The 56237-nt window shown below is 67.6% G+C and carries 50 protein-coding genes and 12 tRNA genes (1 of these 62 running past the window's edge); 21 read left to right on the top strand and 41 right to left on the bottom strand.

The annotated features are described in order from the left end of the window. The 19 genes from AAF430_05450 to AAF430_05360 all read right to left on the bottom strand — a co-directional run. A tRNA-Gly gene (locus tag AAF430_05450) sits at nt 1-15 on the bottom strand (it extends 58 nt beyond the left edge of the window). Nucleotides 16-21: 6 nt separating this feature from the next. Continuing rightward, nucleotides 22-97: transfer RNA gene (locus AAF430_05445), tRNA-Arg, on the bottom strand. Between the two features lie 26 nt (nt 98-123). Then, nucleotides 124-199 (bottom strand) — tRNA-Ile (locus tag AAF430_05440). A 4-nt stretch (nt 200-203) separates the two neighbouring features. Next, nucleotides 204-278, bottom strand: a tRNA-Glu gene (locus tag AAF430_05435). A gap of 4 nt (nt 279-282) precedes the next feature. Next, nucleotides 283-350 (bottom strand) — tRNA-OTHER (locus tag AAF430_05430). Nucleotides 351-382: 32 nt separating this feature from the next. Then, a tRNA-Phe gene (locus tag AAF430_05425) sits at nt 383-457 on the bottom strand. Between the two features lie 5 nt (nt 458-462). Continuing rightward, a tRNA-Thr gene (locus tag AAF430_05420) sits at nt 463-537 on the bottom strand. Nucleotide 538: 1 nt separating this feature from the next. Continuing rightward, nucleotides 539-627: transfer RNA gene (locus AAF430_05415), tRNA-Asn, on the bottom strand. A 25-nt stretch (nt 628-652) separates the two neighbouring features. Continuing rightward, nucleotides 653-728, bottom strand: a tRNA-Arg gene (locus tag AAF430_05410). A 6-nt stretch (nt 729-734) separates the two neighbouring features. Next, nucleotides 735-811 (bottom strand) — tRNA-Leu (locus AAF430_05405). Between the two features lies 1 nt (nt 812). Next, nucleotides 813-889 (bottom strand) — tRNA-Pro (locus AAF430_05400). Between the two features lie 6 nt (nt 890-895). Then, a tRNA-Asp gene (locus AAF430_05395) sits at nt 896-971 on the bottom strand. Nucleotides 972-1119: 148 nt separating this feature from the next. Beyond that, on the bottom strand, nt 1120-1281 hold the full coding sequence (locus AAF430_05390) for a hypothetical protein (protein MEM7409659.1): 162 nt from the start codon (nt 1279-1281) through the stop codon (nt 1120-1122). Between the two features lie 420 nt (nt 1282-1701). Then, complete coding sequence (locus AAF430_05385; GenBank protein ID MEM7409658.1) at nt 1702-2856, bottom strand: hypothetical protein; 1155 nt, start codon at nt 2854-2856, stop codon at nt 1702-1704. Between the two features lie 202 nt (nt 2857-3058). Further along, entirely contained in the window at nt 3059-4219 is a 1161-nt protein-coding gene (locus AAF430_05380; GenBank protein MEM7409657.1) for a hypothetical protein, read from the bottom strand. Nucleotides 4220-4258: 39 nt separating this feature from the next. Then, nucleotides 4259-5431: a hypothetical protein gene (locus AAF430_05375; GenBank protein MEM7409656.1), complete on the bottom strand. Its 1173-nt coding sequence runs from the start codon at nt 5429-5431 to the stop codon at nt 4259-4261. Further along, on the bottom strand, nt 5428-6564 hold the full coding sequence (locus AAF430_05370; protein MEM7409655.1) for a hypothetical protein: 1137 nt from the start codon (nt 6562-6564) through the stop codon (nt 5428-5430). The genes AAF430_05375 and AAF430_05370 overlap by 4 nt, the downstream gene beginning before the upstream one ends. Before the next feature lie 39 nt (nt 6565-6603). Continuing rightward, the gene (locus AAF430_05365; protein MEM7409654.1) at nt 6604-7770 is read right to left on the bottom strand and encodes a hypothetical protein; all 1167 of its coding nucleotides are present in this window, start codon (nt 7768-7770) and stop codon (nt 6604-6606) included. Next, entirely contained in the window at nt 7767-8411 is a 645-nt protein-coding gene (locus tag AAF430_05360) for a hypothetical protein (GenBank protein ID MEM7409653.1), read from the bottom strand. The genes AAF430_05365 and AAF430_05360 overlap by 4 nt, the downstream gene beginning before the upstream one ends. On the opposite strand from AAF430_05360, the gene AAF430_05355 reads away from it, so the two are divergent. Beyond that, nucleotides 8410-8631 carry a hypothetical protein gene (locus AAF430_05355; GenBank protein ID MEM7409652.1) on the top strand — a complete coding sequence of 74 codons (222 nt, stop codon included), beginning with the start codon at nt 8410-8412 and terminating at the stop codon, nt 8629-8631. The two genes, AAF430_05360 and AAF430_05355, sit on opposite strands and share 2 nt — an antisense overlap. Nucleotides 8632-8921: 290 nt before the next feature. On the opposite strand, the gene AAF430_05350 is transcribed toward AAF430_05355, so the two are convergent. The 3 genes from AAF430_05350 to AAF430_05340 form a co-directional block, all read right to left on the bottom strand. Further along, nucleotides 8922-10067 (bottom strand): hypothetical protein, encoded by a 1146-nt coding sequence (locus tag AAF430_05350; protein ID MEM7409651.1) that lies wholly within the window; start codon nt 10065-10067, stop codon nt 8922-8924. Between the two features lie 166 nt (nt 10068-10233). Then, the gene (locus AAF430_05345; protein ID MEM7409650.1) at nt 10234-11388 is read right to left on the bottom strand and encodes a hypothetical protein; all 1155 of its coding nucleotides are present in this window, start codon (nt 11386-11388) and stop codon (nt 10234-10236) included. Nucleotides 11389-11688: 300 nt separating this feature from the next. Continuing rightward, nucleotides 11689-13644 (bottom strand): DUF3604 domain-containing protein, encoded by a 1956-nt coding sequence (locus AAF430_05340; GenBank protein ID MEM7409649.1) that lies wholly within the window; start codon nt 13642-13644, stop codon nt 11689-11691. A gap of 238 nt (nt 13645-13882) precedes the next feature. On the opposite strand from AAF430_05340, the gene AAF430_05335 reads away from it, so the two are divergent. Beyond that, nucleotides 13883-16780: a response regulator gene (locus AAF430_05335; protein MEM7409648.1), complete on the top strand. Its 2898-nt coding sequence runs from the start codon at nt 13883-13885 to the stop codon at nt 16778-16780. A 76-nt stretch (nt 16781-16856) separates the two neighbouring features. Here AAF430_05335 and AAF430_05330 read toward each other — a convergent pair whose 3' ends face one another. After that, nucleotides 16857-17096, bottom strand: coding sequence for a hypothetical protein (locus AAF430_05330; GenBank protein MEM7409647.1), 240 nt, complete (start codon nt 17094-17096; stop codon nt 16857-16859). 136 nt (nt 17097-17232) lie between these two features. Here AAF430_05330 and AAF430_05325 point away from each other — a divergent pair, with 136 nt between their 5' ends. Then, nucleotides 17233-18192 carry an alpha/beta hydrolase gene (locus tag AAF430_05325; protein MEM7409646.1) on the top strand — a complete coding sequence of 320 codons (960 nt, stop codon included), beginning with the start codon at nt 17233-17235 and terminating at the stop codon, nt 18190-18192. Nucleotides 18193-18217: 25 nt separating this feature from the next. Then, nucleotides 18218-19093 (top strand): TIGR03619 family F420-dependent LLM class oxidoreductase, encoded by an 876-nt coding sequence (locus AAF430_05320; GenBank protein ID MEM7409645.1) that lies wholly within the window; start codon nt 18218-18220, stop codon nt 19091-19093. 54 nt (nt 19094-19147) lie between these two features. Here the strand turns inward: AAF430_05320 and AAF430_05315 are convergent, their stop codons facing one another. Next, nucleotides 19148-19579 carry a pyridoxamine 5'-phosphate oxidase family protein gene (locus tag AAF430_05315; GenBank protein ID MEM7409644.1) on the bottom strand — a complete coding sequence of 144 codons (432 nt, stop codon included), beginning with the start codon at nt 19577-19579 and terminating at the stop codon, nt 19148-19150. Nucleotides 19580-19597: 18 nt separating this feature from the next. Here AAF430_05315 and AAF430_05310 point away from each other — a divergent pair, with 18 nt between their 5' ends. Continuing rightward, nucleotides 19598-20242, top strand: a complete 645-nt coding sequence (locus AAF430_05310; GenBank protein MEM7409643.1) for a DUF2470 domain-containing protein — start codon at nt 19598-19600, stop codon at nt 20240-20242. Further along, nucleotides 20239-20667 carry a DUF4149 domain-containing protein gene (locus AAF430_05305; protein ID MEM7409642.1) on the top strand — a complete coding sequence of 143 codons (429 nt, stop codon included), beginning with the start codon at nt 20239-20241 and terminating at the stop codon, nt 20665-20667. Before AAF430_05310 ends, AAF430_05305 begins: the two co-directional genes overlap by 4 nt. An 89-nt stretch (nt 20668-20756) precedes the next feature. Here AAF430_05305 and AAF430_05300 read toward each other — a convergent pair whose 3' ends face one another. The 3 genes from AAF430_05300 to AAF430_05290 form a co-directional block, all read right to left on the bottom strand. After that, nucleotides 20757-21938, bottom strand: coding sequence for a hypothetical protein (locus AAF430_05300; GenBank protein MEM7409641.1), 1182 nt, complete (start codon nt 21936-21938; stop codon nt 20757-20759). A 268-nt stretch (nt 21939-22206) separates the two neighbouring features. Next, nucleotides 22207-24579, bottom strand: a complete 2373-nt coding sequence (locus tag AAF430_05295) for an MMPL family transporter (GenBank protein MEM7409640.1) — start codon at nt 24577-24579, stop codon at nt 22207-22209. A gap of 46 nt (nt 24580-24625) precedes the next feature. Then, complete coding sequence (locus tag AAF430_05290; protein ID MEM7409639.1) at nt 24626-25681, bottom strand: LLM class flavin-dependent oxidoreductase; 1056 nt, start codon at nt 25679-25681, stop codon at nt 24626-24628. A 154-nt stretch (nt 25682-25835) separates the two neighbouring features. Here AAF430_05290 and AAF430_05285 point away from each other — a divergent pair, with 154 nt between their 5' ends. Both AAF430_05285 and AAF430_05280 read left to right on the top strand, forming a co-directional pair. After that, nucleotides 25836-26498 (top strand): TetR/AcrR family transcriptional regulator, encoded by a 663-nt coding sequence (locus tag AAF430_05285; protein MEM7409638.1) that lies wholly within the window; start codon nt 25836-25838, stop codon nt 26496-26498. A gap of 76 nt (nt 26499-26574) precedes the next feature. Further along, nucleotides 26575-27279, top strand: coding sequence for a Crp/Fnr family transcriptional regulator (locus AAF430_05280; GenBank protein ID MEM7409637.1), 705 nt, complete (start codon nt 26575-26577; stop codon nt 27277-27279). 11 nt (nt 27280-27290) lie between these two features. Here the strand turns inward: AAF430_05280 and AAF430_05275 are convergent, their stop codons facing one another. Beyond that, nucleotides 27291-27527 carry a hypothetical protein gene (locus tag AAF430_05275; GenBank protein MEM7409636.1) on the bottom strand — a complete coding sequence of 79 codons (237 nt, stop codon included), beginning with the start codon at nt 27525-27527 and terminating at the stop codon, nt 27291-27293. 147 nt (nt 27528-27674) lie between these two features. On the opposite strand from AAF430_05275, the gene AAF430_05270 reads away from it, so the two are divergent. Next, on the top strand, nt 27675-28409 hold the full coding sequence (locus AAF430_05270) for a hypothetical protein (GenBank protein ID MEM7409635.1): 735 nt from the start codon (nt 27675-27677) through the stop codon (nt 28407-28409). Next, a complete protein-coding gene (locus tag AAF430_05265; protein ID MEM7409634.1) occupies nt 28406-29692 on the top strand; it encodes a Dyp-type peroxidase in 1287 nt (428 codons plus the stop codon). The genes AAF430_05270 and AAF430_05265 overlap by 4 nt, the downstream gene beginning before the upstream one ends. A 15-nt stretch (nt 29693-29707) precedes the next feature. On the opposite strand, the gene AAF430_05260 is transcribed toward AAF430_05265, so the two are convergent. The 5 genes from AAF430_05260 to AAF430_05240 all read right to left on the bottom strand — a co-directional run bounded on the left by AAF430_05260 (nt 29708) and on the right by AAF430_05240 (nt 38167). Further along, nucleotides 29708-32791 carry an adenylate/guanylate cyclase domain-containing protein gene (locus AAF430_05260; GenBank protein MEM7409633.1) on the bottom strand — a complete coding sequence of 1028 codons (3084 nt, stop codon included), beginning with the start codon at nt 32789-32791 and terminating at the stop codon, nt 29708-29710. Between the two features lie 537 nt (nt 32792-33328). Continuing rightward, the gene (locus tag AAF430_05255; GenBank protein MEM7409632.1) at nt 33329-34366 is read right to left on the bottom strand and encodes an arginine deiminase-related protein; all 1038 of its coding nucleotides are present in this window, start codon (nt 34364-34366) and stop codon (nt 33329-33331) included. Continuing rightward, on the bottom strand, nt 34363-35781 hold the full coding sequence (locus AAF430_05250) for an aldehyde dehydrogenase family protein (GenBank protein ID MEM7409631.1): 1419 nt from the start codon (nt 35779-35781) through the stop codon (nt 34363-34365). The genes AAF430_05255 and AAF430_05250 overlap by 4 nt, the downstream gene beginning before the upstream one ends. Continuing rightward, on the bottom strand, nt 35778-36803 hold the full coding sequence (locus tag AAF430_05245; GenBank protein ID MEM7409630.1) for an arginine N-succinyltransferase: 1026 nt from the start codon (nt 36801-36803) through the stop codon (nt 35778-35780). The genes AAF430_05250 and AAF430_05245 overlap by 4 nt, the downstream gene beginning before the upstream one ends. Then, nucleotides 36797-38167 (bottom strand): aminotransferase class III-fold pyridoxal phosphate-dependent enzyme, encoded by a 1371-nt coding sequence (locus tag AAF430_05240; protein ID MEM7409629.1) that lies wholly within the window; start codon nt 38165-38167, stop codon nt 36797-36799. The genes AAF430_05245 and AAF430_05240 overlap by 7 nt, the downstream gene beginning before the upstream one ends. A gap of 220 nt (nt 38168-38387) precedes the next feature. Between AAF430_05240 and AAF430_05235 the strand changes: the two genes are divergently transcribed. Together AAF430_05235 and AAF430_05230 are read left to right on the top strand one after the other, a co-directional pair. After that, complete coding sequence (locus tag AAF430_05235; GenBank protein ID MEM7409628.1) at nt 38388-39245, top strand: endonuclease/exonuclease/phosphatase family protein; 858 nt, start codon at nt 38388-38390, stop codon at nt 39243-39245. Between the two features lie 12 nt (nt 39246-39257). Continuing rightward, a complete protein-coding gene (locus tag AAF430_05230; GenBank protein MEM7409627.1) occupies nt 39258-39935 on the top strand; it encodes a YqgE/AlgH family protein in 678 nt (225 codons plus the stop codon). Here AAF430_05230 and AAF430_05225 read toward each other — a convergent pair. Beyond that, entirely contained in the window at nt 39932-41299 is a 1368-nt protein-coding gene (locus AAF430_05225; GenBank protein ID MEM7409626.1) for an MATE family efflux transporter, read from the bottom strand. The genes AAF430_05230 and AAF430_05225 overlap by 4 nt on opposite strands. A gap of 101 nt (nt 41300-41400) precedes the next feature. Further along, nucleotides 41401-41547, bottom strand: a complete 147-nt coding sequence (locus tag AAF430_05220; protein ID MEM7409625.1) for a hypothetical protein — start codon at nt 41545-41547, stop codon at nt 41401-41403. 94 nt (nt 41548-41641) lie between these two features. Here AAF430_05220 and AAF430_05215 point away from each other — a divergent pair, with 94 nt between their 5' ends. Together AAF430_05215 and AAF430_05210 are read left to right on the top strand one after the other, a co-directional pair. After that, on the top strand, nt 41642-41989 hold the full coding sequence (locus AAF430_05215; protein MEM7409624.1) for a tetratricopeptide repeat protein: 348 nt from the start codon (nt 41642-41644) through the stop codon (nt 41987-41989). A gap of 44 nt (nt 41990-42033) precedes the next feature. Next, nucleotides 42034-42480 carry a transcriptional repressor gene (locus tag AAF430_05210; GenBank protein MEM7409623.1) on the top strand — a complete coding sequence of 149 codons (447 nt, stop codon included), beginning with the start codon at nt 42034-42036 and terminating at the stop codon, nt 42478-42480. Between the two features lie 10 nt (nt 42481-42490). Here the strand turns inward: AAF430_05210 and AAF430_05205 are convergent, their stop codons facing one another. Further along, nucleotides 42491-42877, bottom strand: coding sequence for a VOC family protein (locus tag AAF430_05205; protein MEM7409622.1), 387 nt, complete (start codon nt 42875-42877; stop codon nt 42491-42493). A gap of 31 nt (nt 42878-42908) precedes the next feature. Further along, on the bottom strand, nt 42909-43652 hold the full coding sequence (locus AAF430_05200; protein MEM7409621.1) for a VOC family protein: 744 nt from the start codon (nt 43650-43652) through the stop codon (nt 42909-42911). Nucleotides 43653-43801: 149 nt separating this feature from the next. On the opposite strand from AAF430_05200, the gene AAF430_05195 reads away from it, so the two are divergent. The 7 genes from AAF430_05195 (at nt 43802) to AAF430_05165 (ending at nt 51654) form a co-directional block, all read left to right on the top strand. Next, nucleotides 43802-44335: a hypothetical protein gene (locus tag AAF430_05195; GenBank protein MEM7409620.1), complete on the top strand. Its 534-nt coding sequence runs from the start codon at nt 43802-43804 to the stop codon at nt 44333-44335. Between the two features lie 91 nt (nt 44336-44426). Next, nucleotides 44427-45188: a PEP-CTERM sorting domain-containing protein gene (locus AAF430_05190; GenBank protein MEM7409619.1), complete on the top strand. Its 762-nt coding sequence runs from the start codon at nt 44427-44429 to the stop codon at nt 45186-45188. Nucleotides 45189-45270: 82 nt separating this feature from the next. After that, nucleotides 45271-46014 carry a hypothetical protein gene (locus AAF430_05185; GenBank protein MEM7409618.1) on the top strand — a complete coding sequence of 248 codons (744 nt, stop codon included), beginning with the start codon at nt 45271-45273 and terminating at the stop codon, nt 46012-46014. A gap of 85 nt (nt 46015-46099) precedes the next feature. Next, a complete protein-coding gene (locus tag AAF430_05180) occupies nt 46100-48412 on the top strand; it encodes a TonB-dependent receptor (GenBank protein MEM7409617.1) in 2313 nt (770 codons plus the stop codon). Next, entirely contained in the window at nt 48409-50253 is a 1845-nt protein-coding gene (locus AAF430_05175; protein MEM7409616.1) for a serine hydrolase domain-containing protein, read from the top strand. The genes AAF430_05180 and AAF430_05175 overlap by 4 nt, the downstream gene beginning before the upstream one ends. Then, nucleotides 50250-51374, top strand: a complete 1125-nt coding sequence (locus AAF430_05170) for a PepSY-associated TM helix domain-containing protein (protein ID MEM7409615.1) — start codon at nt 50250-50252, stop codon at nt 51372-51374. Before AAF430_05175 ends, AAF430_05170 begins: the two co-directional genes overlap by 4 nt. 121 nt (nt 51375-51495) lie before the next feature. Next, nucleotides 51496-51654 (top strand): sulfonate ABC transporter, encoded by a 159-nt coding sequence (locus AAF430_05165; GenBank protein ID MEM7409614.1) that lies wholly within the window; start codon nt 51496-51498, stop codon nt 51652-51654. 31 nt (nt 51655-51685) lie between these two features. Here the strand turns inward: AAF430_05165 and rfbC are convergent, their stop codons facing one another. From rfbC to AAF430_05145, 4 genes are all read right to left on the bottom strand, one after another. Next, complete coding sequence (rfbC, locus tag AAF430_05160) at nt 51686-52240, bottom strand: dTDP-4-dehydrorhamnose 3,5-epimerase (protein MEM7409613.1); 555 nt, start codon at nt 52238-52240, stop codon at nt 51686-51688. Between the two features lie 2 nt (nt 52241-52242). Next, nucleotides 52243-53118 (bottom strand): glucose-1-phosphate thymidylyltransferase RfbA, encoded by an 876-nt coding sequence (gene rfbA, locus AAF430_05155; GenBank protein MEM7409612.1) that lies wholly within the window; start codon nt 53116-53118, stop codon nt 52243-52245. A 153-nt stretch (nt 53119-53271) separates the two neighbouring features. Continuing rightward, on the bottom strand, nt 53272-54651 hold the full coding sequence (locus tag AAF430_05150; protein ID MEM7409611.1) for a DNA topoisomerase VI: 1380 nt from the start codon (nt 54649-54651) through the stop codon (nt 53272-53274). A gap of 14 nt (nt 54652-54665) precedes the next feature. Then, on the bottom strand, nt 54666-56237 hold a 1572-nt coding region (locus tag AAF430_05145; GenBank protein ID MEM7409610.1), incomplete at its 5' end, for a DNA topoisomerase VI subunit B.

Here is a 56237-nt window from a genome sequence, read left to right as displayed (position 1 = left end):
CTGAGCTACGTCCGCCTGGCATGGAACCGTCGGGGGGATTCAAACCCCCATCCTCCGCGTCCGAAGCGCGGCGCTCTATTCGTTGAGCTACGACGGTGAAGTGTTCTCCTCTGTTTCGAATCCTGGTTGGCGAGGAGGGCCTCGCACCCCCGACCTCCGGCATATCAGACCGGCGCTCTTTCCTCTGAGCTACTCGCCAGAACTGGTGCCCACGGCGGGGTTTGCACCCGCGTCTCCGGGGTGAGAACCCGGAATCCGTGCTGCTGGACCACGTGGACGAACTCGCGGAGGCGGGAGTCGAACCCGCTCCCCCGGCTCATGACGCCGGGTCGACTCCGAGTCTCTCCGCATGTTTCAAACGACTTCTCCAATCGATCGAATCTGGTCGCGCAGGCTGGAGTCGCACCAGCGCCTCCCGGGCTTCAACCGGGCGCTCTGCTTCCTGAGCTACCGCGCGTGTTGTGGAGCCGACACGAGGACTTGCACCCCGCTCTCCTGGTTACGAAACAGGTGCTCTGCTCGATGAGCTATGTCGGCCTGGCTCCGTGGGCAGGCCTCGAACCTGCAAGCCCGGTGTCGGGCGCCGGGGTAACAACCCGGTGCGTCTGCCAATTCCGCCACCACGGAACGAACGTCTCCTCTGTTGGGATCCTGGTATCGGCGGCAGGACTCGAACCTGCGGCCTCCGCCTTCGCAGAGCGGTGCTCTGTCCTCTGAGCTACGCCGATGAAAACTGGTACCGGAGGTGGGATTCGAACCCACACTGAACGGTGTCTAAGACCGTCGCCTCTGCCGATTGGGCTACCCCGGCCTGGTCAGGGTGGTTGGATTCGAACCAACGACCGCTTCCTTCCGAAGAAAGAGCTCTTCCCGACTGAGCTACACCCTGGTGAACTGGCGCCGCATGCGGGATTCGAACCCGCGCTCTTCCGCTCGACAAGCGGATGCTCTAGCCACTGAGCCAATGCGGCGTATGCGTAGGGCTGTTCTGTTCGCCGCGGCGACGCCGCCAGCGAGCCCGCGCCTCGAGCGCGAACACAACCCGAAAGAGAGAAACCTCCTTCGCGCCGATTCCGGCGCTAGGAGGTCCTGGCTCCAACGGGAATCAGACGCGGATCGCTACTTCGGATCCACCAAGGCGAACGGGCCGACGAGTGCGGGCGCGAAACGGCCGGCATGCGGAGTTCGCCAAGAAGCACCGCAACCGAGCGAGCGCGCGATCTCTTCGCCCGCCGCGTTCGCGGCGATCGAATGGCGCTTGTACGTCGATCGGTTCTTCATGGAACGGTGCTCCCCTTGTGAGCGCGCGGCAGAGTAACGAGACTCATTCCGGTGTCAACTGTGTCGGCACGAAAAAGAGCTATCGCAAACACATTTGTTGATTCGAATGCAGCGATGGATTCGCGACGGGAAACCCACCGCAGCCAACGCAACGCGCGGTTCCGGTGGAAAGCTGCACGCGCGAGAGCCCGCAGGTTGCGAGAGCGGGTGCGACGACAGGTCGCGTCGCGCCCGCGTTGCGGTGCTCGCGCCGGTGGCCCGTGCCCCGATCTGGATGCCACCCAAGGCCCCGAGGAGGTCCGCTGCGCAGAGAGCTGTGTCCGAGCCCTCGTGCGTGCACCGGTAGACGAGGAGAGGCCCGGGCAGCGCCGCCACCCGGGCCTCGCGGTGGGTCCATCTACTGAGGAAAGGACGCTTCGGCTAGCGGCGGCGGCGGCGCACGCCCAGGTGCAGCGCGATCACGCCGAGGACGCCCGCCGCGAGCAGGGTCGTCGGCCCTGGCTCGGGCACGAACTCGAAGCGCACGGTGCCGGTCCCGCCGAAGTAGAGGTTGGCCGCACCGCCGAGGAACGGGATCAGACTCGCCGTCCAGGGCGTCACCAGCAAGAGCGTTCCCATGCTGGAAGACGGGCCCGTCCGGTTGTCGTTGCCCGTCTGGCTGCGGATCGTGATGAACTGGCCGCCGTTGTCCTCGGCCTTCACCATGCCCGTCGTGAAGCGTGCGTTCCAGACGCGCAGCGTCACGGGCGCGACGCCCATCGTCGCCAGGTTCGTGAACAGGCCCGTCTGGGTGACGAGCTGGGTATTCACCGCTTCGTTGTGACCGAGCTTCCGGGGGCCGGTGAGCCAGAAGCCGGAGATCACGACACCGGGTGCCGCGTTGACCGCGAGGTTCACGCGCCCTCCGCCCGAAGCGCGCCAGCCGCCACCGAAGGTGTTGGCGCCGGCGGTGCCCATGATCGTCTGCATCGGCGAGAGGGCGGGGTCCACCTTGAAGTTGAAGTTTCCGGGACCCCCGCCCGCGCGGAGGTGGTGGGATTCGAGTCCCATGTTGGTGACCATGAAGTTCATCTTGCCCATTGGGGTCACGGTCGTCGTGATTGCATCGTCCGCCGGTCCGGTGAAGCGAGACAGCTGAGTCCGACCGGCCAGGATCGCGGGCAAGAAGGCCGCGGGGAACGGAACGACGCAGGTGTTCGAGGCGTACTGCGGGAAGCCGTTGACGCCCGGCTCCCCGGGCCGCGCCATGATGGTGACGTTGCCCGTGGTCATGCCGGCGTCCCCGTACTTGAACGGGCGCACCGCCATGAGTGAGCGTGGCCCGACTGCACCGAGCTCGGCGAAGCCGTTGCCCGTGATGGACGCGTTGAGGTGGGGCTGTAGACCCTGGTTGCAGATCGGTAGGCCGTTCGGCGAGTTGTCGATCGTCGCCGGGTTGCCGCCGTCTCCGAGCCCGGCGGTGTAGGTGGCATTGAACTCCACGATCGCTGCGGTGGCCGGCAGGCCGAGTGTGATCAGGGCGATCGTGAAGGCTGCCACGACGGCACGGTGCGTGAAGGTTCGTTCTGTCTTCATGCGATTCCCTCCTGTGGCGCAAGCGGGACGAGCGCGCCGGTGAGGCGCGCCTCGCGTCCAGGAGCGCTGGGCTCCCGGGCCTTCGAAGAGCGGGCCGGGCACCCCCCAGCGACACGCGCCCACACTAACCCCGCGCAGTGTCGGGGCGTCCTGGGGATTCGCTGGGGGTCAGCGGGCGGCGCTAGGAAGGGTTGCCGCTCTTCTACTCTCCGCGTCGCGCTGATCGGCGCGTCGCCCGCAGACGGAAGAACGCGTGAAGGACGGAGATCGCGACCGTGCCGGCGACGAAGAGGGCTGTCGGGCCCGGCTCGGGCAGGAACTCGAAGCGCAGCGTTGCAGTGCCGCCGAAGTGGAGGTTGGCGGCGCCGAAGAGCCATGGGACCACGCTGGCCGTCCAGGGAGTGACGAGCAGCAACGATCCCATGCTCGAGTGCGGCCCGGTCCGATTGTCACCACCGGTCTGGGTCCGAACCGTGATGAACTGCCCGCCGTTGTCTTCGGCCTTCACCATGCCGGTGGTGAAACGCGCATTCCACACGCGCGCGGTGGCTTGAAGCGTTCCCATGGTTGCGAGGTTCGTGAGGATCGCGAGATGGCTGACGACCTGCGTGTTCACCGGCTCGTTGTGACCGAACTTCCAGGGGCCGGTCGCCCAATACCCCGAGAAGACGACCCCCGGGGCCGCGAAGATCTGCAGGTTGTGGCGGTGTGCACCCGATGCCCGCCAGCCGCCTCCAAAGGAATTCGGGCCAGCGGTACCTCGGATGCCCTGCATGGGGCTACCGCTCCAAGGGTTGATGGGCGCCAACGACGCCGGGAGCATGAAGCTGAAGTTGCCACCACCACCGCCCGCGCGCAGATGGTGTGACTCGAGGCCCATGGTCGTGGCCATGAAGCTCATTCGGCCCATCGGCGTCGTCGTGGTCGTCAGGGCGTTGTCCGCGGGCGCCGTGAATCGTCCGGACGGGGTCTGCTTCGGGAAGATCGCCGGTAGAAATGGCGTGGGGAACGGGATGACGCAGGTGCCCGGCGTGTACCGGGCGAAGCCGTTCATGCCCGCGATCCCGGGTTTCGCCATGATCGTTGCGTTGCCGGTGGTGGGACCCGCCTCCCCGTAGCGGAAGGGTCGCACGTCCATCAGTGACCGCGGTGCGGTGGTCCCGATCTCGGCGAAGCCGTGGCCCGGGACCGACGCATTGAGATGCGGTTGCAGGCCCTTGTTGCAGACGGGCCGACCGTTCAGCCCCACGTCGATCGTGGCGGGGTTCCCGCCGTCGCCGAGGCCAGCGGTGTAGGTAGCGTCGAATTCGACGACCAGAGCCGACGCGGAGTCGAACCCCGCCAGGAGGAGTAGGGAAGCCACGACGCCACCGAACTTCGCTCGTTCTCGTGCGCCCATCGTCTAGCGATCTCGCCGCGAGACGAAGTGGAGCGCCAGCACCGTCATGGCTCCGAGCGCGAATAGCGCCGTCGGCTCGGGCTCGGGCAGGAACTCGAAGCGCAGCGTGGCGGTGCCGCCGAAGTGGAGGGTCGTGACTCCTAGGAACGGAATGACGCTCGCCGTCCACGGGGTGACGAGCAGCAGCGTTCCCATGCTCGAATGCGGGCCCGTCCGGTTGTCGCCGCCCGTCTGGGTGCGGATGGTGATGAACTGCCCGCCGTTGTCCTCGGCCTTCACCACGCCGGTCGTGAATCGGGCATTCCAGACGCGGAGGGTCAAGGGCATGGTGCCCATCGTGGCCAGGTTGGTGAACACGCCGTACGCACTCACGAGCTCGGTGTTCACGGGTTCGTTGTGGCCGAACTTCCACGGACCGCTCAACCAATAGCCGGAGATCACCACGCCGGGCGCCGCATTGACCTGCTGCTGCTGGCGGCCTCCGCCGGAGGCGCGCCAGCCGCCACCGAAGGTGTTCGGGCCCGCGGCCCCTTGGATTCCCTGCATCGGGCTGCCGGTCCAGGGGGCGGGCTCCAGGGACTCCGGGACCACGAAGCTGAAGGTGCCCGGGCCGCCCTCGGCGCGCAGGTGATGTGACTCCAGGATCCCGAGGTTCGCCATGAAGCTGCGCCGGCCCATAGGCGTCGTGGTGGTCGTGATCGCGTGATTCGCGGGAGCGGTGAAGCGTTGGATCCAGGTGTGGTCCACCTGGGGAACGGGGAGGCCGTGGGGCGGCACCGTCACCTCGCAGGTGGCCATCGTGTAGCGGGCGAAGCCGTTCAGGCCGGCGATCCCGGGTTTTGCCATGATCGTTGCGTTGCCGGTGGTGGGCCCTGCTACGCCGTAGTGGAAGGGGCGGACGGCCATCAGCGACCGCGGTGCCGTCGCACCCAACTCGGCAAAGCCGTGACCCGGGACCGAAGCGTTGAGGTGCGGCTGGAGGCCCTTGTTGCAGATCGGCCGTCCATTCGCCCCCACATCGAGCGTGGCTGGGTTTCCACCGTCGCCGAGGCCGGCGGAATAGGTGGCATCGAACTCCACGACCAGGGCGGACGCAGGAAGGGACCACGCGAGAAGGTAGAGTCCGATCACGATCGCGGCACGCGCGCTTCGAGCCTGGAGCAGCGTTCGTCTCATCGGTCTCTTTCTCTTCGGGCGACCCTGTGGAGCCCCAGCACCAGGGCGACTCCGAGTGCGAGGAGCGCCGTCGGGCCGGGCTCGGGGAGGAACTCGAAGCGAAGGTTGGCGGTGCCGCCGAAGTAGAGGTTGGCGGCGCCCCCGATGAAGGGGATGACGCTCGCGGTCCAGGGTGTGACGAGGAGCAGCGTGCCCATGCTCGATTGGGGGCCGGTCCGGTTGTCGCCCCCCGTCTGGGTGCGGATGGTGATGAACTGCCCGCCGTTGTCCTCGGCCTTCACCACGCCCGTGGTGAAGCGGGCGTTCCAGATGCGCAGGGTGACCGGGGCGACTCCCATCGTCGCCAGGTTGGTGAAAGATCCGACCTGGCTCACGAGCTGCGTGTTCACCAGCTCGTTGTGACCGAACTTCCACGGGCCGCTTGTGAAGGATCCCGAGAGCACCACGCCAACGCCCGCATTGAGCACGAACCGTTCACGGCCGCCGCCGGAGGCGCGCCAACCGCCGCCGAAGGTGTGGGGCCCTGCTGCGCCCATCAAGCTCTGTATTGGGCTCAGGCCCATGGGATCCGGCGCCAGCGAGGTCGGAACCATGAACGTGAAGTCGCCGGGGCCTCCACCCACCCGCAGGTGGTGCGATTCGAGCCCCATCGTCGTCACCATGAAACTCATCTGTCCCATCGTCGTCGTCGAGGTCGTGATGGCGTTGTCGGCGGGTGCGGTGAAACGACCGATCCAGGTGTGGTCGATGACCAGGATCGGGCAGCAGTTCGGAGGCAGGCTGAGGATGCAGGTCGCGGTGGAGTAGCGCGCGAAGCCGTTCACGCCCGCGACGCCGGGCTTCGCCATGATCGTCGCGTTGCCGGTCGTGGGCCCGGCTTCGCCGTAGTGGAAGGGGCGGACGGCCATGAGCGAGCGCGGCGCTGTCGCACCCAGCTCGGCGAATCCGTGGCCCGGAATCGACGCATTGAGATGCGGCTGGAGGCCCCTATTGCAGGCGGGACGGCCGTTCGGCTGCACGTCGATCGTGGCAGGGTTTCCACCATCGCCGAGGCCGGCGGAGTAGGTGGCGTCGAACTCGACGACCAGCGCCGACGCGGAGTCGAACCCCGCCAGGAGGAGTAGGGAAGCCACGACGCCACCGAGCTTCGCTCGTTCTCGTGCGCCCATCGTCTAGCGATCTCGCCGCGAGAAAAAGTGGAGGGCTAGCACCGTCATGGCTCCGAGCGCGAATAGCGCGGTCGGGCCGGACTCGGGGAGGAACTCGAAGCGCAGCGTCGCGGTGCCGCCAAAGTAGAGGTTGGCCGCGCCTCCCAGCCAAGGCGTCACGCTGGCCGTCCACGGTGTGACCAGCAGGAGGGTTCCCATGCTCGAGTGCGGGCCGGTGCGGTTGTCGCCACCGGTCTGGGTGCGAATCGTGATGAACTGCCCTCCGTTGTCCAGGGCCTTGACCATCCCGGTGGTGAAGCGCGCGTTCCAGACACGCACGGTTGCAGGGAAGGTGCCCATGGTGGCGAGGTTCGTCATGACCGCGAACTGGCTCACCACCTGGGTATTTACCGGCTCGTTGTGCCCGAACTTCCAGGGGCCGCTCACCCAGTAGCCGGAGAAGACCACCGGCCCGAAGAGGTACTGCAGATTGTCGCGATGGAACCCGGACGCCCTCCAACCCCCACCGAAGCTGTTGGGACCCGCCTCCCCTTGGATTCCCTGCATCGGGCTGCCACTCCAGGCGTTGTTCGGCTCGAGGGATGCGGGCACCATGAAGCTGAAGTCGCCAGGGCCGCCGCTGGCGCGGAGGTGGTGGGATTCGAGACCCATCGTGGTGACCATGAAGCTCATCCGGCCCATCGTCGTAGTCGTGGTCGTGATCGCGTTGTCTGCCGGAGCTGTGAAGCGTCCAGACAGGGTTCGGTCCGGAAAGATCGCAGGCAGGAACGGTGGCGGAAACGACACGACGCAGGTGTGCGTCGTGTAGCGAGCGAAGCCGTTCGCACCCGCGATACCGGGTTTGGCCATGACGGTGGCGTTACCGGTGGTGGGGCCGGCCTCCCCGTAGCGGAACGGGCGCACGGCCATCAGCGAACGCGGTGCCGTGCCACCCAACTCGGCGAAGCCGTGACCTGGGATCGATGCATTGAGGTGCGCTTGGAGCCCCTTGTTGCAGATAGGACGCCCATTCGGCGCATTCTCGAAGGTTGCGGGATTACCTCCATCGCCCTGTCCCGCCGTGTACGTGGCGTCGAACTCGACGACCAGCGCGCAACTGTAAAGGGGCCACACGAGCGTGGTGAGGGCAGCGAGGAGGGCCGCGGTTCTCCGGACGAGGAGTCCGTTCATGACCGACCGCGTCCTCGCAATGCTCGATGGAGCGTCAGCACCGCCACGACACCCAGCGCGAAAAGCGCCGTCGGGCCGGGCTCGGGGAGGAATTCGAAGCGCAGCGTCGCGGTGCCTCCGAAGTAGAGGTTGGCGGCGCCTCCGAGGTACGGGATCACATTCGCGGTCCAGGGCGTGACGAGCAGAAGCGTCCCCATGCTCGAGTGGGGTCCGGTGCGGTTGTCGCCACCGGTCTGGGTGCGGACCGTGATGAACTGCCCTCCGTTGTCCTCGGCCTTGACCATGCCCGTCGTGAACCGGGCGTTCCACACCCGAACCGTCACCTGCGCCGTGCCCATCGTGGCCAGATTCGTGAAGACGCCGAACTGGGTCACGAGCTGGGTGTTCACGGGTTCGTTGTGCCCGAACTTCCAGGGGCCGGTGAGCCAGTAGCCCGAAACCACGACTCCCGGAGCAGCGTTGATCGCGTCGCTGCGACGTCCGCCACCCGAGGCGCGCCAGCCGCCGCCGAAGGTGTTCACGCCGGCCGTCCCCATGATCGTCTGCATCGGCGAGAGGGTTGCTGGGACCATGAAGCTGAAGCTTCCCGGTCCACCGCCTGCCCGCAGATGGTGCGACTCCAGGCCCATGGTCGTGGCCATGAATCTCATGCGCCCCATCGACGTGGTCGTCGTTGCGATGGCGTGGTTGGCTGGGGCCGTGAACCTCCCAAAAAAGTCGGAGTACCTCCACAGGGGAATGAACGGCGAGAAGGTGAGGGTGCACGTCCCCGTCGTGTACCTCGCGAAGCCGTTGGATCCGGCGATGCCCGGCTTCGCCATGATCGTGGCGTTGCCTGTGGTCGGCCCGGCTTCTCCGTAGTGGAAGGGTCGGACTGCCATGAGCGATCGCGGCGCGGTCGCCCCCAGCGCTGCGAACCCATGGCCTGGGATCGATGCGTTGAGGTGTGGCTGCAAGCGTTTGTTGCAGATGGGCCGACCATTCGGCCTCACGTCGATCGTGGCCGGGTTCCCGCCGTCGCCGAGGCCGGCGGTGTAGGTAGCGTCGAATTCGACGACCAGTGCTGACGCAGGAGCGAGATCGAGGAGAAGGAGCGCGGCGGCGATGACGGCAACGACTCCAAACCCGGATCGTCTGTGCGCACCCATCGTCTAGTGACCGCGCCGCGAGAGGAGATGGAGTACCAGCACGGCGCCCACGCCGAGTGCGAGGAGCACAGTTGGCCCCGGCTCGGGCAGGAAATCGAAGCGCAAGGTCGCGGTGCCGCCGAAATGGAGGGTCGTGACTCCTAGGAACGGGATGACGTTCGCCGTCCAGGGCGTGACGAGGAGGAGTGTCCCCATGCTCGAGTGGGGGCCCGTCCGGTTGTCGCCACCGGTCTGCGTCCGGATCGTGATGAACTGTCCGCCGTGGTCCTCGGCCTTCACCATGCCCGTCGTGAAGCGGGCATTCCAGAAGCGTGCGGTCGCCGGGAACACGCCCATCGTGCCCAGGTTGGTGAATACCCCGTATGCGCTCACGATCTGGGTATTCACCGGTTCGTTGTGCCCGAACTTCCAGGGACCACTCAGCCAGTAGCCCGAGACGACCTGACCCGGTGCGACCGGGTACCACCAGTGCTCGCGTCCTCCACCGGAGGCACGCCAGCCGCCCCCGAAGGTGTTCGCGCCGGCAGTTCCCATGATCGTTTGCATCCACGAGAGGCTCGTCGGGATCATGAAGCTGAAATCGCCTCCGCCACCGCCTGCGCGGAGGTGATGGGATTCGAGTCCCATGGTCGTGGCCATGAAACTCATCCGGCCCATCGGTGTCGTCGTCGTGCTGATGGCGTTGTGGGCGGGCGCCGTGAAGCGCCCGAACAGGGTGAGGTCGAAGAACCTGGGAATGAACGCCGTTGGGAAGGTGACGCTGCAGGTGCTCGAGGTGTACCGCGCGAAACCGTTCACGCCCGCGACTCCGGGCTTTGCCATGATCGTCGCGTTGCCGGTCGTGGGGCCGGCTTCGCCGTAGTGGAAGGGGCGCACCGCCATCAACGAGCGCGGCGCGGTGATCCCGAGCTGGGCGAATCCGTGACCCGGGATCGACGCGTTGATATGCGGTTGGAGGCCCTGATTGCAGGCGGGCCTTCCGTTCGGCGCCACGTCGACCGTGGCGGGGTTCCCTCCATCACCGAGGCCCGCCGTGTAGGTGGCATCGAACTCCACCACCAACCCCTGCGCGGGGATGGCAACGGCGAGCCACAGAGCGACGCAAGCGAACTTGCGCGGAAGCCAGCGGGCTGGAAAACGCGTCTGCATGGCGGTTCCAGTGGGGCGATGAGGGACCCGCATTGTCCCCGACCCACCCTCCGAGAAGCAACGGCGCATTTCGGCGTCTCGCGCATTCCCGAAAAGAAGAGGCCCGGGCGGCATCGCCACCCGGGCCTCGGTTGGGTCACTCGCGATAGGGACGCGTTTCCGCTCCCTACTTGCGGCGTCTCGCCAGCAGGTGCAGGGCGATCACGCCGAGGACGCCCGCCGCGAGCAGGGCCGTGGGGCCGGGCTCGGGCAGGAAGTTGAAGCGGGTCGTCGCCGTGCCACCGAAGTACAGGTTCGCGGCGCCACCCAGGAACGGGATCAGGCTCGCCGTGAACGGCGTGACGAGCAGCAGGGTGCCCATGCTCGACGACGGGCCCGTGCGGTTGTCGCCTCCGGTCTGGGTACGGATCGTGATGAACTGACCGCCGTTGTCCTCGGCCTTCACCATGCCCGTCGTGAACCGTGCATTCCAGGCGCGCAGGGTCACCGGCGCCACGCCCATCGTGGCGAGATTGGTGAAGAGACCGGACTGGGTCACGAGCTGGGTGTTCACCGGATCATTGTGACCGCCCTTGCGCGGGCCGGTCAGCCAGTAGCCCGAGATCACGACGCCCGGCGCCGCGTTCACGGCCAGGTTCACACGGCCACCGCCCGACCCACGCCAGCCACCGCCGAAGGTGTTGGCGCCGGCGGTGCCCATGATCGTCTGCATCGGCGTGCCCAGGACCGTGGGGACCATGAACGTGAAGTTTCCGGGGCCACCGCCTGCGCGGAGGTGATGATCCTCGAGACCCATGGTGGTGACCATGAAGTTCATCTTGCCCATCGCCGTCGTGGTGGTGGTGATGGCGTTGTCCGCCGGGCCGGTGAAGCGCGAGAACTGGGTGCGACCGGCGAGGATCGCCGGCAGGAACGCCGTCGGGAACGGGATGTTGCAGGTGCTCGACGCGTACTGCGCCGCGCCGTTCACGCCTGCGACACCGGGCCGCGCCATGATCGTGGCGTTGCCGGTTGTGGCACCGGGCGGGCCGTACTTGAACGGGCGCACCGCCATCAGCGAACGCGGCGCGACCGTGCCGACATCGGCGAAACCAGCCGCCGGAATCGACGCGTTCAGGTGGGGCTGCAGGCCCATGTTGCAGATCGGCAGCCCGTTCGGTGACACGTCGATGGTTGCGGGGTTGCCGCCGTCGCCAATGCCGGCCGTCGAGGTCGAGGTGAACTCGACGATCACAGCCGTTGCGGGCAGTGCCAATGCCAGCAGCAAGAAGCTGGAGGCGGTGATTCGGGCGCACCGGGTGAGTAAGCGTTGGGACTTCATGAAGATCCCTCCAGGATGGGAGCGGGAAGGACCATGACGACCGAACCGACGTGGTTCAGCCGTCCAGCGAAACGCTCGGGTGGTCGAAGGAGATCTCCACCGCGGGCGCACGTCGGTCTTCCCGACTTACGCACGCCACCACCCTAACGCCAAGCGGTGTAGGAAAAGAAGCGGAATCGTCCGGCGGGATTGACGGAGGCGCGAGGGTTGAAACGTGTTCCACGAGCGGAGGGACGCAGGCCGTGTTAGGCGCACCCGAGAACAAGTTCCAGTGACACACCGCCGCTTCGCGGCACCGCGCTAGCCGCTCTCGGGCTGATACCAGATGGGCGACGAATAGGCGCGTTCCTGGGTCACCCGGGGAACCCGCTCGCCGAGGGTGGCTCCGAGCACGCGCTGGTCATAGGTGGTCCAGCGTGGCGTCGGGATCTCGAGCACACGTACGTAGTAGAACGCGGCGGCCTTTGGGTCGAAGTCGGGATCGGTCCACACGACCGCGAGCTGCGCGGCCCCGTGATTCTGCGTGTACCGCGCCCGTTCCACGTCCACCGTCGAAGGAACCGGCGGGACTACGCGATCTGGCCCTGGCTTTCGCATCCCGGGCTGACTCCACGCCACGTCGTGGACCCGCTCGTGGGTCCGGCCGTCGGCGTCGATCCAGCCCTTCACGATCTGCACCCGATCGAGATGTGCGCTGCGCGCATCCTTCGCGGCGGCAACGAGGAAGCGCGGCGCTCCCTTCGAGCGTGCCGGGAGGACGCCACCCATGGGCACGCCTCCCGCATAGCCCACCGCGGCGAGGTCCGATGCGGCGGCGTCGGCTGCTGCGTAGTCCCACCCTCCGAAGAAGCGCACGCGAATGCGCGGCCCGGTGGTGGCGTAGACCTCGCGTCGGGCGAGCGCATCCCAGATCTCCTCACGTGTGTTGTCGCGTGCCCAGACCGCGGCATAGCCCGAGGAAGCCATCATCCAGCCCGGGATCACGAACTCGCCCCGGCCGCCCACGGCATCCTTCCAGCGCGTGGGCGACGGCTCCATGTCCGCGCTGTGCTTCCCGAAGAAGTTGTCCTCGTCCGCGGTGGCCAGACCCGTGTGTGAATCGGTCGAGCCGATCATGCCGAAGCGGTAGGGATTGGTGCCGAAGCGCGCTTCGAGCTCGAGGCCGCGACGCAGCCCCGAGCGGGCATACTCGCCCGCGAGCATCGCCTTCTCTTTCGGAACCCCCGCGAAGTCGCCGACGTCCCAGGTCTCGTAGTCGGCGAAGGCGTCGTCTTCCGAGAGATAGGGATGGGTCTCGCCGTCACCCTTGATCTGGGTCACCTCGTACACCGGTTCCCAGCGCGCCCGCGCGCGAACGTAGTGCTCGTCCATCGCATCGCCGAACTCGGTCTCGGCCAACGGAAAGAGGATGCCGTTGGAAAGGTTCCCGTTGTGGGGGATGGCGAGCACCCGTCCGCCGGTCTCGCGTTCGTAGCGCGCCAGGTCGGCCCAGAGGCGACGCGGATCGCCGGAGGGAGCGGGCGAGAGGGGGAGGTGATCTCCCGCGCGTTCGGCGCCGTCGCGGTAGATCACGACTCGGTGCAGGTTCTGCCCGCCGCGCTGTCCCGTGAACTCGTATCCAACGAGGGGTGTGAACCGGCCCGGCGCGTAGTGGGCGTCGGCCAGACGGGCGAGCGCGCGCCACGCGGGTCCGCGAACGCGCTCGGCGTCGAGCTCCTTCGGGTTGTCGCGGGCCGTCTGCGTTCCTTCGAGGGCGCGACGCACCGCCCGGTCGGGAGAGCGCAGGATCTCGCGCCACTCCCGGAGCTTCGCGTTGGCCAGAAGGGTGGGATCACCGGCTTCGAGCGCGAGCATGGCACCGAGGCCGTCGGCGTGGTCGGCGACGACCAGAAAATCGAGGGGCTGTTCCAGCCGTGTCGGTTGTCCGTGGGTGGCCATCACCGTCTCGCCCTTGGCGAAGCGGTAGGCCTCCTCCGGCCCGAGGGCGGTACCGAAGGTGTAGGCGTCCATCGACAGACGCGTGTGCAGATGCGTGTCGCCCCAGAAGACGCGGTCGGGGTGCTCGGTGCGCAGTGCCGGTGCGTACACCGGATCGTCGTTGCGCTCCGGGGTCGGACCCGAGATGGCGAGCGGCGCTTCGGATCCGTCGCTTGCCGCTTCTTGCGCACGCAGGCCCGGGCACGCGGTGGAGAGGCAAGCAAGACCCAGCGTGAGCCAGAGAGGCAGGGGGCGAGCGCGAAGCCAGTTGGGGTGCATGGGTCCTCCTGGGTGCGCGGAGTGCGCCTCCCGCAGAGTCCGGTAGCGCAGCCAGGCGTTGGTGGGAACGAGCGTCGTCCAGGGTCGCGCGCGACACCTCGGCCCACCCCGCGGACCTCAAGGGGTGGGCGGGTCCGTCCGATGACTCCCGGATGCCCTCCCGGCTCGTGTCGGGGCGGGCTCCGACGCGCACCTGGCCGGCAGGGCGTGTCCCTTGCTCCTCGCAGACGCCGCCCCCATGCCCCCTTGGATCCTCTCGATCGACGACGGTCTGGATCTCCCTGCTTCGGTCTCCGACCGATTGCGGGAGGCGGACTGCGAACTGCGTCAGACCGCAGATCCCGAGGAGGCGATGCAGTGGGTGCACGCCGAACGGCCGGCGATGGTGCTGCTCGAGATCGAGAGCTCCCACTACGACGGGCTCGATCTCATGGCCGGGATCCGCGAAGTCGATGCGGGCGCCATTCCGGTGCTCGTCCTGACGCAACTTTCGCGCGACTCGGCAGAGCACGGAGAGGCCATCGCGCTGGGCTGCGTCGACTTCCTCACGAAGCCGGCTGCGGCGTCCGCCGTCCTGTCTCTCGTCAAGGACACGCTGCCGGAGCTCGCGATCGAAGCCGCCGGGCGCTCACGACGACCGGAAGCCGACCTCGAAGGGGACCTCGAAGACGTCCCCGTCCCCGAGCTCCTCGCGCGGCTGCGCAGGCGAACCGACACGGGTGTGCTCGGCCTCCGACGAGGAAGACGACGGGTCGCGGTGCAAGTGCGTCGTGGCGTGCCGATCGGATTGCGCATGCGGGCCCGACGCAATCCGACGAAGCCGCTCTTCGAGGCATTCGGTTGGGAAGAGGGCGAGTACCATTTCTACCGCGGGCGCGGCCTCGAGCCTCGCACGCTGCGGAAGTTCGACGTCGACCCGGTGGCGCTTCTGGCGGACGGCGTGCTCGATGCGGCGCCTTTGCGCCGCGTGCGCGATCGGTTGGCGAAGCGCGGGTCGCTCTATGTCTCCCTGGCCGAGGATGCGCCGACCACCCTTGGCCGCTGGTCGCTGAGCGAGAAGCAGCAGCGTGCGCTCGAAGCGCTGTCGGGCGAGGACACCCTTGCCGTGCTGCTCGATTCCGTCGTCTTCGACGACCGTGAAATCTACGCGCTGTGGGTGAGTGGCACGATCGAGCTGCGCACGACGCCCACCCTGACCCTCACCGCGCTGCTCGGCACGGAGGCGACGCCCGAGCCCGAAGCGCTCGCGTCCCAGCAGGAGGCGCTCGAAGAGCTGCAGCGCACGCGCGACGAGAGCGAGCGTGAGCTCGCGGCGCTGGCCCGCGACCGTGAGGCCCGCGAGGCCGAGATCCAGCAGCTCGCTCGCGACCGCGAGGCGCGGTTGAACGAACTCGACGAACTCGCCCGGACCCGATTCGAGTACGAACGCGAGCGCGACGCGCTGGCACCGGCGCTCGAGGAGCAGGCCGCGGAGCTCGAGCGCCTCGAACGCGCGCGCGAACGCCGCACCCGCGAGCTCGAGAGTCTTGCGGCGGCCCGGGAACGGCACGAGGAAGAGCTGGCGGAGCTGGCCGCAGCGCGGCAGGAGCGCGCCCGTCAGCACAACGCGATGGTGCCGGCCCTCGAAGAGTGTGCCCAGGAGCTCGAAGCCCTCGAAGAGGCGCGCACCGCGCGCGCTCGGGAACTCGAGGCCCTGGCGCGCACCCGCGATGAGCACGAGCGCGCCATCGAGGAGCTGGCGCAGACCCGCGAAGACCACGTGCGAGAGCTCGAAGCGCTCGCACCGGCCTTGGAGGAGCGCGCACGAGAGATCGACGCGCTGGCCAAGGTGCGGGAAGAGCATGAGCAGGAACTCGAGGAGCTGGCCGTTGCCCGGGCGGAGCACGCCGACGAACTCGAACACCTGGCACGCGCCGTGGCGGATCGCGCCCAGGAGCTCGAGGGCCTCGCCCGCGCCCGCGCCGAGCGCGCGCAAGAGCTCGAGGAGCTGACGCGGACTCGCGCCCAGGAGACGCGCGAGCTCGAGGCCCTGCGCCGGGTGCGCCAGGAACTCGAGCGGGAGATGGACGCGCTCGCCAGGACCGCGGTCGACGACGCGCCGACCCTCGAGGCCGTGGTGCCGAGTGCGCCCGCGCTCGACGCGTTGGAATCCGAAGCCGACACCCAGTCGATGGCGGCCGCATCCGACGAAGACACGGCCACCATGGTCGTCGCGGCGGCCGTCGCGCAGGCGAAACCGGAGCCGGTTTCCGAACCGGAATCGGAACCGGAGCCCGATGTCGCTCCCGAGATCGACGTCGACCTGGACGCCGAAGACCCGTCCGAACCCGCGCTTCGAGATGACGCGCCCGCGCTCGTGGCCGAGGCGCCGGTGCCCGAGCCGGCCCAGACGGAACCGCTGGACCGCGAGAACCTCGTCGTGACCATGCGCGAGCTGGCCCAGCGGCTGCTCTCGAGTGACGACTTCGAAGTGCTCGGGGTGGGCCCCGATTCCTCCGACAGCGAAGTGCGCGCGGCACACCGGGCTCGCCTCGACGAAGTGCCCGAGGTCGAGTCGACCACCGCCAACCTCGTGCTCTGCCAGCAGGCCGACCGGATCCGGGTGCGGATTCGCGCTGCCTTCGACAACCTGGGAAACGCGGAGAAGCGCCGCGCCTACGCGATGCTACGCGACGAGGAAGCCGAGGACCGCCGCGCCCAGTCGAGCGCCGAGCGGGTGCTCGAGGGCGAGCGCTGGTTCCGCAAGGGCGAGACCCACCTCGACGCGAAGCAGTACGACCAGGCGACCGAGGCCTTCGGAATGGCGTCGCATCTCGATCCGGAGCAGGGCGACTACGTCGCGCACCTGGGCTACGCGCTCTACCTCACCAATCCGAGCGATGCGGTCGTCCAGCGCGAGGCCCTCGAGAACGTCGCGAAGGGCATCAAACTGTCATCCGACCAGCCGCTTCCCTACGTCTTCCTCGGACGCATCCACAAGGCCAAGGGAGAAGTCGAGGTCGCGAAGAAGATCTTCTCGAAAGCACTGCTGCTGAAACCCGACTTCCGCCCTGCCATCCAGGAGCTGCGCGTCATCGAGATGCGCGAGCGCAAGGGGAAGGGCAAAGGCGTGCTTTCGCGCCTGATGGGGGGCTGACCCCCGGCGCCAGGTCGTTTGGCGGGTTCGACGCTGCGGGGCAGGCCTCCGCTCGGAGGCCCACCCCTGCGTCCCGCTAGCAGTCGCCCTCGCGCATCCAGCGTCCGCTCGGGTCGCAGACCATGCGGCGCTCGGTCATGCACACGGACGCGCCTTCCGAGAAGCGCCGATCCTCGTGGGAGCAGATCGCGGCAAACTCGAGGCCCTCTTCCTGGGCCGCGTGCTGGCGCACGACGTCCTCGGGGACCTGGGCGTGCAGGCTCAGGCAGCCCGTGAACGTGGCGAGAATCAGCAGTGAAATCGCGGCGATGCGCATTGAACTCCTCCAGACGCAGGCGCGCTCGAAGGGTTCTACGTCTCGGCCGCGGTGGATCTTGCGGTGCGCTCCGAGAAAAGGTGAGCGGCGCCCGCGGCGCGCGGCAGCCGCCGTGACGCGCCGCTAGTGTCGCCGCATGTCGCTTTCCCTTGCAGGGCCCAGATCCGCACGGCTTGTCGTCGCGCTCGCCGCACTCCTTCTGTTTGCCGGAGGCTGTCGCAACATCCTCGGCTACGTCGCGACCCCCTTCGTCTACGACGAGGTTCCGATCGCCGCAGCGCTGGTCAAGCGAGACGTGCCGTATCGGCTCGGTGACGATGCGGACGCCGAGAAGCACCGCCTCGACCTCTTCCTGCCCGACGCGGCAGACGCGGGCGAGGGCTGGCCCATCGTCGTATTCGTCCACGGAGGTGGCTGGACCAGTGGCGATCGCGGCTACACGGTGGGCGGCGCAGACATCTACGGGAACTTCGGGCGCTATCTGGCTTCCCACGGCATCGGCGCCGCAGTGATCAGCTACCGCCTGCAGTTCGACGTAGATTGGACCGATCAGGTCGAAGACGTCGCGCGCGCGCTCGCCTGGGTGCAAGCCCACGCCGCGAGCTACGGCGGCGACCCCGACGCTGTCTTCCTGATGGGGCATTCGGCGGGAGCTCAACTGGCGAGCTTCGTCGCTTTCGATCCGGGAACCGCCGACGCGCACGGCGCGGGTCGCGTCTGTGGCGTGATCCCGGTGAGCGGGGCCGGCTACGACCTCGCCGACGAGGCGACCTACGAGCAGGGAGCCCGTTTGTCCTACTACGAGCGTCGCTTCCGGGTCGCGGACGAGGCCTGGCAGCAGGAGGCGTCGGTGATTCCGCGCATTCATGGAGACGCGCCGCCCGCCCTGGTGCTCTACGCCGAACACGACTGGGATGCGCTGCGGCACCAGGCGGCGTTGCTCGAGCAGGCGCTCACCGACGCGGGCGCGACCGCTCGCCTGCAGCGCGTCGAAGGTCGCAACCACTACACGGTCCTACTCGCACTGACCGACGAAGCCGGACCTTCGGTCGTCGATTTCGTGCACAACACCGAATGCGGCGGCAGCGCGAGCTGAACGCCCCTCATTCTCTGGAGCCCCCATGCGTTTTGCCTACCACGCCGCCATGTGCGATCCCGACTTCTACCTGCCCCTCGCGCTGGCCTGCGAAGAAGTCGGCTTCGACACCTTCACGCTGCCCGACAGCATCTGCTACCCGCAGGAGTCGGACAGCAAGTACCCCTACAACGGCGACGGTGATCGCGAGTTCCTGGATGGCGTCCCCTTCCTGGAGCCCTTCACCGTGGTGCCGGCGATGGGCGCGATCACGACGAAGCTGCGCTTCTCGACGTCCGTGTACAAATTGGCGATCCGGCAGCCGGCGATCGTGGCGAAGCAGCTCGCTTCGGTGGCGGTGCTCACGAAGAACCGTTTCACCTTCGGCATCGGGATCAGTCCCTGGCCCGACGACTTCGCGGCGACGCAGATCCCCTGGGAGCGGCGCGGGAAGCGCATGGACGAAATGATGGAGATCCTGCGCGGGCTCCTCACCGGCGAGTACTTCGGCTACGACGGCGAGATCTTCCAGCTCGATCCGATCAAGATCTGTCCGGCGCCGAGTGAGCCGGTGCCGCTGCTGATCGGCGGGCACGCGAAGCCGGCGCTGCGCCGGGCCGCGCGTCTCGCCGATGGTTTCATCCACGCCGGCGGCTCAGCCGACGAATTCAAGGTGCTGATCGACGAGATCGACGGCTACCGCCGCGAGTACGGTCGCGAGAACGCGCCCTTCGAGTACCAGGCCATGAGCGGCGACGCGTTCTCCACCGACGGGGTGAAGAAGCTCGAAGACTACGGAGTGGCGGAGTCGATCGTCGCGTTCCGCAACCCCTACGACGCAGAGCCCGACACCCGTAGTCTCGAGGACATGGTCGGCCAGATCCACTGGTTCGCGGACAACGTGATCGCGAAGGTGGGGTAGGGCGATGCTCGCTTGCCAGCGGCGACCCGCAGAGGCCCCCACGATCGGACCGGGCTAGTCGCCGCCGGCCCCGTAGTCCCACGAGATCGCCCGCTCCGGGGTGACGCGGATGTAGACCGCACCGGCCCGGGCCTCAGTCGGCAATTCGGCTTCGGGAACGCCCCGCGCACGCGCCCCTTCACGCGCGTAGTGCAGGACTTCGTCGGGCGCGCGATGGACACGGGCGTGTCCCTGCAGCATCACGCCGCGAATGTCCGACATGGTGCTGCCGGACTCGAGGAGAACGCTCGCCCGCGAGTCACGCTCGATGTTCGCGACCTTGGCGGTCCCGTCGCGCACTCCCATCACGATCTCGTCGCCAAGCCGGTAGTAGCCGAGGGGCACGGTGTGCGGGAGGCCGTCGGCGCTGAGCGTGGTGAGGATTGCCCAACCCGGGCGGGAGTCCAGGAAGGCGTGGATCTGGTCGCGGTTCATTCGTCCAGGCATGTGCCCTACGCTAGCCCGATGCCGAAAGTCGACACCCTCCGAGAATCCCGTTGGCGCCTGCGCGAGGCGGACAGCGTCGAGATCCGCAGTGGCGCGCAGCACGTCCGAGCCGCCCTGGTATGCGCCCGAGAAGGTGAGCCTGTGGTCGAGCTCCCCGAGCCGCTTGCGTCGGAGACTTCAGTCGAGCTTCTCGGCCCCGAGGGCCTCGCGCTGCGGGGATGGCTGCAACCGGCCAGCGAATCCGAGCGGTCACGCTTCCTGGGGGTGCTCCCCGACGCCGACCCCGCGCGTCTGCACCGGTTCGAGATCCAGGAGGCGGCGCTCCTGGACGGTTCGACCGCCTCCGCGGAGGAATGGACACTCGACACGCCTGGTTGGGTCGACCAGGAGCAGTTCATTCTCGATCACATGAACGACGACCACGTATCCGAGATGCAGCTCATGTGCGCCCAGCTTCGGGGTGTCGAGGTGGCCGAGCCCAGGATGGTCGCGGTCGACCCGGAGGGGATGCATCTGCGCGCCGGCGATGCGCTGCTCTACTTCCGGTTCGAGGAGGTCTGCGACACGGTCCGCGAAGTAGCCGGTCAGACGATCGTGCTGACCCACCGTGCCCGCGCGATGGCCGGGGGGGAAGCCGAGCCGGCTGACGGGCGAGCATCATGACCGGCGTCCTGTCCATCGTGGCCGGCGTGTGCGTGGCCACGGGCTTCGGCGCGATGGTCTTCTTCTCCAGTGTGATGGCGCCGCTCATCTTCACCCGCCTTCCCGAAGAGACGGCTGGTCGCTTCATCCGCCAGGTGTTTCCCTGGTACTACGCGGTGCTCGCCGTGGTGACGGGCGTGGGCGCCCTGGTGCTGCTCGCAAGCACCGACGATCGCTTCGACGGCATCGTTTGTGCCGCCATCGCCGCTGGCTTCGTGTTGGCGCGCCAGTGGTTGATGCCACGGATCAACGCGTTGCGAGATCGCGAGCTGGCGGGCGACGCTGCGGCAGCGCAGCCCTTCCAGGCCGCACACCGGGCGAGCGTCGTGCTGAACTTCGTTCAGCTCGTGGGCCTCGGCTTCGTGCTGGTGCGGATGCTGGACTGACGCCGGCCCGGGCCCTCGCAGAAGCGCGAGCCCGAGCCGACGATCCATCGAGGTCGCCCCGCTCGCGCGCGGCAATCGATCGGCTCTGTCTACTGGCGCGACCGTCGCACTGCGATGGCGCTTGCGCCGACGAGCAGGGCGCTCAGCAGCGATACGCCCCAGGGCCCCAGCAGGGGAACCGGCAGGTTGTTCGTGATCTTGAATACGTTGTTGCTGTTGCGGCCCGCGACGAAGGCGTTGCCGGAGTTGTCCACGGCCACGCCGTAGCCCACGTTGAGCAAGTTCCCCCCGCCATCGCCGAGCGCGTCGATCACTTCGATCGTGTTCCCGGCCGTCGGGATCCGGAAGACGTTGTCGCTGGCGAACCCCGAGACGTAGACGACGCCTGCGTAGCTCACCGCGACTCCCTGCGCGTCGACGAGAATGTTGCCTAGCCCGTCGCCGGAGGAGTCGATGATCTCGGTGATGACGCCGCCCGGCGTGATCTCGAACGCATTGTCCGAGAACGCCGCGATGTACGCGTTGCCGTTGTTGGCGACGGCGATGGCACGCGGGGCGACGAGCGCGTTTCCCGCTCCGTCTCCCGTGTTGTCGATGATCTGGGTGATCGTGCTGCCAACGGGGTCGATGCGGAATGCATTGTTGCTGCCGCTGCCCACGACGTAGACGTTGCCCGACGTGTCCACGGCCACACCGTCCGGAGCGCTGAGGGTGTTGCCCGAACCATCCCCAGTCGCGTCGATGATCTGCGTGATGGTTCCGCCCAGAGTGATCTGGAAGACGTTGTTTGAGAGAAGGCCGGAGACGTAGACGTTCTCGGCGCTGTCCACCGTGATCGACCGGGGATTGTCGAAACCGTTGGTGCCGTCTCCGGTCGAGTCGAGGATCTGGGTGATCACGCCACCCGGCGTCACGCGGAAGACGTTGTCCGAGGTGCGGCCGGCCACGTACACGTTGCCCGATGCCGCGACGGTCAGGCTCTCCGGGGCATCCAGGATGTTGCCCAGCCCATCGCCCGTCGAATCGATGATCTCAGTGATGACGCCCCCTGGCGTCACCTTGAACGCGTTGTCCGAGGTCTGGCCGGGGACGTACACGTTCCCCGCGCTGTCGACGTCGATGACCCGCGGGCGGTCGAGGATGTTGCCCCCGCCGTCACCGGTCATGTCGATGATCTCGGTGATCTGGGCGCTGCTCGCAGAAGAGAGGGTGACGATACCGATGGCGGCTAAGGCAAGGGCTCGGCCAGCCAGGCTTCCTTTGGTTCTCATGATGGCTTCTCCAGGTTCGACGCCCTTCGCTTGCTGGCCCGAGCTGGCGGCTACGACCGTCGCGTTGGCGCGATTGGGGAGAGGCGACGTGCCAGGCTCCTACGCGCTTCGAGTGGTCAGATACTACTGGCGCTCCCCCAAACCGCAGCCCGCGTCGCTCGACGACACATGAGCAGGTTCGGACGCTGTTCGCACAGCTGGGTGAAAGAATCGCCGTCACGGAGGGTTCGGGCCGGCAGATGCCGGCCGTGGCGCGCTCTGCCAATGCTCACCGCCGATCCTCGCCGAAGGGCCTCGACCACGAGATCAGGGCCGGTGTGGCCAGATAGTCGGTGATCAGCGCGACGAAGAGTCCCGTGCACGCCAGGAAGCCGATGCGCGCCATGTTCGAGATGGGGGACAGGGTGAACATCAAGAAGGCGCCGCCCAGCACGATCGTCGTCATCGCGAGGTTCGTGCCGACCGTCGAGAAGGTCTCGCGGATCGCACGGTCGTAGTCACCGCTTCGCTCGTACTCGACCTTCATGTGGTTGATGAAGTGGATCGTGTCGTCGACGGCGACGCCGAGGAGCATGGGCATGATGGTCATGGTCATCATGTCGAGGGGCGAGTCGAAGTAGCCCATGTAGCCGGCGATGGCGGCGAGCGGTGCCACGTTGGGGAGCATGCCGATCAACGCCGTCTTGACGCTTCCGAAAACCAGCACCATCAGGGCCGCGATGACGACGAGTGCAGTGAGGAGTGAGCGGATCTCGCCCGAGACGATCTTGCGATTGAGTTCTGCGAACTGCACGGCGGATCCGACGACGTGCACCTCGGCGCCGGGGAAGTGGGTCTCGCCGAAGCGCTCGATCACGCGCATTTCCCGAGCGACCTCGTTTGCGTCGAACTCCCGTACCTGCACCTGGGCGCGCAGCACCGAGTAGTCCTGGTCGACCCAGCGGAAGGTCTTGGTGCCACCGGAGATTTCGTAGAGCAGGAGCAGCTGGGCGACGAGATCGCGGGTCTCGGGGACCCGGTAGAAGGCAGGATCGTCCCCATGAAAGGTCTGATTCATCTCCTTCACGATGTCGAGGATCGAGAAGACCCGGGGCACGCCCTTGTGCGACTGGGTGAGTGGGAAGGCGCCTACTGTCTCGATCAATTCGTCGAACTTTTCGAGCACCTCGGGGTCCTTGATGGCGTGGGCCTCCCCGAGTTCGACCGTGATGTTGTACGAAAGGTAGGAACCGAGCTGGGAGTGGGCGACGTCCCAGACGCGTTTCACGTAGGGCACCTCGAGACCGATGAACTTGAACATGTCCATGTTCACCTGCATCCAAGCGGCTCCCGGCGCCGTAACCATCACGAAGAGCGCGATGAGCCCCAACATCAGTGCCCGTCGCTGGATGACGAGGTTTCCGGCCGCGCGCATGCCGCGGTCGAAGGCAGAGTCGCGCGGTTGCCCCGCATCAGCGGCCGGCGCCCGGTCCTTCCCGAAGCTCATCAGGATGGGGACCAGCACCGAGACGAATAGATAGACGGTGAGTACGACGGCAGCGCAGGTAAAGCCCAGCCAGCGAATCGTCTCGATCCCGACCGTTGCGAACGACAGCACCGATCCCATCGTCGTGAGCGCCGTGAAGCCGATGGGCCAGCCGGTCTCTTCGACGGCGGCGATCGCGGCCTCGTGTCGCACCCCATGCTTGCGGTGATTGCGCTTGAAGGCGTTGACGATATGGATCGAGTAGCTGACCGAGAGCGCCATCCCGAGCAGGATCGGGAGCGTGACGAGCGTTGCGTCGATGGCGATGCCGAGCCAACCCATGATCCCGAAGACCACGACGACGCCCATCACCGTCGTGAAGACCGGGACGAGCACGCCGCGAACCGAACGCAGGAAGACGCTGAGCAGCAACACCATCAGACCGAATCCCGACACGACCCGTTTCTGGGCCTCGGCCCCGAAGTAGTCGCGTTCCTCGGTCTCGGTGTAGGGGAGCCCGGCCGCCTTCAGGGTGAAGCGGTCGCTTTCCCATTTCGGGTCGGTGACGATTGCGATCGCCGCTTCGCCGATGTCGAACATCGGTTCCTGGGCGTCCTCCTGCTGGGACCACTCTTCTTCTTCCGGGTACTCGTGGAGCTCGAGTGTGAGCCAGGTCTCCGTGAAGTCGTCCGAGAAGAGGCGGTTGGCCAGCGCCGGCCTTGAGAGCAGGAGCGCGCGGATCTCCTCGAGCCGGTCCGGATCGGTCGGGATCCCGTCCTCGAAGGGATTGATGATCTCGACGCCATCCGGTGTGCCCACCGAGATCTCGAGTTCGACGAGCGAGTTCACCGCGTCGGCGTGGGGAACGTCGTCGAGGAGTTCATTGCCGAGGGCGCGAATCGCGGTGAGCACCTCGGGGTGGAGCACGTCGGGCGCGGTGACCAGAATGCCGATCGTGTCGTTGTTCCCGAACCGGTCTTCGAAGCGCTCGGTCGCGATCGAGATGGCCTCGCTGTCGTCGAACCAGCTATCGCGCGACACGTTGATCGAGACCTGACCCACTCCCGACACGCCCACCGCCACGAGCGTCAGCGCGGCGACCAGGAACCAGAAGCGATGGCGGAGCTGGAAGGCGCCGACTCGACGGAAAGCCTGGTTGAACCGCTCGACTCTCATCGGTCTTGCTCGCGGTGGGCGGCGCTACGTCCCGAGGTGGTCCCGGTCATCCCATTCCTCCCTGAAGTCTCGGAGCGACCTCTTTGGCGAAGCGCTCGATCGAGGCGAGGGTCGCTTCGCGGTCCGCGATGGCCTCCGCGTAGAGCGCGATCCGGCGCGCTCCCGTGGTGTCGATGAAGGCCCGGAGTGCTTCCGCGACCTGCTGGGGGTCACCGAGAATCGCCCCGTCGGCGACGCCTGTGGCCATCGCTGCCCGGTCCACCGGGTTGCCGTCAGCGTCTCGGTGGCGCCCCTCGGCGCCGGGCACCGCCGGCCAGTCGCCGTCCTGGAAGGAGGTGGTCAGGGCCTCGCGGAGTCGCTCGCGATCGCGGTCGGGCTCGCTGGTGACGTGCACGATCAGGGTGTGCAGGTGTTCCGGAGGGTCGACCGCGTCCGGTCGTTCCTTCTCGTACTGCGCTTCGACCGCCACGCGCCCCTGGGCCGGCATGGCGAAGTAGTGCTGCAAGGGAAGCCCGTTCCGGGCGGCGAAGGCGAGACCCCCGGGCGAGCTCGTCGCGGCAAACAGGGGCGGACCCTGCGGCGAGAAGGGCTGCGGCTCTACGCGCATGGCACCGCCGACATCGACCCGCGCGCGGCGTTCCTCGTTCCCCGACCAGAGGTCGAGCAGCGTCGAAAGCGAGCGGACGGGCTCCTCGTCCCACCGCTTCGTGTCCACGCCGAAGACCTCGTAGTCACGCAGGTAGCCGCCGCGTCCGAGCCCGAGGTCGAAGCGCCCCCCGCTCATCTGATCCAACAGGGCGGCACGTTCGGCAAGATCGATCGGTTCGAGCAGCGGTGCCAGGACGACCGCAGTGCCGACGCGCAGTCGCCGGGTTCTTCCGAGCAAGAACCCGGCCGCCGTCAGCGCGCTCGGGTCGAGTCCGAAAGGAATGAAGTGGTGCTCGGAGAGCCAGAGATCGTGGAGGCCGAGGCGCTCGGCGAGGTCCGCCTGCTCGAGAGTGAACGCGAAGATCTCCTCGGGGCGGGCGGCGAGGTTCGCGCCCATGTTGAGGAAGAGGCCGAAACGGCAGGCTGCGCGGCCGGCGGCGGGGTCGACGGACATGGCCGGTTCCTCCACGAGGGCAGAGAGGCCAGCCCTCGCGACCCATGTTAATGGTGTTATCATGAAAATGACAATCATTTTCACCACGATCACCCGTGAAGTCTCCAAGCCACCGAGCGGGCCACGACACGTCCAGTAGAGGGATTGCCACGCGGTGCCCGCATCGGGAAGCAAGGACTCCATCAGCAAGGAGGCGCGAGCCGCGGCGCGAGCCCCGCTCAGCCAGGACGCCATCGTGCGCGCCGTGCTCGACGTGGGCGTGAACCGTTTCTCGATGCACAGCGTTGCCCGGCACCTCGGGGTGACGGCCACCGCCCTCTATCGCCACGTCGGTTCGCGCGACGAACTCCTCGCCCTCGCCATGGAGGCGTACTGTGCGCGGATCGTGCTGCCGGACGCCTCATTGGAATGGCGCCCCTACCTCGAGGCGCTCGCCCACGGGTTCCGCGACACCTTGCTCGCGATGCCGGGCGCTGCCGAGTACGGCACGAAGATCGGCCCGGCCACGCCGAGTGCCTTCGCCATCGTCGACCACGCCATCGGTGTGCTGCGCGAAGCCGGGTTCTCCGCGCTGGGCGCCTGGCGCGCCTACAGCCTCGTCGTGAACTACGCGTTCTCGGCGGTGCAGGGGCTGGAGCACTTCGCTCGGCTCGAGGCCGAGCACGGCTCCGGCGGCTTCCGCGTCTTCCAGCTGTCGGCCGAAGAACGCGCCTCGTTCCCGAACCTCGCCTGGACGACCGACGGCATCGACTTCGACTTCGACGCCACCTTCGACGCGAATCTCAAGGCGATCGTCGCGGGACTGGAGCCGGGCTGAGAAGCGTCGCATGGTGTAGGGATCCTGCCCGGCATGCTGGATGTGCGGAGGCCAGAGGCCGTAGAATCACAGGGTCATGCCCAATCCTCGCAGCGAAGCCGAGTGGATCCGTTCATCTTCCCTGTTCCGTTCCTTGTCCGACGACGTTCTCGAAAAGCTGGCGAGCGTGGCGATCGCGCGTCGCTATCCCGCGAGGACCGTCCTGTATCGGCGCAACGACTCGGGTGAATCGATGATGGTCGTGGTCTCGGGCAGGGTGGTGATCTCGTCACTCTCTCCCGAGGGAAACGAGGTGATCCTCAACCTCATCAACCCCGGCGAGGTGCATGGCGAAATCGCGCTCCTCGACGGAGGGCCGCGCACGGCAACGGCCACGGCGGACCTCGATACCGAGGCGCTGGTTCTTCAACGGCGCGACGTGAAGCCGATGCTCGAGGAATCCCCGGGTCTCGCCGTCCAGCTCCTCCAGGTACTCTGCGCGCGAATCCGCGAGACGACGGCCTTCGTCGAGGATGCCGTCCTCATGGACGTGCCCCGGCGGTTCGCACGGCGTCTCGACGTGCTGGCAACGCGCTACGGCGAGCCCACCGACGGGGGCGGACAGCACATTCGACATGGGCTCTCGCAGCAGGAGCTGGCAGAAGCAACCGGGATCACGCGGGTCAGCGTCAACAAGATGCTGATGAGCTGGCAGCGGGAAGGACTCCTCGAGCACGGACGCGGCTACGTGACCGTGCACGATTGGGAGGCGCTGCGCACGTTCGTCGACGGCGATGCCTAGCGCAAGCGGGTTCAGCGATCCGGGTCGTCACTCGAGTCGGGCGAGCGCTCCAACGCGACCACCAAGTCCAGGTCTTCCTGGTCGAGCGTGCTGGTCCTCTGTGGCTGATGCCCGTCGGCGACCACCACGAGTCCGTACTCGCCTGGGCCGGTCTTGATCGCCTGGACTGCTTCGAGATCTTCAGGCTCGGTTTCGGGCAGGGTGCTTCCTCGAAGAAGCCAACCCGACGCTACGGCGCGATCCCGCACACGGCTCTACAGATGGGCGAACCCCGGCGCGGTCTTCGGTATCCGACGGCGGAGATGGAGAAAATCACCTGCTGTCAACTCCTTGACAGCCGCGTGCGTCGCGATCTCTGATGATGACGTCTCGTACCTGACCCCAAGGAGAAACCCATGGCCAATCGAATCGCGCAAATTCACCAGGGCGGCGTGTCCGTCTGGGACGTGCTGCTCCCGCTTCGCACGGGGAACGTGCAAGCCGACCACCGCTACCACGAGAACCACACGGCGATGTTGAACGCCGCGTTGAATCGCACGGACGTGAACATCGCCGAGTTCACTTGGCAGGAGAGCATGGAAATCCTGCTCAAGTGGTTCCAGCAGCGCGTAGTGGACCGATCCTCGCCGTTCTACGACGTCAAGAGCCTGTATTTCGTAAAGCTCGGACTCCACGAGAAGGGCCGCCAGCTATTCGTGTCCTTCCAGACCGAGTTCTGGGACGAGCACGAAGACGAGCAGGACTACATCGACGAGATGTCGGACAAGTACCGTGAAGCGCTCGAGGTGTTCTGGCGGCATTGCGAGGGCGTCGACCTCGTCTTCGAGAACCCCGCGCCTGCCCACCAGCTCTCCACGGCATTCGTCGATCTGGTCGTACGGACCGGTCTCGTCGACAACCACAGCGACAAGCAGGCGCTGACCTTCTTCGTGCAACACACGGATACGAGTCCGACTCGGATCGACGAGCTGAAGCAGGACAACGAGCGGCTCCTGCGAGTCGGCACGGAGCTGGACCGAGCGCGCGAGTCGCTCGACGGCCTCGGATCCGATGCCCGGGAGGCCGTCGAGAAGCTGCTGAACACGCTCGATCCGATCGTCGGCACACCGTCGGGTTCGCAAGAGCAATGACCTCGCTGCACCCGGACGCGACCACGGGGGATTTCACGTCCGACGTGCAGGCCAACGTCCTGCGTGGTCTCCGAGCCCGTCACGCGCGCTTCGTCTTCGTCCGTTTCGACGACGCAGCCGGAGCGCGCGCCTGGCTCGGGGACCAGGACCTCACTGATGGCCAGCTCTGGCCGCGAGGTCAACCGCCTTCAGAGGTGCTCTCGACCGTGGCGATCTCGAGTGACGGGATGCGGGCGCTTGGCGTGGACGATTCGTTGGTCGAAGGCTTTCCCGAAGCGTTTCGCGCGGGCATGTGGGAGCGCCGGGCCACCCTCGGCGATCCTCCGACCCTCGACGCGTGGGATCGCGATCTGCGAGACAAGGTGGGGAGGCAGCCCCACGCGCTCCTGAGCCTCTACGCGGACGACGAGGCGAAACTCGAGGATGCGGTCCACCGTCGGGCGCTCCTGTCGGGTGCGTCGGTTCGACGCGTCCATGTCGAGAAGGGGCGTCGCCTGGTGGAGGGCCGAGAGCATTTCGGTTTCCGCGATGGCATCAGCCAGCCCGTCTGGACCGAACAGATGAAGTGGCGTTCGAGGTACCCGCTTTCGCGTCTCCTCTGCTTCCCGCCGTCCGGTGGAGACCCTACCCTGCGAAGACTGCTCCGGCTCGGAAGCTATCTGGTCTTCCGCAAGATCGAACAGGACGTGGCGGAGTTCCGGCGGTTCGTGCAGGGGCGACGCTTCACGCCCGAGAACGTCGCGGCGTTGATGATGGGACGTTGGCGGAACGGGGCGCCCGTCGAACTCTTTCCCGATGATCCGGGGGAGCTCCTTCATGACCACAACGACTTCGAGTTCGACGACGAGGCGAGTCCGGGACGAACCGCGCAGAGCGCCCACATCCGGCGCTCGAACCCCCGGCGCGTCACGACGGAGGAACGTCGAATCGTGCGGCGCGGGATTCCTTACGGGGAGCCCGTGAGTGGCTTCCCGGGCTCCTTGGACGAGGAGGTTCCGGCGAACGACGAAGGATCGCGTGGGCTCCTGTTCATTGCTCTCAACGCGGATCTCGAGGGCCAGTTCGAGTTCATTCAGCGACGTTGGATGAACTCGATGAGCTTCGGGGGTGGCTGGGGACGCGACCCCTTTGGTGCCAGCACGCCGGGCCCACGCGGGCGCATTCGCATCCCGGGCCTTCCCGAGAAGGAGCTTCCGACCTTCACCCGGTTCAGAGGCGGTGCCTATTTCTTCATGCCGAGCATGCAGGCGATTCGCGACCTGTCCGACAACCGCTTCGCCTGAGGGCTCGGAGGCGGGCTAGGCGCTCGCCATCGCGTGCGCGGCGTCGCTACGCGTATCGAGGCCGAGCGCCTTGAACGCCCGCGCGGCGACCTGCGCGTGACGCTCCCTCGCGCGCCCCGCGGCAACCTCGGCTCGCGCGAAGAGTACTTCGGCCTGGAGCGGGGTGCGGTTTCCGCGCAGGGCGAGGGCGGCGGCTTCGTCGAGGTGGCTGTCGGGTCGTTCGCCGCCGGTGGCTCGGGCCGCCCGTGCCCGAGCGACAAGGCTCCAGCCGAGGGTGCCGAGATCCCCGTGATCGCGGCTCACCTGGCAGGCCTCTGCGGCGCGCTGCAAAGCGATTGCCGGCTGGCCCAGACGCAAGGCCAGCTGCGAGAGTGCGAGGAGGCGAAGGTCGAGGGACCACCGAGGGATCTGCTGATCGTCGGCGATGTCGGTGATCCGCTCGAGGTCCGCCATCGGGTCAGCGATGTCACTCGCCTCGCGCTCGGCGCGCACGAGGCCGAGCTCTGCCGCTAGCGCCACGGCGACGGTAGGCAGATCGTGTCGCCGGCAGTCCTCGAGACCTTCGACCAGGACGGCTTCCGCATCGGGATGCTCGTGCCTCAAGCGGTGATAGTGTGCGGCTCCCAAGCGCGCGAGGGCGTGTCCGAAATGATCGCCAAGGCGAGTCGCGAGGGCGAGCGAGGTCTCGGCATACTCGGCGGCCCGCTCGAACTGGCCGAGCTCCGCGCATGAGTGGGTCAAGAAGCCGCGGGCCAGCACGGCGGGAACGGCGGTGCTGTTGAAGCGCTCGCCCTCGAGTTTTCCAGGCAGGCGGGCCAGGAGTGCGCGGTGGACGGTAGCGGCCTCTTCGAAGTGACCGGCCCCATGGAAGCAAAGTCCGAGGCCGACGCCGGTAACGACGCGCAGGGTCAGATCGTCAACGCGCCCCGAGATGGTCTCGGCGCGACGGCCGGCCTGAATACCCTCGGCATAGTGGCCGGCGAGCCAATCCGAGAACGTGCTCGTCGCATAAACCAGACCGAGCGGCCGGATCTCACCGACGAGCTCTGCTTCCTCTTCTGCTTTCTCGAGGTGAAATCCGACGCGCACGACATCGCCGCTGGGAATGAGGCACCCGCGCAGCAAGAGTCGGATACGCACCGACTTGCGCAGGTGATCGTGGCTCGAGGGCAAGGAAGCGAGCGCCTGGAGCGCGCTTTCCAGAAAGCCGACGGCCTCGCGATGCGCCGATTGCCCGATCGCCTTCAGCCCGGCTTTTTCGAGGTAGCCCACGGCCTTCTCGTAATCGCCCGAACGCTGCGCGTGGAGGCCGAGCAACCCGATGAATTCTTTCCGGCGCTCTGCGGCGAGGCGTTCGAGCGCCTCGAGGACACGTTCGTGCAACCTGGCACGGTCGCGCTCGAGGAGCAGACCGTATCCGACGTCGCGGATCAAGGCATGGTGGAAGGCGATGGCTTCGTTCTGGGTGGACTTCGCGAGGAAGCCGTGGTGCTCGAGGGCGGCGAGGGAATCGGCGAGTTCGTGGGCCGACATGCCCGAGGCCTCGGCGATCACCTCGCGCGGCGCCGTTCCCGCCGCCGCGATCGTCTGGAGCAAGCGCTTCAGTCCGCTCGGGAGGCGATCGACGCGGGCTCCGATCGCCGATTCGACGCTGTCGGGGATCACGAGGTCATGGAAGGAGCGGGCAGGGCGGAAGTCGCCGGAGCGTCCGCGAATCACGCCGGTATCGATCAAGCTGCGGAGGCTCTCCTCGATGAAGAGCGGGACGCCCCCAGTGCGCTCCGCCACCAACTCGATCAGGCGCCCGACTCCCGGGTGGTCTCCCATCTCGTCGGCCAACAGCGCGCGCGCGCTGGCATCGTCGAGCACCGGGACGGCTATCCGTTCCGCCGCCGCGAGCAGGGGGTCGATGGTGTCGCTCGTCGCGCGGCGGGTCGCGATCACGAGTCGCTGCTGTCGTCCCCGGCTCTGGGCGAGTCGCTCGCACAGGGAGCGCGTCTCTTCATCCATCCACTGGACGTCTTCGAATACGGCGACGACGGGCTCGGGACACGCGGCCAACAGCGCGGTAACCCCGCCGAGCAATCGTTCTCGGCGCCTCTCCGGGGAAGTCGCCTTCCAATCCGAGCCCTCCAAGGAAAGCCCCAGCAATGCTCGCAGCGCCGTCGTGTCGACCCGCCCCTCGTCATCCCAAGCCTGCACGCAGGGCTCGAGCTCGTCCCCGCGTGTGCCCTCGTCGTGCGCCGCACCCGAGTCCAACCACTCGGCCAGCGCCCGTCGTGTCGGGGCGTGGGGCAGGCCCTGTTCGAGAGGAGATCCGTCGAAGCGCCAGATATGCCAGCCCATCGCGGCTGCGAAGCCGCAGAATTCGTGGACGAGTCGAGACTTCCCGACACCGACGTCCCCAACGATATCGACGAGGTGTGTGCCGTCGACTCGCGCCCGTTCGAGCGCCGCTTGCAGTCGGCCGATCTGGTGCTCGCGTCCAAAGAACCCGCGCAGGGCGCCATCGGAAGCCTCCAGCGCGCGTGCCCGGTGTTCACCCTCGCGGACGGTGAGGAGCTCGAACGCGTCGACCGTCTCGGTGACCCCCTTGAGTTCGAGGCCCTCCCGCTGTCGTACCTCTATTAGCCCCGCGGCGCCGCGACGGGTCGCAGGGCCGAGCAGGGTGGTGCTCGGATGCGCGGCCTGCTCGAGCCTTGCGGCCAGGTGGACCACGTTCCCAACAGCGGTGTAGTCGAAGCCCGTGTCGCTGCGGATCGCGCGTACCACCACCTCGCCGCTGTTCACGCCGACCCTTACTCGGATCGATGCTTCCGAGAGATCCGCGATGCGCCGGTGGATCTCGATCGCTGCAAGGCACGCGCGCAACGCGTGGTCTTCCTGGGCGATCGGCGCCCCGAAGAGCGCCATCAGCCCGTCGCCTCGCACCTCGCTGACGGTTCCTCCGAACCGGCGCACCGCCTCGCGGATCGCGATCAGCGGCGGCTCGATCACCCGTGCAGCGCCTTCCGGGTCGAGGCCCGCGATCAGCTCAGTGGAGCCACAGATGTCGGCGAAGAGGACGCTGATCCTCTTGCGCTCACCGGTGAACGGCATGCGCGGCCGGAGTGCGGGGGCACTGCCTCTCTCGGCCTCTTCGGCGGCAAGTAGAGGGGCGCCGCAGTGACTGCAGAAGCGAGCGCGCATCGGCAACCGCTCGCGGCACCAAGTGCATTCCTGCTCATCCGAGTCGATGAGGGCGTCGGATGCGGAACGAGAAAGCGAGCCGGGATCGGCCGTGGGCGAGTCATCGGAGCGGGGCACGAGGGGGCTCTCCGAAGCGGGTGTCGCAAACGATTGTACCCCGACCGCCGCTCGGCTTGCGGTCGAAGTGGTACAGCCCCAGCGCCTGAGGCGGAGTGTGCCGCTGGTCGCGCAGTCGGATGGGGGTGTCATGGGGGAAGGGTGGGGGCGGTCTGGGGAACGGAGTTCGATGCCAGCGGGTTCAAGCGTCTCGATCGGCCGGATCTATGACGAGCGCGCCCCCGGCCTACTCACCGCACCGCTGCTCCTACTGCTCAATCGACACGCCCTGGACGAGTCCAGGCCAGGGGGAGACCCTGCCCGAGAAGCGGACCGACGCGGGCGGCGACGCTAACCGACCGGGACCGGCCGGCCACGATGGAGAGTCCCGCTCCGGGTCTCCGGCCCAAGGGCCCCAATCGGCCCCAGGTCCCCGATCATGCACTTCACCGAGCCGCCACCTTTCTTGAGGAACTCGGAGACGTCGACGGGGAGGGGGGTGGTGCCGCGTTCGCGGATCTGGTCCTGCAGGCGGTCGGAGACGCCGCCGGGCAGCAAGAGGTAGCTCTCGCGGTTCGTGTCGCTCTGGTCGCTGGGCGTGTAGGTGAAGGAGTTGGCGGCGTAGCGCTCGGCGTCCTCACGCGAGAGTTCGAGCAGCGCGTCGCCGTAGTGCTCGACGAGGCGGGGCCAGTCGCCGCGGGCAATCGCCTCGCGGTAGACGAGCAGGTGTTCGCGCTCGGCTCCGAACGCCGCCAGCGCCGTGTCGCCGTGGTAGTGGGCCTCGAGCACGAGCTCGATGCGCAGGATCTCCTTCGGCGCGAGTTCGGGCTCGAAGAGATCCTTCACGCGCACGTCGGTGCGAAAGCCGTAGACGCGCTTCCACGGCGGGAAGCCCCAGGTGGGCACGAAGCGCTGCTTCTCCAACCGACCGTGGGTGAAGAGATAGTGATCGCCCGCCGGGAAGAGGTCCGCCTCGCCCTCGAAGCGCAGTGCCGAGTCGATCGTCTCGGTGGGAAGGCCGGCCTCGGTGAGGACCGCGCGGTACATCGCCTGCTCGCCCTCGCGCGTCGGCAACAGGTTCGACAACACGAAGCGTTTCTCGCCAGCGGGTCGCGGCGTGTCGACATCGAAGCAGAAGCCCGCGTTCGCCGGGTACACGCTGCCCGGCCAGTCCGGATTCGGCGGCACCACCACCACACGCACGCCGAGGTCTTCGAGGGTGCCCTTCAGCCCGCGCCACTGCTCTTGCGCACGCGCGACGTCGACGTTGCGACGGGTGCCCCAGCGCGTGCGCGTATGGGGGTTCGCGCCGCCCTTCACGCTGAAGTGGGCCGGGTCGCCCATCAGCACCCAGCGCTGGGCGTCGCTCGCGCGCGTAGGATCGGTCAAGGGCGGGGCATCCCCGGCGGCAGGGTGCTCGGGTCGAAGCCCGCCTCGTTCTCGAGGTGGGCCTGGGGCGCCGTGCAGTAGAGGGTGGCGGTGACACCCGCCGGTCGGTCGTTACCGCTCTTGCCGCTGCCGCCGAAGGGCAGGCGTCCCGACGCACCGACGGTGGCCTTGTTCCAGTTGAGGATGCCCGTGCGGATGCGGCCGACCGCGTGTTCGAACTTCGCGCGCTCGCGCGTCATCACCGACGCGGCGAGCCCGTAGTCCGAATCGTTCGTTGCAGCGATGGCATGATCGAGATCGCCCACCGGGTAGAGTGCGGCTTCGGGGCCGAAGATCTCTTCGCGCTGATACGGATGGGTCTGGTCCGTGTTCTCGAAGCGCACGAGGCCGGCGCCGACGAAGGGCGCGGGCAGGCCGGGATCCACGAGCAGCACGCGCTCGCCACCGGCTTCCGCCGCCAGCCCCCGCTGCTTCTCGAGCCGCGCGAACGCGGCGGCCGAGGCGAGGGGGCCCATGAACACGTCGGGGTCGTCGGGGCGGCCGATGCGCAGTCCGCGCAGCACGCCTTCGAGGCGCTCCTGGAACTCGTCCAGGATGGGGCGCTCCACGAACAGGCGTCGCGCACAGGTGCAGCGCTGGCCCGTCGTCGCTGCGATCGACAGCGCCGCCTCGGCTACGGCCAGCTCGAGGTCGGCGTCGGCGCAAACGATCATCGCGTTGCTGCCGCCGAGCTCGAGGGCGAGGAGCTTCTGAGGGGCGTCGAGAGTGGCTTCCTGCAGCGCGCGGCCGGTCGCGTAGGAGCCGGTGAAGAGGATCCCGTCGACGTCGGCCGCGGCCAGCGCCCGTCCCGTATCGGGCCCGCCCTGCACGACCTCGAGCACGCCCTCGGGCAGGCCGGCTTCGCGCCAGCAATCGGCCATCCAGGCGCCTACGATCGGCGATTCCTCGCTCGGCTTGAAGACCACCGCGTTGCCCGTCGCGAGTGCGGGCACGATGTGACCGTTGGGAAGGTGGGCCGGGAAGTTGAAGGGGCCGTACACCGCGAGGACCCCGCGCGGCCGATAGCTCGCGCGCTGGCCCGCGGCGGGAACGACGTCGGCCACCAGGTCGAGCCCGTCGCCGAGGGTGACGGCGACCTTCGGCGCCAGGAGTTTCGCCTCGCCGAGGGCATCCCAATGCGCCTTGCCGACTTCGCGCGCGATCAGCGCCGCGAGTTCGTCGACCTTCGCCGCAGCAATCTCTGCGAAACGCTCGAGCACCCGCCGCCGCGCATCGGCTCCGGCATCCCGCCAGGCGGGGAACGCCTGCTGCGCCCGCGTGACGGCAGCGTCGACATCGGCGGCGCTCGCGACCGGGACGCTCCCGACGAGGTCGCCGGGATCGGCCGGGGCGCGGCTCTCGAGTAGGGCGCTCACGGCAGCGGAACGATCGACACGCGATCGCCGGCGGCGACCCCGAGCGCCTCGCGCGACGGTTCGGAGACACAGGGGTCGCCGTGTTCGTCTTCGGGCACGACCGTCGCGCGGAAGCCGTGGCGCCCCTCGGCCGCAACCAGCACGAGGCGGGTCTCGTCGGTGGTGGGGATCTCTCTCGCGAGCCCGGGAAGCACGAGCTGGCGGCGCTCGGCGACCGACGCGATCGCGTCGCGCGATGCCCCCACATAGGGACCGCCGTCGAAGGGATCCACCTGGCGCAGCGTGCGGAAGCCGATCTTCTCCAGGATGCGCAGGGCCGCGACCGCGGTCTCGTTCGGCTTCCCGATCACCGCCTGGACCTCTTCTGGGAAGAGCGTCGTGTACACCGGGTCGCGCGGGAAGAGATCCGCGATGAACTGCTTCGAGCGCGACGACAGGTGGTCGGCTCTTCGGTAGGGCACGCCCGTGAAGCGCGCTCCGAACGCGTCCCACAAGAGATTGTTGCCGGTCTTCTCGAAGGGCGAGAGCATCTCGGCGATCACCTCACGCTCGAAACACTCGGGGTGCATCGACATGTAGGCGAAGCGCACGATCGACAGCGCCTTGCCGCAGCGCGCCTTGTGCCGGCGATAGGCCGGGTCGAGCACGATGCCGCCGATCTCCGTGGGACCGTCCTCGGTGGATTTCAGCTGCAGCTTCTTGTGCTCGAAGCGCACGTCGAGCTCATCGCTGCGGCGTTCCTCGGTCGTCACCTCGAGCCAGTAATAGGGATTCCCGGGCCGACCGTGCTTCGCGAGGATCATGCTCGTGCCGATCGGGCGGCCGACGTCGGTGTCCTCGAGCACGAACAGATAGATGCCGTCACGCCAGTCGTCGATGGCGCCCGCGAAGGTGCGCTCCGACGCCGCGATGCGCTGGGCGAGGAACTCGGGATCCGCCGGCAGGTTCATCGAGTCGAGCTGCCGGGCGAGATCGAGCAGGGCGTCCGCATCGCCCGCTGCGATCGGCCGCAGGACTAGCACGACAGGCCGTGCTCCTCGGCGACGCGCAACAGCGCCTTCTCGAGCACGATCAGTCCGCTCTCGAGCTCCTCTTCGGTGATGTTCACCGGCAGCAGCATGCGGATCTTCCCCGGGTTGGAGCCGGCCGACCACACGAGCAGACCCTCTTCGAAGCTGGTGCGGACGACCGCGCTCACCAGCGCGGCCGAGCCATCGAAGGGAATGAAGGCCTGCATCGCGCCCATGCCCGACGACGGGCCCACCGCGCGCGGCAGGCGTCGGCGCAGGGCGTCGAGCCAGCGATCGAAGCGCGCGCCGAGCAGGGCGATGCGGCCCTCGCCCCCGAGGAAGCCCTCGTTCTCGAGGCGCTCGATGATGCGCGAGCCGACGGCCAGCCCGGTGGTGGCACCGGCGTAGGTGCCGGCGATCAGGCCCGGCTTCGGGTTGTAGGCCTTCGTGTAGAGCGCGGCGCTGCCCTGGAGCGCCTTGCCGCAGGTGACGACGTCCACCCAGTCTTCGAGGCCGAGCGTGCGAAACGCGAAGAGTTCGCCGGTGCGGGCGAAGGTCTGGACTTCGTCGACCCAGACGGCGATTCCCGCCTGCTTGCAGCGTTCCATCACGCTGCGAAAGAACTCGGGCGGCGCGGTGTGGTAGCCGCCTTCGCCCTGGATCAGCTCGAACACCATGCCCGCGATGCGGCCCGGGTAGCGCGCCAGATGGGCATCGAGCTCGGCCAGGGTGCGATGCGGGTTGTCCGGGTCGTAGAAGGGCACGTAGAGCGTGCGGCCCGACAGCGGCAGCCCCTCGCGGTAGGCGCCCTTGTCGGTGATCTCGGCCATCGCCATGCTGCGCCCGGCGAAGTTGCGCTCGAAGGCGAGGATGCGGTCCGCCGGGCTGTGCTTCTGCAGCACGAGCTTCAGCGCGTTCTCGTTCGCCATCGCGCCCGACACCGAGAGCCAGCCGTGCTTGATGCGCGGCCCGGTGTGCCGCAGCAGGGCCTTCAAGAGACCGTGGTACTCGACGCCGGGCATCAGGTGGCCCTGGTAGACGCTGTCGCCCGCAGCCGCGACGACGGCCGTCTCGAGCAGATCGGGATCCGAGTGCCCAAATAGGTAGGTGCCGATTCCGCTCACGAAGTCGATCAGGGTGCGCCCGTCGGCGAGCTTCACCCGGGCGCCGCGGCCCTGACCGAGGGCCACCTGGGGCAGCGGCAGCGGGCGGCCGCGCATGCGTCCCAGCTCGCGCAGCACGCGCTCGTAGCCCTTCGGCGAGAGTTCGCGCTCCGCGGCCTCGGCGTGGACGGCTTCGATCAGAGCCTGGGCCGCTTCGCGCACGCGGGGCGCGTCGAGCAGCGAGGCCAGGGACTTCGACTTGGCGCGGGCCATGGCAGAAAGCCTATCGGCCCCCGGGCGAAGCGTCTTGCGCTCAAGTTGGCGGCGCTTCCCGTCGACGCAGAGAGCCGTGCGCGATTCCGAGGAGAAGCAGGTCCGTCGTAGGATCTTCACCCCGGGCGCACGTGCGATCGCTATTCTCCGCGGCGGGGAAGCTGGCGGGGGGCAGGGCCGGGCCCAGACCCCGGGCCAGCTCGAGAGGGAGCAAACCACCGTGCTGGGTCCCCCGCGATCGACCGAGCGGAACCGCCGCTCGCGGCGCAAGCAGCGTGAGGAGCCGCCGCGCATCGACACGCCGCACCTGGCGTTGCTGCGGGCCCCGCGTCGTCCGCGCGCCCCGGTTCCGCTGGTAGGCGAATTCAGCGTCGCCACCTACAACGTGCACCGCTGGACCGGTCTGAACGGTCGCAGCCGGCCCGACCCGGCCCGCGCCGGCTTCGTGATCTCGGAGCTCGGCGCCGACCTGATTTCGCTGCAAGAGGTATTGCGTCCGGACAACCGCGAGGATCCGCTGGAAGCGCTGGCCGAGGCGCTCGGTCTGCACGTCGCGTTCGCCGTGACCCGCGTGCACAAGCGCGGCGAGATCGGCAACGCGATCCTGTCGCGCTGGCCGATCACGGCCGTGACGATGCTCGACCTCTCGAATCAGATCGAGAAGCGGGTGGCCGTCGCCGCCCAGCTCAAGAGCGACGACGGTGAGCTCGACGTCGTGGCCACCCACCTCGCCCTCGCCGATCGCACGCGACGCCGTCAGGTGAAGTCGATCCTCGAGCACCCGCGGCTCGACGCGACGCCCACGCTGCTGATGGGCGACATGAACGCCTGGCGCAACTGCAAGGCGACCCGCGAACTCGACGAAGCACTCACCGAGCACGACAACCTCGAGTGGCCCGCGTCGTTCCCGGCGGCGAGCCCCGTGTTGGCGCTCGATCGGATCTACGCCCGCGGACTCTCGGTGCTCGAGATCGACGTCCACGACTCGCGGGCCGCGCGCCGGGCCTCGGACCACCTGCCGGTGGTCGCGCGCGTGAAGCTCGACAGCGCCCCCGCCGAGCTCGCCAGCGGAGCGTGATACCTTCGCGCAGTGCGATTCTCGTCGCTGCGCTCTCGCTCTTCGCGGCGCCGCCACCGACCCGGCTGGCGCCTCGCGGTGATCGCCGCCGCGCTCGGCGGACTCGCGGCCCAGTCCGCCGAACCGCCGAAACCGAAGCCGCCGCAGCTCGCGCCGGCAGCCGGACGCTACCTGGTGGCCACCGACCGCATCGCCAGCGGGCTCTTCAGCCAGACCGTGGTGTTTCTCGTCGACTACAGCGAGGACGGCGCCATGGGCCTGATCGTGAACCGCCCGACGGAGACCCCGATGGAGGGGCTCGTCCCGGGTGCCCAGCAGGGCCAGGTCTATCTCGGCGGGCCGATCTCCCAGCGGTATCTGATGACGCTCTTCTCCGCCGACGCTCCCCCGGAAAAGTCGAAGCACATCACCGGCAACGTGTTCCTCACCAGCGACGAAGCCACCCTGCGCGCAATCGCCGAGTCCCCGGACGCGAGTGCGCGACTGCGGGTGTATGCGGGTTACGCCGGCTGGTGGCCCGGCCAACTCGACGACGAGATCGAGCGCGGTCAGTGGATCGTGGCGCGTGCGCCCACCGACGCGATCTTCGACGCCGCCCCCGAGTCGCTCTGGGAGAAGTTCCACCGCCGCTTCCATCAGGTGGTGACCCAGCGGCGCGAAGCCGCGACCGGCAGCGCGCCCGCGCTCTAGATCTCGATCTCTCGCCAGGCACCGCTCCGAACCCGCCAGACGAGTACGCTCGAGAGCCCGATCACGTAGGCGAGTCCGCCCACCCAGGCGCCGTAGAGGCCGTACCCCCAGGTGATCCCGAGCAGGTAGGCGATGGGCACGAAGAACGCCCAGCCGAACAGGGTGTGCACCACGAAAGGCCAACGCGTGTCGCCCGCGCCGCGCAGCGCGCCCTCGCTGATGATCCCGAGCGCGTCGAAGAGCTGGAAGAGAGCACCCATCGCGAGCAGCGGCGCTCCCAGCGCGATGACGGCCGGGTCGTCGGTGAAGATCCGCATCAGCGGCTCGGGGACGAGCACGAACACCGCGGCGATCGCCAATCCGAGCACGGTGCCGAGGGTGAGCGAAGAGCGGAAGCTGCGCTCGGCCGCGTCGTCGTCGTCGGCTCCGACGTAGCGTCCCACCAGGGTGGCGGCGCCGATCGCGATCCCCGAGGCCTGCATGAACGAGAGCGAGAGCAGCACCACGAAGGCCTGGCTCGCCGCCATCTCCGTGTCGCCCATCCGCGCGATCAGGGTGGTGAAGACCGCGAACGACGTCATGCCGAGGAACCACTCGCCGCCGATCGGCGCGCCCGTGCGCAGGTAGCGGCGGATCGCACGGCGCTCGGGTCCGACCGGGCCCGTGGCATAGCGCTGCCGAATGTGAGACCGGCTGAACGCCAACACCAGCATCGCAGCGGCGCTCCAATGGCCGATCGCCGTCGCCACGCCGGCTCCCGTGACGCCCCAGGCCGGCATGCCGAGTTCACCGAAGATCAGCCCGTAGTCGAGCACGACGTTGACGCCGTTCCCGAAGAGGGTCGCGTAGAGCGGCGTGCGGGTATCACCGATGCCCCGGAAGAACGAGGCGATCAGCATGCTCAGCGCGACGCCCACCTCTCCGGGAAGGCGCGCGGCGATGTAGCCGGTCGCGTGGCCCCGCATGGTGTCCGAGGGCCCGAGCAGCGTGATGATGGGATCGAGGAGCAGGCCGATCGCTCCGACGGCCAGCAGCATGGCCGGCCCTACGGCCCAGAGGCCCTGCCACACCCACGACCCACACGCTTCCGTGTCGCCGGCCCCGTCGGCCTGGGAGACGAAGGTCTGGACACCGCTGGTGGTCCCGTAGAAGAAGGTGAAGAAGGTCCACATCCAGACGCCGCCGAAGCCGACAGCGGCGAGCTCGGTGGCGCCGAGCCGACCGACCATCGCCGAGTCGACCACGTTCATGGCCGTCGTGGACATCGTCGTCAGCACGACGGGGTAGGCGAGGTCGAAGACCTCGCGGACGCCGCCGGCGACGGGCTTCGTGGAGAGTTGGCTTCCGCTGGCTTCGAGGGTCATCGAGAGAATCGCTCCAGGGGTAGAGGCTCAAGAACGCCGAAGGCCACGGTCGCGATCTCGCGTCCGTGGCCTTCGGTGGCGGTGCCGACTCGTGGGAGTCTCTACCGGACGCGAACCTCCTGCTCCGTCGGGATGCCGATGGCGATCGGGAAGACCCGAAGCGCCGGGGCACGCCCGCGCGAGCCGAGCCCGAGCGGGCGCGGTCGCGCGACGGACGCGGTGCGGAAGATGTTCCGGGTGCCGGACATGCAGGCAGAAGTACCATGGTGTGCCGACGGTGGCAACGTCACCGCGGCGCCCGACCGGTGAGGAAGCGTGGAAACAGCAACGGCAGATCCGGCGATGTCCGCTCGGCCCCCGTGCCGACGCCGGATGCGCGTCTCGTTCCTGGGCTGGCTGCTGGTCGCGGGGCTCTGCGCTGCCGGCTGCAACACGTTCCAGGCCGGCCGGCTCTACCAGGAAGGGACCCAGGCCCTCGACGCAGGCGCCCCGGAGCGGGCCGCGCGGCTCCTCGAGCAGGCGGCCGAGCGCGCACCCGAGGCTTCCGAGATCCAGAACCACCTCGGGCTCGCGTACTGGCAGCTCGGTCGCACCGAGGAGGCCCGCATGGCCTTCGAGCGCGCGCTCGATCTCGACAGCGACAACGCGGCCGCTGCACACAACCTGCGTGGGCTGGACGGGGGGCCCTGAGGTCGCGTTGCCCGCGGTCCCACCGGGGGGTACCGTCGCTTCCTATGGCTCATGAGGTCGAACACCGCACCCTGGCCCGATATCTCGAGGATCACCAGCTCAAGCACACGAAGCAGCGTGAGGCGATCCTCGACATCTTTCTCGAGGTCAGCGGGCACATCACCGGGGAAGACCTCCACCAGCGGGTGCGCGAGCACCACCCCCAGATCGGCTACACGACGGTGTACCGGACCATGAAGCTGTTGTGTGAGGCGGGCCTCGCCCACGAGCACAACTTCGACGGGGTCACCCGCTACGAGATCGCCCACGAGCACCACGATCACCTGGTCTGCACGAAGTGTGGGCGGATCGTCGAGTTCGAGTGCGAGATGATCGAGTCGGCCCAGGACAAGATCGCGGCCCAGTATGGGTTCCGCGTCTTGCGCCACCGGCACGAACTCTACGGCCACTGCCCCGACTGCCAGAAAGAGTCGGCCCCGGCGCGACGCTGAGACGGTTCCGCTAGGGCCGGCTCGAGATCTGGAAGACGTTGCCTTCGAGATCCAGGGCGTCGCAGAACTCGAGGGCGCCGAAGCGTTGGAGTTCGCCCAGCCGAACGCCACGAGCAGACAGACGGGCGCAGGTGGCCGCGACGTCTTCGACGCTGAAGATCAGTTTCAGCGGGGTTCCGGACCGCGGCTCCGGTGGGGTTGCGATGTCGAGGGTATCGGCGATCGCTTCGGGAACCCGATGCAGGGCCAGCTCCATCCCGTCGGCTTGAAGGCAGACGAAGTCGGGGGATGTCTCGGGACCGTCCTGGGGCTCGAGGCCGAGCACCTCCCGGTAGAAGCGTTCCTGGGCTTCGAGGTCCTTCACGAACAAGAGGACGCGCCGAAGGGCGAGCGGCATGGAAGGGCTCCCGTCGATGGGGTCGAGGCGTTCAGGCGCGGAGGTAGCGGAGGAAGAGCCGAGCCATCCGCAGGACCGAGGAGAGTCCGACCAGGGATTCACCCGGGTTCTCGAAGACCACCGGTCCCTTCGGCGTATCGAGGGTCAGCGCGATCCAGGAGGGTCCTTCTTCGACCACCTGCTCGATCCCCAGCGAACCGAACAGGGTGTTCATCTTCGCGGCTTCCGGGTGACGCAGTTGGAGCGATTGGAGGTTGCAGCGCCGATCCGCGTCGGGGTGCAGGTCGCGCTTCCGCCACTCGATGATGCAGGGGCGTTGACTCACGAAGCCCGGGCCTAGGATTCCGCGCTCGTAGTCGATGGCGACGCTATTGCGGATGAAGTCGACCCGCTCGACGCGCTCCAGCGGAGCCCCGAGCGTTTGCGCCCGCTCCCGGAACGCGGCGAAGTCGGCCGTCGCTACGTACCAGAAGAGCAGGCGCGGCGCGTCATAGCCGCTGACCAACTGCTTGAGCGGCTGGAACCCCTGGTGTGCTGGGTTCGGTCCCAGGATCTCGAGGAAGGCATCGTCGCCGAGGGCGAGGGCGCCGCTCCAGTACCACTGTCCCGGCTCGGGTTCGTTGGAGAAGGGGGTGGCACCGGTGCGCTCGGCGATCTCCTCGAGAGCCCTGGGCATGTCGGGCACGCCGAGTGCGATGTGGTCCAACGACCCGCCTTGCCGGCGCGGCAGGACGAGCCCGGGCGGCGAAGTGTCCTCCTCCCATCGGTCCTGCACGCATTCCTCCTGGCCCGCAGCCGTGGCCCCGCACGTGCGGCCCCTCCAGCCGCACGGCTCTCCTTCGCCCGGCAGACTATCGATTTTAATTGAAAATGAAAGTCAATTTCGATATAAAGCCCCGAACCCATCGTTCGGAGGCTCCCCCTTTGGACCCCAGCGCCCTTCCCCTGGCCCTCGCCTTCGAGGGTTTCGATCGCCCGCGCGAGTGCTTCGATCCGCCCTTTGCGCGTTGCTCGCTCGATGCGATGCGGCTGCTCGCAGGTTTCCTCTGGGTCGCCGAGGAGGCGCACTGCGCCTGGCCGGCGCTGCTGTTGCCGAGCGGTCTTCGATGCCCGGCGTCGCTGGCAATCGCTGCCCGCGCCGACCTCGCGGTGGGTTCCACCGTCGACGGCATTCTCGCCGCGCTGGTGGGATCGCGGGCGCGTGGCCTCGAGACCCGGGGCGTTGCGGCCCTGGCGGGGGTCTGGTCGCGGCACGGGCGGGACCTCCAGGGGCTCGACCTGGTGGCCCTGCTGTGGCGCATCGCGCGCGACCCGGCGGTCGCGATGCGGCCGCTGGAGCGCCGGATCGCCCGCGAGGTCGACCCCGAGGATCTGCTGAATCCGCTCCAGCGCGCGGGCCTCGGAATGAACGGTTGCGCCGAGTCGAACACGGGTTGCGTGCCGATCGAGTTCCGCTAATTAAAAACGAAATTCATTTTCAATATCGTGCGCCAGCCGATCGCCAGCGTTTCACGAGTCTGCTCCTTCAGCCTCTTGGGGAAGAAACGCGATGCTGCGCGCATGCTTGCTGTCTCTGGCCTTGTTGCTCTCCGGCGCAGCCTCTCACGCGGCGTCGATCTCCCTGGACGCCGTCGGCAACGACCGGGGCACCTTCAACTCGTCCGGGTTCAAGAACATTCCCGTGTTCAGCGGCGGGACCTGGAAGGCCGTCGAGGGCACCTATTTCGTCCGCAGCCTGGGCGACGGGGGCAACTTCTCGGGCGGTGTACCGACTGCGCTCGAGGTCCAGCGCAACTACCACATCTTCGATTTGTCCGGGCTGGCTGCGGGCCAGACGATCACCGGCGCCACGCTGCTGCTGAACCATCCGTCGAACTCCTACAGCTCGACGGGAGGGGACCCCACCGAGACGGTCGAGTTCTTCGACGTCAGCACCTCGTTCGCAGACCTCCGCAATCCCGATGAGTCCCAGCCCGACGCGGTGCTCGACGCGATCTTCGCCGACCTCGGGAGCGGCACGAGCTACGGCAGCTTCACCGCCTCGCCCGCGAGCAATGGCACGGTCGAATCGATCGTCTTGAACGCGGCCGCGCTCTCGGCGCTGAATGCCGCGATTGGTTTCGAGTGGGCGATCGGCGGCGCGATCACTTCCTTCGACGAGACCTTCTTCGGGGCCGAGGAACAGGTGTTCAAAGGCTCCGAGACGATTCCGACGGTGGCCTCGCAACTGATGCTGACGGTGGTTCCCGAGCCGAGCACGGGCCTGCTGCTGGGCCTGGGCCTGCTGGGACTCGCCGCGCGACGTCGCTAGCCACCTTCCTTCCACCCCAAACAGGCGCCGGCGCACCGGCGACCCCGTGAGACTCGAAGAGTCGAGCGAAAGGGAGACCCTCATGCGAAAGACCAGCATCGCCCTCCTCGCCCTGTTCGGAGCGCTCCTCGGCGCCTCGGCTGCGACAGCCCAGACCGGGTTGATCGGCGTCCGGTTAACCGCCGATGGCGACGGCCGGTGGTTCGAGTTCCAGTCGGATGCCTTCTGCCAGGTAGATGGCGGAACCTTCTATCCGGGGGCGCCGGGCGCGGATGGCTTCTACCTGATCAGCACCGGGGCTCCGATCGGGAGCGGCATCACCTGCTTCCCCGACGGCCCGAACTTCGGCGGTGTGGGCGGTACCACTGGGTTCCTCGAGGTCGACCTCTCGGGTGTGACAGGCACCGGCGTCGAGATGGCACCGATCACCGATGTACTGATCGAGTTCAACGACTACATCGCAGACGACGATGCACTTTTCGGCTTGCAGTACACGTCGGCTTATTCGGTCACGTCAGGCACCGCAACGTTGACGAACGGAGTCGTGACAGATGTCGACGTCATGGCCGACGTGACATTCACGTACGACGTCTCGCAGATCTGTCCTCCTTCGCTACTGCTCGATTACACCGGCACGCTGGAGATCACGAGCACGAGCTTCGACCTGTTGGTCAACTCGGGCGCCCTCGTGACCTGTCTGGGAAACGCGCGTTGGGATTGGGACGTGATGGGCGCTGCCACCCAACTTCCCGAACCGTCTGGGCCTTGGGCCTTGCTGAGCGCGGGCGGCCTCTTGTGGGCTTTGAGGCGCCGCCACACCGCGTGAGCCAGGCCTGGCGGCCGCTCCTCTCCTTCGGCGGTGGGGAGCGGCCGCCCTCCAGCCGCCGCCAACGTCTCTTCATCCCCCCTCCGTGAACCATCCCTCCTCCGCTTCGTGGCTCCTCGCGGTTGCCGTGTGGTGTCTATCCGTCTCTGCCTTCGCACAAGAGGCGGACGAGACGCCTGCCGAAGACCCTCCGCGGGGGAACATCGACGAGTTCGTCGTGGTCGGGAACTCGGGAGCGCGCTCCTTTCTCGAAGAGGAGGAGAGCGTCGCGATCTTCAATACCGAAGACATCGAGCAGTTCGGGATCCAGGACGTCCGCGACACCTTCCGACTGATCCCCAACACCAACAGCTCCCCTTCGAATCGCGGCAACAACGGCATCACGATTCGTGGAATCAATAGCGAGGGGATCGGCGGCGCCGGGAGCAACTTGCGGCCGTTGGCGTCGCTCGTCATCGACGGCGCGACTCAGTCCTTCGCGGGGCTGCGCCGCGGGGCGCGCGGTCTCTGGGATGTCGAGAGCATCCGCGTCTACCGGGGGCCGCAATCGACGTTGCAAGGGCGCAACGCCCTCGCAGGCGTCATCTTCGTCGAGACGAAAGATCCGACCTTCGAGTGGGAAGCGGCCGTTTCTGGCGGAACGGCCGTGCTGACCAACGAACACTCCGCGCTACCGAATGAGCCCGATCGCTGGGACGGCGCAGTCATGCTCTCGGGGCCAATCACCGAGAGCTTGGCGTTCCGCGTTACGGGCGAGGTCTTTCGGGACCAGCATGGAATCAGCGTGTTGCCCACGATCGCACCCGACGACCCACTGAGACCGCGGAGCGGTCCAGACCCGAGGGATACGCCCGAAGCCACACGGCGGCGTCAGAAGGCGATGGAGGAGCTCGACGAGGGCGAGTATCAACAGGTCCGCGCAAAGCTGCTCTTCGAGCCGCTCTGGCTGCAAGATCTTCGCATCGAAGTCTCGGCATCCGTCTCCGAAGACGACCCCGCAAACCCCGAAGTGAACGAGGAGCGCGGGCTCAGCTTTCGAGACTACGTCATCTCGAAGATCCCGGAGGCCGCTGAACGGAGGCGCAGTGTCGTCCAGAACGGTGTACTCAACCTGACCTACGACCTGGCATGGGATCTGCGACTGCGCACGGTGACGAGCTACACCGCGACGGATATCGAGTTCGATACGCCCTTTCCCGAGGCGTTTCTCCGCAATGAGACGCGCGACGACGAGGATTTCGCACAAGACATCCGACTGGAGTACGTCCCTGACCGATCCTGGTCGTTCTCCGTCGGGGGCTACTACGCCCGCGCCGACAACGACACCGATTCGGAGATCATTCTTCGAAGTACGACGATCCTCGCGAATCGCGTGCAAAACCAACAGACGCAGCGCCTGGTCCGGAACCTCGCCTTCTTCGGCGAGTTTACCTGGGAGCCCTTCGATTGGGTCGAGCTGACGGGATCGTTGCGCTGGGACCGAGACAAGTACACGAACCGGTTCTTGCTGCGCCCTCTGGGTCTGGTGGACCGCCCAGCCTTCTTGATGCCCAACCCAGACGACATTGCAGCCGAGTCGCGTTTCGAGACAGGAAGTCGCAGTCGCACGACCACGGCGTGGTTGCCGCGCGTCTCGCTTACGGTGACCCCCCGAAAAGGTCACGCCGTGGGCTTCAGCGTGTCCCGCGGCTATCGCTCCGGGTTCGTGAACTCGAGCCTCCTGGGAATCTCGGAGGCGGAAAGCGAGGTCGATCCGGAGTTCGTGTGGGTCTACGAGGCTTCGTATCGAGGCAGCTTCTTCGGCGAGCGCGTCATTCTCTCCACCAACGCCTTCTACTACGACTGGAAAGACCAACAGATCACCCGACGGCAGACCTTCGACGCGGGCGCGGACGATGTGTCGCTGGACGTTACGGAGAACGCGGGGCGCTCACGTCTCTACGGCGTCGAGGCAGTGGGACAGTTCAATCTGTATGAGGGGCTCTTCCTGACCGCGACGGTCGGCCTTCTCGAGACCGAGCTCGTCCGGTACGTCGTAGGACAGACGGACCTCAGCGGGAACGAGTTCTCGGAGGCCCCCAACCGCAGTGCGGCTCTCTTGCTCTCGTATCAATTCCCGTCCGGCTGGTACATCAGTGGAGATTGGTCGTATCGAGGCCCCTTCTTCGGTACGTCCGACCTGAACAACGCGAATCAGCTGACGGTCCGATCACGCCAGCTCTACAACGTGCGGGTGGGTCTGAACCGAGGTTCGATGGACCTATCGTTCTTCGTTCGCAACATCTTCGACAAGCGCTACGTCACGGGACGCGACAACTTCGGCGGGGTCTATGTGGGTGACCGACGATCAGTGGGTGTGAACCTCACGTTCCGTTTCAGCGAGCGAGATTTCGAGTGATCGATGCGCTCGGTGGGATGCGCTTGCGCCTGGTCGCAGCGATCCTGTTTGCGGTAGTCCCGCTCGGGCCCGTGTCCGCCGAAGAGAGGCCGGTCGCGGGCACTGCCCGGGACGCGTTCCGCTCGGCGATCGAGGCGGTGCTCGATGCGTCTCGCCTCCCAGGCGCGAGCATCCGATGGATCGAGCCCGACGGATCGGTCGAGCGACTCGACTTCGGTTTCGCCGATGTCGCTCAGAACGTGCCCATTACAGCCGATACTCGTCTCGCGGCCGGCTCGATCTCGAAGCTCGTGACGGCGCTCCTCGTGCTGCGCGCCGAGGCCGCGGGCGTGCTGTCCCTCGACGAACTTTTGGAGCGGTACGTCCCGGGTGGGGTGACAGGCGAGGGCGCTTCGGATGTGACCATCGCGCACCTGCTCGAGCACACAGCGGGCCTCCCCGGGACCACGTACCGCGAGTACGGAGCCAAGGCGTCGAACGCGTCGCCCGCCGACTACGTCGATCACTATGGGCCGCTGGTCGTGCGCTGGCCCCCCGGCCTGCACTTCTCCTACGCGAACGGGGGTACGACCCTCGCCGGCCGCGCCGTCGAAGTGGCCTGGGGGGCCGACTTCGACACGCTGGTCGAACGAGAGGTGTTGCGACCGCTCGGTATGCGCACTGCGAGCTTCGCGTCGCGGGACGGAATCGCCGAGAGCTACGCCGACGACGGCCGCACCCCCGAGGACCACTGGGCCATGCCGGTGCGCCCGGCGGGTTCGCTGGTCACCACAGCGGACGATCTGATGCGCGTCATGCAGATGCTGCTCGCCCGGGGTCGGCTGCCCGACGGCAGCGCCTTCCTGCCGGAAGCCGCGATCGCCCGCATGGAGCGCAGCGAGACGTCCCTCGCCGCGCGCGCGGGCGCCAAGGCCGGCAGCTACGGCCTCGGCAACTTCCTGTTCGTGGCCGGTGGCGCCACCTTCCGCGGGCACTGGGGGCGCACCGAGGGCTTCCAGGCGAACTTCGGTTATCGCCCCGAAGATGGAGGCGGTTTTCTCATCATGGCCAACGGGGCGGACCGCCGCGGCATGGCCGAGCTGCGGCGCGTGTTCGGAGCGCGCTGGGCGGACCCTCCCGCGAGCCCCGGCGAGCCGCCGGCGCTGGAGCGGCTCGGCGTCTTCGTCCAGGCCACCCACGAAATGCCCATGCGCAGCTGGATCTTCGAGCTCGTCGAATCGGTCCGGATCTCGCGGTCTGCGGACGAGGGCTGGGTGCGCGTCGGGTCGCCCTGGTCCTGGGGTTCGGGCGGCGAGATCTTCTACGCGGACTCCCCGGGCCTGTACCGCAACGTGAGGATCCGCACGCCGACCGCCACCTTCGTCGAGCAGGGCGACGGGCTCTACTGGGTCGACGGCAGCAGCTTTCGGCGCGTGTCCAGTGCTGCCTTCTACGCCAGCGCACTCGCCGTGTTCGGCGGGCTGTTCGCGTCCGTGGTCGCGTTGCTCGTCGGCATCGTGCTCTACGCCCGCTACGGCCTGCGGGAGGCCGGTCTGCTGCCCTGGGCGCTGCTGGGCGTCGGCGGCACCGGCTACCTGGTGCTGGTGTGGGGCTTCGTGAACATCGGGCTCCTGAGTGGGCTCACGAGTTCGGCGGAGCTGGGAAGCGCGACGCCCGTCGCTTTGGGGTTGGCGGCGGCGAGCGTGGTGGGGCCCGCGGCGTCGATCGGTGGGATGGCGCTCGTCGGCAAGGCCGGCCGCCTGCGGCGCACGGCCTGGATCGTCGGCGCCGGGATCTGTGCGCTGGGACTTCGGCTCGCAGCGGTGGGGTGGCTCCCCCTGTGCACGTGGTGCCCATCGTGACCCGTCGCCGCTCCTTGCAGGTCTGGCGCGCGCTTCGTTGGCTCCACAGCGTGTTCGGGATCGCGACAGCGCTCGTGGTGGCGGTGGTGGCGCTCTCGGGAACGGCGCTCGCGTTTCGTCCGGAGGTCGAATCGTGGCTGGGGCCATCCATCGCCTGGGACGCCTCGGAGACCGCGTCCTGGCAGCGTGTGCGCGATCGCGCCATCGAGGCGCGTCCCGCTCACCAGCTGCAGATGCTGTGGTTCCCGAACCGCGCGCGTCCCTTCTATCGTGCGGCCTATGCGTTCGAGGGCCGTGAGTACACTGCCTCTCTCTCGTTCCACCCCGCTACCGGGGAGCGCATCGACCACGAGCCTTCCGAGTTCATGCCGCTCATGGAAGAGCTGCACGAGAATCTGTTGCTCGGCGACACGGGGGCCTTCCTGGTTCGCTGGAGCACCGCCTTGTTGCCGCTGCTGATCGTGTCGGGCTTCGCAATCGGTTGGCCACGCCGCGGGATGCCACGCTGGCTACAGATCCGAGCCGGGAAGCCCTGGCTCCTCGACGTCCACCGGGTGGCGGGCGTGCTCGCGACGCCGCTGCTGTTGGCGATGATCTGGAGCGGTCTCGTCTGGGCGTTCCCCACCACGATCGAACCCTGGATCTATGCGCTCACGGGCGAAGCGCCACCCGAGGTCGAGGGAGAACTCTGGCAGGTCGAGAGCGAGCCGCCCGGCGGTGACGCGCGGGACGCAGCCGGCAGCGAACTCATGGAGGCTGCGCTGGCATCCTCTCCGGAAGGCGCCTTCGTCGACTACCTCAGCTTCCCGATCTTCCCGCGCGAGAATCGCCAGGTCCGTGTGCAGCGAGGCTACGCGCCCTGGCCGTCGGGGGAGCGGTCGGTCTTCTACTTCGATCGCTACTCGGGGTCGCTGCTCGGGAGCAACGCGCCCACGGCGGGCCCAGCGAGTCGCTACCTCACCAGCTGGAACACCGCGTTGCATCTCGGGAGCTTCGGCGGCCTCGCGACACGGACCCTGTGGTCGGTGGCTTCGGCGGCGCTGGTCTTTCTCGCGTTGACCGGGCCGTGGCTCTGGTGGCGCCGGCGACCGCGGCGGACGAAGCGACGCGATCCTGCGTGATACGCAGGACCTTGCCTGGCGCTGCACGTCTTGCCTACGCGTTTCCGGCGAGGTGCGCGAGGGTTTCCGCCTCGTTGCGCATCGACTCAAGCCGCCCGAGTGAGCGCCCGATTCAGGGGGCGTGAAGCGCGACCCCACCTGCCCGGTCTGTCAGGCCGACATGATGCTCGCTGGCGATGAGAAAGCCGGCGAGGAGGTGTTCTGCACCTACTGCGGGGCGCCCTGCATCGTGGCGGGGAAGAACGCGGACGACGAGCTCGAGGTCGAAGAGGACTTCTAGTCCGGCTCGGCACTCGAGGCCGTCCCGGTGCTCACTCCGTGTAGTCGGGCAGCTTGTCCTGGACTTCGGCCAAGCGCGGCGCCTTCGCGTCCTTCTCCGAGAGCGTCGGCGTCTCGATCGGCCAGTCGATGCCGAGGTCCGGGTCGTTCCAGGCGACGCTGAACTCGGCCTTCGGGCGGTAGAGGCGCGTGCACTTGTACTGCACGTGGGCGGTCTCGCTGGTCACCAGGAAGCCGTGGAGCAGCCCGGGCGGGACGTAGAGCTGGTTGAAGTTCTCAGCCGAGAGCACGCAGGTGACGTGCTGGCCATAGGTGGGCGAGCCGCGCCGCGCGTCGACGGCTACGTCGAAGACTTCCCCCTCGACCACCCGCAGCAGCTTGCCCTGGGGCTCCGGGTTCTGGGCGTGGAGCCCACGCAGGGTGCCCTTCGTCGAGTAGCTGTGATTGTCCTGCACGAAGGCATCGTGAATGCCGCCCTCGGCGTACTTCTCGGCGTGATACGTCTCGAGAAAGAAGCCGCGCGGATCGCGGAACACCTGGGGGTGGACGATCACCACGCCCGGGATGATGGTCTCCTCGAAGCGCAGGCTCACGCGGTCTCTCCAGCCGCCAGCTTGCGCAGGTAGTCGCCGTAGCTCGAGTTCTTCATGGCAGAGCCCAACGCGGTCAGCTCGTCGTTCGAGATCCAGCCCTTCCGGTAGGCGATCTCTTCGAGACAGGCGATGCGCAGGCCCTGCCGTTCCTGGACGGTCTCGACGAAGTTCTGGGCCTGCAGCAGCGACTCGTAGGTGCCCGTGTCGAGCCAGGCGACGCCGCGTCCGAGCAACTCGACGTGCAGGTCGCCGCTCTCTAGGTAGGCCTTGTTGACGTCGGTGATCTCGAGCTCGCCGCGTGGCGACGGCTCGAGGTCTGCTGCAATGTCGAGCACCCGGTTGTCGTAGAAGTACAGGCCGGTCACCGCGTAGCGGCTGCGCGGCTTCGGCGGCTTCTCCTCGATGCCGACGACCTTGCCGTCGGCGTCGAACTCGACCACGCCGTACCGCTCGGGGTCGTGCACGAAGTAGCCGAACACGGTGGCTCCGCTCTCGCGGCGCGCCGCGTTCTCGAGCACTTCGGAGAAACCCTGTCCGTAGAAGACGTTGTCGCCGAGGGCCAGCGCCACCCGGTCGTTTCCGACGAACTCGCGTCCGATCAGGAATGCCTGGGCGAGCCCTTCGGGCTTCGGCTGCTCCGCGTAGGAGAGCTCGAGGCCCATCGCCTTCCCGTCACCGAAGAGTCGCCGATACGAGGGCAGGTCTTCCGGCGTGGAGATCAGGAGGATCTCCCGGATCCCGGCGAGCATCAGGCTCGACATCGGGTAGTAGATCATCGGCTTGTCATAGACCGGGAGCAGCTGCTTGCTCACGCCCCGGGTGATGGGGTGGAGCCGCGTTCCCGAGCCGCCGGCCAGCACGATTCCCTTCATCTGGTTCTCCTGGCTCCCCGGCCGTTCGTCGCTTCCTGGGGGAGGATCCCAACGTTCTCCGGGCCGAGCGGGACCCCCGCCACTGGGTTGCCCCAAAGCGGCCCCCGGTGACCCCTCATCGGAAGATTCGGCCGTCGCTGTAGCCTGCAGCGTCTAGGGCAGGAACCGGTCGGGGTGCTCGAGCTTCGCCGGAAGATACTCGTCGATGACGTAGTTCAGCCCCCACTTTGCCAGGGCCTGCTGCTCGGCGCGGACGCCCATCTTCATGAGCTGCTCGATGGCCTTCTGCCAGGGCTTGTGGGCCTTGAAGAAGGGGTCGTTCTTGAGCGCGTCCTTCGCCCGCTTCACGTCCACGTCCTGGAGCGGATGGGTCGGGAGCTCGTAGTCGAGGATGTCCTGGGGCGTGACGCCGAGGTAGCGGGCCTGGGGCACACAGAAGAACTGGGAGAGGTGGGCGGCGTTGCCCGACCCGACCTTCAGCGTCCGGTAGATGTTCGAGATGCCGTAGGGATCGCAGTCGACGAAGGCGTACACGGGCAGCTTGCACTCGTCGGAGAGTTTGCGGATGAAGCGCCGCGTTGCACGGGTGGGCACGCCGGCCATCGAAACGAGGATGCAGTCGTTGGTCTGCCAGAACTTGTGGCTCTGGAGGCGCTGGAAGATACCGCCGGTCTCGATCGCCAGGATGAACTTCGCATCGGTCTCGAAGGACAGGTGTTCGACCGTCGACGGGATCGAGTACGCGCCCGAGCCGAAGCGTGTGCAGTCGATGCGCTCGACCTCGCCCGTGTCGCGATCCGGGTCGAGGACGATCAGTCGGCCGGCCACCGCGCCGCCGTGCTCGTCGGGGACGAAACGCAGCTGCTCACGCGAGGTGCCGCGCGTCGAAAAGAGGGCCTCGATGTCGTCCATCACCGAGTCGGATTCGCTCTGCTCGTCGAACTTCGCGTCTTCCCAGTTCTTGCTCTGGTAGTACGCGTCTCGCTTCGTGGCGAAGTCGTTCGTTTCGACGAGTTCCTTCGAGAGGCCCATCATGCGCAGGGTCTGGGCGAAGCCCTTCACGGTGTTCACGGTGAGCGTCCGCACCTTTTTCGCGCGGCCGATCTCGAAGTAGCCCTTCTTCGTCGAGTAGGAGACGTTCTTCAGGGACCGCACGGGAAACGAGAGGTCGGGCTTCGACTTCTTCAGGATCTCCTTGTGGACGTCCTGGGCGGCGCCGCGGATCTGGTCGACGACGACGTCGTCGAGAGCCGCGTTCTTGCGGGCGACGTCGTTCGCCCGCGCCGTCGCTTGCTTCGCGCCCTTCTTCGCGCTCGCCTTGCGGCGCGGCGCCTTCTTGCCAGTGGCCTTCTTGCCCGTGCCGCTCTTACTGGCCGCCTTCACACCAGCGGTCTTGGGGCCGCGTGCGGGCGGAGCGCCGAAGGCGAGGGTGCCCTGGCCGTCTCCTCCCGCCTTCGCAGGCGCCTTCTTGCGCGCCGGCGACTTCTTGGAGGTGGTCTTCTTCTTCGAGGTGCTCTTCTTGCGGGCAGCCATGGTTTCCCTCAGAGCTACATCTTCCGACTGCGTTCGAGCACGTCGGTGAGATTGTCGGTGACCTTGTCGCGCTGGGCGTCGCTGAGTTCGAGGATCCTCTGGAGTCCGATCGACACCTGCGGGATGTACTTCTCGATGTACGCGCGCTTCTTTGCCTCGTCGGCTTCGCGACGCCGTTTGCGGATGAAGGTGGCGACGCGACGGCCACAATCCTGCAGGCCGAGGCGCATCTCCTTGATGATCTCGGGGTAGTGGGCGATCGCCTCCTTGCTCTCGGAGGTGAACGGCACCCAGACGCTGGCGATGTGCACCATTACGAGCATCGGGCCCACCGGCATGGCTCCGCGGGGTTGCATGAGCTGGTAGGACTTCCAGTCGGTACCCGTGACGGCCTTGGTGATCGCGCAGGCGCCCTGCTGGTACTGGAGCGGGACCCGGTTGGCGTAGCGATAGACCGTGACCGACTCCTCGGCGGGCAGCGAGCCGCCGTAGGCGAGACCGACCTCGATCAAGAAGGGGTTCCCGCGATACACGGTCGCCTTCCGCGAGACCGAGGCGTAGAAGTCGGCTTCGACCTCCGCGCGCAGCGCCCGCTCGACGAGCTCGTCGCCGATCGGCGCGATGCAGTCGGTGGGCGGCGCCATCAGCTTCGTCTTCTGGATGGTGTCGTGGATCTTCTCGGCTTCGTCGCGCGTCACCTCCGACGGTCGACGGCTCTCGGGAACCCCCGCGTTCTTGCAGATCTCGAGGGCGGTCTTCGAAGAGACCCGGCTGAAGTCGCTCGAGAGGCAGGACCGGATGTTGCGCGCCTTCGTGTCGCGGAACATCTGCATCAAAACGCCCAGCTCCACTCCGTAGGGGTGGGGCGTGATCTCTTCGGTCTCGGGCGGAAGCTCGTCGGTGACACGCGGGAAGGTGTGACTTGCGCCGTGCTCCTCGGCCTTCGGCGGCACGAAGGTGATCTCGGCGTGGGGGTTCGCGAGCGAGATCTGGCGGAGGTAGGCGTCGACCGAGTGCTGCCCGCCGCGGTACGCGCCTTCGAGTTCGATCTCGACGCGCGTACCGTGCTCGACGTCCCACTCGACGACGTCGTCCACCTTCACCTTCGGCTCGTTCTTCTTGGTGTCGATCACCAGCTCGAAGTGGTGGGCTTCCTTCTTCTTCCCCGTGCGCGTCGTGATGACGATCGGCTTGCCGGTGGTGAGCAGTCCGTACATGCCCGCCGCGCTGATGCCGATGCCCTGCTGGCCGCGGCTCTGCTTGAGCCGGTGGAACTTCGAGCCATAGAGCAGGCTCCCGAAGATCTTCGGGACCTGTTTGCGCAGGATGCCGGGACCGTTGTCCTGGATGGCAACGCGGAAACGCGTCTCCGAGACCTGTTTGATCTCGACGCGGATGTCCGGGAGGATGCCAGCCTCTTCACAGGCATCGAGTGAGTTGTCGACGCCTTCCTTGACCGTCGTGAGCAACGCCTTCGACGGGTTGTCGAAGCCGAGCAGGTGGCGGTTCTTGGCGAAGAACTCGGAGACCGAGATGTCGCGCGCCTGGCGCGCCATTTCGGCGGCGGAGCGACGGCTCCCGCCCTC

It is taken from the genome of Myxococcota bacterium (assembly GCA_039030075.1).
Classification (GTDB): domain Bacteria; phylum Myxococcota_A; class UBA9160; order UBA9160; family SMWR01; genus JAHEJV01.
The sequence above is the reverse complement of the archived record's forward strand: the minus strand, read 5'-3'. Positions and strand labels throughout refer to the sequence as shown.

Bases quoted from the DNA above. Each gene is read 5' to 3' on its own strand.
- AAF430_05390 (MEM7409659.1), bottom strand. From the start codon at position 1,281: ATGAAGAACCGATCGACGTACAAGCGCCATTCGATCGCCGCGAACGCG.
- AAF430_05385 (MEM7409658.1), bottom strand. From the start codon at position 2,856: ATGAAGACAGAACGAACCTTCACGCACCGTGCCGTCGTGGCAGCCTTC.
- AAF430_05375 (MEM7409656.1), bottom strand. From the start codon at position 5,431: ATGAGACGAACGCTGCTCCAGGCTCGAAGCGCGCGTGCCGCGATCGTG.
- AAF430_05365 (MEM7409654.1), bottom strand. From the start codon at position 7,770: ATGAACGGACTCCTCGTCCGGAGAACCGCGGCCCTCCTCGCTGCCCTC.
- AAF430_05355 (MEM7409652.1), top strand. From the start codon at position 8,410: ATGAATCTCATGCGCCCCATCGACGTGGTCGTCGTTGCGATGGCGTGG.
- AAF430_05360 (MEM7409653.1), bottom strand. From the start codon at position 8,411: ATGGCCACGACCATGGGCCTGGAGTCGCACCATCTGCGGGCAGGCGGT.
- AAF430_05350 (MEM7409651.1), bottom strand. From the start codon at position 10,067: ATGCAGACGCGTTTTCCAGCCCGCTGGCTTCCGCGCAAGTTCGCTTGC.
- AAF430_05345 (MEM7409650.1), bottom strand. From the start codon at position 11,388: ATGAAGTCCCAACGCTTACTCACCCGGTGCGCCCGAATCACCGCCTCC.
- AAF430_05340 (MEM7409649.1), bottom strand. From the start codon at position 13,644: ATGCACCCCAACTGGCTTCGCGCTCGCCCCCTGCCTCTCTGGCTCACG.
- AAF430_05335 (MEM7409648.1), top strand. From the start codon at position 13,883: ATGCCCCCTTGGATCCTCTCGATCGACGACGGTCTGGATCTCCCTGCT.
- AAF430_05330 (MEM7409647.1), bottom strand. From the start codon at position 17,096: ATGCGCATCGCCGCGATTTCACTGCTGATTCTCGCCACGTTCACGGGC.
- AAF430_05325 (MEM7409646.1), top strand. From the start codon at position 17,233: ATGTCGCTTTCCCTTGCAGGGCCCAGATCCGCACGGCTTGTCGTCGCG.
- AAF430_05320 (MEM7409645.1), top strand. From the start codon at position 18,218: ATGCGTTTTGCCTACCACGCCGCCATGTGCGATCCCGACTTCTACCTG.
- AAF430_05315 (MEM7409644.1), bottom strand. From the start codon at position 19,579: ATGCCTGGACGAATGAACCGCGACCAGATCCACGCCTTCCTGGACTCC.
- AAF430_05310 (MEM7409643.1), top strand. From the start codon at position 19,598: ATGCCGAAAGTCGACACCCTCCGAGAATCCCGTTGGCGCCTGCGCGAG.
- AAF430_05305 (MEM7409642.1), top strand. From the start codon at position 20,239: ATGACCGGCGTCCTGTCCATCGTGGCCGGCGTGTGCGTGGCCACGGGC.
- AAF430_05300 (MEM7409641.1), bottom strand. From the start codon at position 21,938: ATGAGAACCAAAGGAAGCCTGGCTGGCCGAGCCCTTGCCTTAGCCGCC.
- AAF430_05295 (MEM7409640.1), bottom strand. From the start codon at position 24,579: ATGAGAGTCGAGCGGTTCAACCAGGCTTTCCGTCGAGTCGGCGCCTTC.
- AAF430_05290 (MEM7409639.1), bottom strand. From the start codon at position 25,681: ATGTCCGTCGACCCCGCCGCCGGCCGCGCAGCCTGCCGTTTCGGCCTC.
- AAF430_05280 (MEM7409637.1), top strand. From the start codon at position 26,575: ATGCCCAATCCTCGCAGCGAAGCCGAGTGGATCCGTTCATCTTCCCTG.
- AAF430_05270 (MEM7409635.1), top strand. From the start codon at position 27,675: ATGGCCAATCGAATCGCGCAAATTCACCAGGGCGGCGTGTCCGTCTGG.
- AAF430_05265 (MEM7409634.1), top strand. From the start codon at position 28,406: ATGACCTCGCTGCACCCGGACGCGACCACGGGGGATTTCACGTCCGAC.
- AAF430_05260 (MEM7409633.1), bottom strand. From the start codon at position 32,791: ATGCCGTTCACCGGTGAGCGCAAGAGGATCAGCGTCCTCTTCGCCGAC.
- AAF430_05240 (MEM7409629.1), bottom strand. From the start codon at position 38,167: ATGGCCCGCGCCAAGTCGAAGTCCCTGGCCTCGCTGCTCGACGCGCCC.
- AAF430_05225 (MEM7409626.1), bottom strand. From the start codon at position 41,299: ATGACCCTCGAAGCCAGCGGAAGCCAACTCTCCACGAAGCCCGTCGCC.
- AAF430_05220 (MEM7409625.1), bottom strand. From the start codon at position 41,547: ATGTCCGGCACCCGGAACATCTTCCGCACCGCGTCCGTCGCGCGACCG.
- AAF430_05215 (MEM7409624.1), top strand. From the start codon at position 41,642: ATGTCCGCTCGGCCCCCGTGCCGACGCCGGATGCGCGTCTCGTTCCTG.
- AAF430_05210 (MEM7409623.1), top strand. From the start codon at position 42,034: ATGGCTCATGAGGTCGAACACCGCACCCTGGCCCGATATCTCGAGGAT.
- AAF430_05205 (MEM7409622.1), bottom strand. From the start codon at position 42,877: ATGCCGCTCGCCCTTCGGCGCGTCCTCTTGTTCGTGAAGGACCTCGAA.
- AAF430_05190 (MEM7409619.1), top strand. From the start codon at position 44,427: ATGCTGCGCGCATGCTTGCTGTCTCTGGCCTTGTTGCTCTCCGGCGCA.
- AAF430_05185 (MEM7409618.1), top strand. From the start codon at position 45,271: ATGCGAAAGACCAGCATCGCCCTCCTCGCCCTGTTCGGAGCGCTCCTC.
- rfbA (MEM7409612.1), bottom strand. From the start codon at position 53,118: ATGAAGGGAATCGTGCTGGCCGGCGGCTCGGGAACGCGGCTCCACCCC.
- AAF430_05150 (MEM7409611.1), bottom strand. From the start codon at position 54,651: ATGGCTGCCCGCAAGAAGAGCACCTCGAAGAAGAAGACCACCTCCAAG.